This is a genomic window from Hymenobacter baengnokdamensis, from assembly GCF_008728635.1.
Lineage (GTDB): Bacteria > Bacteroidota > Bacteroidia > Cytophagales > Hymenobacteraceae > Hymenobacter > Hymenobacter baengnokdamensis.
In genome coordinates this window covers 1,547,846-1,605,516 of sequence record NZ_CP044285.1, presented here as the reverse complement: position 1 = coordinate 1,605,516, position 57,671 = coordinate 1,547,846, and the positions used below count along the sequence as shown (strand labels likewise).

Annotated in this window: 41 protein-coding genes and 1 pseudogene (2 of these 42 running past the window's edge); 21 read left to right on the top strand and 21 right to left on the bottom strand. The window is 61.1% G+C overall.

Going from position 1 to position 57,671, the window contains the following annotated elements:
• From F6X24_RS06775 to dapF, 9 genes and pseudogenes are all read right to left on the bottom strand, one after another.
• Positions 1-667, bottom strand: the 5' portion of a protein-coding gene (locus F6X24_RS06775) for a hypothetical protein (RefSeq protein ID WP_151087282.1). It extends 212 nt beyond the left edge of the window; only the first 667 of its 879 coding nucleotides appear in the window; the start codon lies at positions 665-667; its stop codon lies off the left edge, out of view.
• A gap of 25 nt (positions 668-692) precedes the next feature.
• On the bottom strand, positions 693-1,901 hold the full coding sequence (locus tag F6X24_RS06770) for a M20 metallopeptidase family protein (protein ID WP_394349937.1): 1,209 nt from the start codon (positions 1,899-1,901) through the stop codon (positions 693-695).
• A 135-nt stretch (positions 1,902-2,036) separates the two neighbouring features.
• Positions 2,037-2,618: a hypothetical protein gene (locus tag F6X24_RS06765; RefSeq protein WP_151087281.1), complete on the bottom strand. Its 582-nt coding sequence runs from the start codon at positions 2,616-2,618 to the stop codon at positions 2,037-2,039.
• Positions 2,599-3,264, bottom strand: coding sequence for a deoxyribose-phosphate aldolase (gene deoC, locus F6X24_RS06760; protein WP_151087280.1), 666 nt, complete (start codon positions 3,262-3,264; stop codon positions 2,599-2,601). The genes F6X24_RS06765 and deoC overlap by 20 nt, the downstream gene beginning before the upstream one ends.
• A gap of 153 nt (positions 3,265-3,417) precedes the next feature.
• Positions 3,418-6,836: pseudogene (gene secA / locus F6X24_RS06755) on the bottom strand (preprotein translocase subunit SecA).
• Between the two features lie 227 nt (positions 6,837-7,063).
• Complete coding sequence (gene glf / locus F6X24_RS06750; RefSeq protein WP_151087279.1) at positions 7,064-8,242, bottom strand: UDP-galactopyranose mutase; 1,179 nt, start codon at positions 8,240-8,242, stop codon at positions 7,064-7,066.
• A 121-nt stretch (positions 8,243-8,363) separates the two neighbouring features.
• A complete protein-coding gene (locus F6X24_RS06745) occupies positions 8,364-9,581 on the bottom strand; it encodes a glycosyltransferase family 1 protein (protein ID WP_151087278.1) in 1,218 nt (405 codons plus the stop codon).
• Between the two features lie 136 nt (positions 9,582-9,717).
• Complete coding sequence (locus tag F6X24_RS06740) at positions 9,718-10,290, bottom strand: GNAT family N-acetyltransferase (RefSeq protein WP_151087277.1); 573 nt, start codon at positions 10,288-10,290, stop codon at positions 9,718-9,720.
• A 41-nt stretch (positions 10,291-10,331) separates the two neighbouring features.
• Entirely contained in the window at positions 10,332-11,129 is a 798-nt protein-coding gene (gene dapF, locus F6X24_RS06735) for a diaminopimelate epimerase (RefSeq protein ID WP_151087276.1), read from the bottom strand.
• Positions 11,130-11,265: 136 nt separating this feature from the next.
• Here dapF and F6X24_RS06730 point away from each other — a divergent pair, with 136 nt between their 5' ends.
• The 4 genes from F6X24_RS06730 to F6X24_RS06715 are packed head-to-tail and all read left to right on the top strand — an operon-like array spanning position 11,266 to position 17,867.
• Positions 11,266-12,729 (top strand): DUF3375 family protein, encoded by a 1,464-nt coding sequence (locus tag F6X24_RS06730; RefSeq protein WP_151087275.1) that lies wholly within the window; start codon positions 11,266-11,268, stop codon positions 12,727-12,729.
• Positions 12,730-12,744: 15 nt separating this feature from the next.
• Positions 12,745-13,332 carry a DUF4194 domain-containing protein gene (locus tag F6X24_RS06725; RefSeq protein ID WP_151087274.1) on the top strand — a complete coding sequence of 196 codons (588 nt, stop codon included), beginning with the start codon at positions 12,745-12,747 and terminating at the stop codon, positions 13,330-13,332.
• Positions 13,316-16,729 (top strand): ATP-binding protein, encoded by a 3,414-nt coding sequence (locus F6X24_RS06720; RefSeq protein WP_151087273.1) that lies wholly within the window; start codon positions 13,316-13,318, stop codon positions 16,727-16,729. The genes F6X24_RS06725 and F6X24_RS06720 overlap by 17 nt, the downstream gene beginning before the upstream one ends.
• Positions 16,722-17,867 carry a Wadjet anti-phage system protein JetD domain-containing protein gene (locus tag F6X24_RS06715; protein WP_151087272.1) on the top strand — a complete coding sequence of 382 codons (1,146 nt, stop codon included), beginning with the start codon at positions 16,722-16,724 and terminating at the stop codon, positions 17,865-17,867. The genes F6X24_RS06720 and F6X24_RS06715 overlap by 8 nt, the downstream gene beginning before the upstream one ends.
• Before the next feature lie 8 nt (positions 17,868-17,875).
• Here F6X24_RS06715 and F6X24_RS06710 read toward each other — a convergent pair whose 3' ends face one another.
• On the bottom strand, positions 17,876-19,747 hold the full coding sequence (locus F6X24_RS06710; protein ID WP_191906483.1) for a peptidoglycan D,D-transpeptidase FtsI family protein: 1,872 nt from the start codon (positions 19,745-19,747) through the stop codon (positions 17,876-17,878).
• 158 nt (positions 19,748-19,905) lie between these two features.
• Here F6X24_RS06710 and galB point away from each other — a divergent pair, with 158 nt between their 5' ends.
• On the top strand, positions 19,906-22,353 hold the full coding sequence (gene galB / locus F6X24_RS06705) for a beta-galactosidase GalB (RefSeq protein WP_151087270.1): 2,448 nt from the start codon (positions 19,906-19,908) through the stop codon (positions 22,351-22,353).
• Positions 22,354-22,517: 164 nt separating this feature from the next.
• On the opposite strand, the gene F6X24_RS06700 is transcribed toward galB, so the two are convergent.
• Positions 22,518-23,030 (bottom strand): Dps family protein, encoded by a 513-nt coding sequence (locus F6X24_RS06700; RefSeq protein ID WP_151087269.1) that lies wholly within the window; start codon positions 23,028-23,030, stop codon positions 22,518-22,520.
• Between the two features lie 180 nt (positions 23,031-23,210).
• Between F6X24_RS06700 and F6X24_RS06695 the strand changes: the two genes are divergently transcribed.
• A complete protein-coding gene (locus tag F6X24_RS06695) occupies positions 23,211-24,095 on the top strand; it encodes a class I SAM-dependent methyltransferase (protein WP_151089541.1) in 885 nt (294 codons plus the stop codon).
• Positions 24,096-24,167: 72 nt separating this feature from the next.
• The gene (locus tag F6X24_RS06690; RefSeq protein ID WP_229725398.1) at positions 24,168-25,121 is read left to right on the top strand and encodes a Ppx/GppA phosphatase family protein; all 954 of its coding nucleotides are present in this window, start codon (positions 24,168-24,170) and stop codon (positions 25,119-25,121) included.
• On the opposite strand, the gene F6X24_RS06685 is transcribed toward F6X24_RS06690, so the two are convergent.
• The 4 genes from F6X24_RS06685 to F6X24_RS06670 are packed head-to-tail and all read right to left on the bottom strand — an operon-like array spanning position 25,118 to position 28,596.
• Positions 25,118-26,458, bottom strand: coding sequence for a M56 family metallopeptidase (locus F6X24_RS06685; protein ID WP_151087268.1), 1,341 nt, complete (start codon positions 26,456-26,458; stop codon positions 25,118-25,120). The genes F6X24_RS06690 and F6X24_RS06685 overlap by 4 nt on opposite strands.
• A 33-nt stretch (positions 26,459-26,491) precedes the next feature.
• A complete protein-coding gene (locus tag F6X24_RS06680) occupies positions 26,492-26,947 on the bottom strand; it encodes a toxin-antitoxin system YwqK family antitoxin (protein ID WP_151087267.1) in 456 nt (151 codons plus the stop codon).
• A gap of 17 nt (positions 26,948-26,964) precedes the next feature.
• Positions 26,965-27,378 carry a BlaI/MecI/CopY family transcriptional regulator gene (locus F6X24_RS06675; RefSeq protein ID WP_151087266.1) on the bottom strand — a complete coding sequence of 138 codons (414 nt, stop codon included), beginning with the start codon at positions 27,376-27,378 and terminating at the stop codon, positions 26,965-26,967.
• A 21-nt stretch (positions 27,379-27,399) separates the two neighbouring features.
• Positions 27,400-28,596, bottom strand: a complete 1,197-nt coding sequence (locus F6X24_RS06670) for a TraB/GumN family protein (RefSeq protein ID WP_151087265.1) — start codon at positions 28,594-28,596, stop codon at positions 27,400-27,402.
• Between the two features lie 230 nt (positions 28,597-28,826).
• On the opposite strand from F6X24_RS06670, the gene F6X24_RS06665 reads away from it, so the two are divergent.
• A complete protein-coding gene (locus tag F6X24_RS06665) occupies positions 28,827-29,891 on the top strand; it encodes an Ldh family oxidoreductase (protein WP_151087264.1) in 1,065 nt (354 codons plus the stop codon).
• Between the two features lie 15 nt (positions 29,892-29,906).
• Here F6X24_RS06665 and F6X24_RS06660 read toward each other — a convergent pair whose 3' ends face one another.
• Positions 29,907-30,557, bottom strand: a complete 651-nt coding sequence (locus tag F6X24_RS06660; RefSeq protein WP_151087263.1) for a phosphatase PAP2 family protein — start codon at positions 30,555-30,557, stop codon at positions 29,907-29,909.
• 192 nt (positions 30,558-30,749) lie between these two features.
• Between F6X24_RS06660 and F6X24_RS06655 the strand changes: the two genes are divergently transcribed.
• The gene (locus tag F6X24_RS06655; protein WP_151087262.1) at positions 30,750-32,195 is read left to right on the top strand and encodes an alpha-amylase family glycosyl hydrolase; all 1,446 of its coding nucleotides are present in this window, start codon (positions 30,750-30,752) and stop codon (positions 32,193-32,195) included.
• Between the two features lie 87 nt (positions 32,196-32,282).
• Positions 32,283-33,632, top strand: a complete 1,350-nt coding sequence (locus tag F6X24_RS06650; RefSeq protein ID WP_151087261.1) for an alpha-amylase family glycosyl hydrolase — start codon at positions 32,283-32,285, stop codon at positions 33,630-33,632.
• 130 nt (positions 33,633-33,762) lie between these two features.
• Here F6X24_RS06650 and F6X24_RS06645 read toward each other — a convergent pair whose 3' ends face one another.
• Positions 33,763-35,775: a M1 family metallopeptidase gene (locus tag F6X24_RS06645; protein ID WP_229725397.1), complete on the bottom strand. Its 2,013-nt coding sequence runs from the start codon at positions 35,773-35,775 to the stop codon at positions 33,763-33,765.
• Between the two features lie 396 nt (positions 35,776-36,171).
• A complete protein-coding gene (locus tag F6X24_RS06640; RefSeq protein WP_151087260.1) occupies positions 36,172-37,329 on the bottom strand; it encodes a T9SS type A sorting domain-containing protein in 1,158 nt (385 codons plus the stop codon).
• Positions 37,330-37,776: 447 nt separating this feature from the next.
• On the opposite strand from F6X24_RS06640, the gene F6X24_RS06635 reads away from it, so the two are divergent.
• Together F6X24_RS06635 and F6X24_RS06630 are read left to right on the top strand one after the other, a co-directional pair.
• Complete coding sequence (locus tag F6X24_RS06635) at positions 37,777-38,718, top strand: aldo/keto reductase (RefSeq protein ID WP_151087259.1); 942 nt, start codon at positions 37,777-37,779, stop codon at positions 38,716-38,718.
• A 167-nt stretch (positions 38,719-38,885) separates the two neighbouring features.
• Positions 38,886-39,917 (top strand): NADP-dependent oxidoreductase, encoded by a 1,032-nt coding sequence (locus F6X24_RS06630; RefSeq protein ID WP_151087258.1) that lies wholly within the window; start codon positions 38,886-38,888, stop codon positions 39,915-39,917.
• An 81-nt stretch (positions 39,918-39,998) separates the two neighbouring features.
• Here the strand turns inward: F6X24_RS06630 and F6X24_RS06625 are convergent, their stop codons facing one another.
• A complete protein-coding gene (locus tag F6X24_RS06625) occupies positions 39,999-41,126 on the bottom strand; it encodes a transglutaminase-like domain-containing protein (protein ID WP_151087257.1) in 1,128 nt (375 codons plus the stop codon).
• 256 nt (positions 41,127-41,382) lie between these two features.
• Here F6X24_RS06625 and F6X24_RS06620 point away from each other — a divergent pair, with 256 nt between their 5' ends.
• The 7 genes from F6X24_RS06620 to F6X24_RS06590 all read left to right on the top strand — a co-directional run bounded on the left by F6X24_RS06620 (position 41,383) and on the right by F6X24_RS06590 (position 50,967).
• Entirely contained in the window at positions 41,383-42,015 is a 633-nt protein-coding gene (locus F6X24_RS06620; protein WP_151087256.1) for a (2Fe-2S)-binding protein, read from the top strand.
• A complete protein-coding gene (locus tag F6X24_RS06615) occupies positions 42,012-42,992 on the top strand; it encodes an FAD binding domain-containing protein (protein ID WP_151087255.1) in 981 nt (326 codons plus the stop codon). Before F6X24_RS06620 ends, F6X24_RS06615 begins: the two co-directional genes overlap by 4 nt.
• A 98-nt stretch (positions 42,993-43,090) precedes the next feature.
• A complete protein-coding gene (locus F6X24_RS06610; protein ID WP_151087254.1) occupies positions 43,091-45,328 on the top strand; it encodes a xanthine dehydrogenase family protein molybdopterin-binding subunit in 2,238 nt (745 codons plus the stop codon).
• Positions 45,329-45,633: 305 nt separating this feature from the next.
• Entirely contained in the window at positions 45,634-46,536 is a 903-nt protein-coding gene (locus F6X24_RS06605) for an NAD-dependent epimerase/dehydratase family protein (RefSeq protein WP_151087253.1), read from the top strand.
• A 285-nt stretch (positions 46,537-46,821) separates the two neighbouring features.
• Positions 46,822-47,268 carry a hypothetical protein gene (locus F6X24_RS06600; protein WP_151087252.1) on the top strand — a complete coding sequence of 149 codons (447 nt, stop codon included), beginning with the start codon at positions 46,822-46,824 and terminating at the stop codon, positions 47,266-47,268.
• A gap of 49 nt (positions 47,269-47,317) precedes the next feature.
• Entirely contained in the window at positions 47,318-49,219 is a 1,902-nt protein-coding gene (serA, locus tag F6X24_RS06595) for a phosphoglycerate dehydrogenase (protein ID WP_151087251.1), read from the top strand.
• Between the two features lie 104 nt (positions 49,220-49,323).
• Positions 49,324-50,967, top strand: a complete 1,644-nt coding sequence (locus F6X24_RS06590; protein ID WP_151087250.1) for an amidase — start codon at positions 49,324-49,326, stop codon at positions 50,965-50,967.
• A gap of 47 nt (positions 50,968-51,014) precedes the next feature.
• On the opposite strand, the gene F6X24_RS06585 is transcribed toward F6X24_RS06590, so the two are convergent.
• Both F6X24_RS06585 and F6X24_RS06580 read right to left on the bottom strand, forming a co-directional pair.
• Positions 51,015-51,962 (bottom strand): HNH endonuclease, encoded by a 948-nt coding sequence (locus tag F6X24_RS06585; protein ID WP_151087249.1) that lies wholly within the window; start codon positions 51,960-51,962, stop codon positions 51,015-51,017.
• 26 nt (positions 51,963-51,988) lie between these two features.
• Positions 51,989-52,354, bottom strand: a complete 366-nt coding sequence (locus F6X24_RS06580; RefSeq protein ID WP_151087248.1) for a hypothetical protein — start codon at positions 52,352-52,354, stop codon at positions 51,989-51,991.
• Positions 52,355-52,485: 131 nt separating this feature from the next.
• On the opposite strand from F6X24_RS06580, the gene F6X24_RS06575 reads away from it, so the two are divergent.
• Together F6X24_RS06575 and F6X24_RS06570 are read left to right on the top strand one after the other, a co-directional pair.
• Positions 52,486-55,641, top strand: a complete 3,156-nt coding sequence (locus F6X24_RS06575) for a BPTD_3080 family restriction endonuclease (RefSeq protein WP_151087247.1) — start codon at positions 52,486-52,488, stop codon at positions 55,639-55,641.
• Positions 55,642-55,783: 142 nt separating this feature from the next.
• Positions 55,784-57,671 carry the 5' portion of a site-specific DNA-methyltransferase gene (locus F6X24_RS06570; protein WP_151087246.1) on the top strand. Its footprint extends 719 nt past the window's final position, so 1,888 of the gene's 2,607 nt are visible here — the first part of the coding sequence; the start codon lies at positions 55,784-55,786; its stop codon lies beyond the right edge, outside the window.

Below are 57,671 nucleotides of genomic sequence, written 5' to 3'. Positions count from 1 at the left end.
CCACCTCAGCGCGCAGGCTGGTGTACTGAATAGTACGCTCATTAAGGTCACCTTCCGCTTTTTGCAGGCGCAGGTGCGTGCTGGCTTCGTAGCTCAGGCGGGGGCGCAGGGCCAGGCCGGCAGCCGCATCACTGGTCAACGGGTAGAGGCGCTCTATATCGACGCGCAAGCGCGTCCAGTTTTGGCCCGCTGGTCCGCTGCCGCCATAGGTCGGCGAGTTGAACGGAAGCTGGCGCTCCAGGCTCAGCCGCTGCCCAAAGGTAAACCCGCCAAAAACAGGCGAGCGATGGCGCACCAAAAGCTCGGGCGCTATAATATCGTAATAGCGCTGATTCAGACTGCTGCCAGACTCGTAGCGGGCGGTAGCTCCCCAGCTCCAGTTGGAGTTCCAGAAGTGCTCGTAACCTAGCGTTACGCGGCGAGCAGAAAAGCCCAGACGGCGGGCGGCAGCGGCATCGGTGTCATACTCGCCCCGCAGCGCCAGCAGCAGGTAATCGCCGTTGCGCAGGGCCAATTCTCCCTGTAGCTCAGGCCAAAGCTGCGCGGCCTGCACCGAGCGCAAGGTGGCGTTGGCATCGTAAGGCGGCGTAGTAGTCTGGGCAGTGGCCGTCCGGCCAGCCCCAAGCAGACAGCCAGCAAGGCACAGCGATAACGCAAAACGATTCATATTATATTTATTATATAATAATTTTTTACAATAAATCTAGTTCCTGCAGAGTTACCCAAGCCATTAGCCCCGCGCCGATACTCAGTGCCTGCTCATCGATATCGAAGATGGGTGTATGCACCGAAGCGGCAAAGCGGCCATCGGCGGCGCGGGTACCCAGGCGATAGAAGCACGCCGGCGCAGCCTGCGAGAAGTAGGCAAAGTCTTCGGCGGCCAGCCACTGGTCGAGCTCAATCACGTTTTCGGCCCCCAGGTAGTGCTCGGCAGCAGCCCGCACGCGGGCAGTTACGGCGGGGTTATTGTCGAGACAGGGGTAGCCGCGCCGGATTTCCAGCTCGCACACGGCACCCATGCTGGCCGCGAGGCCTTCGCACAGCTGCCGCAGGTGCTGATGGGCTTCGTCGCGCCACTGCTCGTCGAGGGTACGAAACGTGCCTTCGATAAATACCTCGTCGGGAATAACGTTGGTAGCGCCGTTGGCGATGACTTTGCCGAAGCTCAGCACCGACGGCAGCTTGGGGTTGGCGCGGCGGCTCACAATCTGCTGGGCCGCCACGATGAGGTGAGCCGCTACCAGCACGGGGTCGAGGTTGAGCTCGGGCATGGCGCCGTGACCGCCTTTGCCCTTTATTTTCAGATAAAGCTCGTCGGTACTGGCCATGTAGCGGCCCGAGCGCACGCCAATCTGCCCCACCGGCAGGCGCGGAAATACGTGCTGGCCAATAATTTCAGCTGGTGCGGGGTTTTCGAGCACGCCGTCTTTTATCATCAGCGAGGCTCCGCCGGGCAGCAACTCCTCACCGGGCTGAAATAGCAGCTTTACAGTGCCTTTGAAGTGAGCCCGCTGCTCGCTGAGCAGGCGGGCGGCCCCAAGCAGGCAGGTGGTGTGCACGTCGTGCCCGCAAGCGTGCATCACGCCGGCGTTGGCCGACTTATACGGCACCTCACTCAGCTCCTGGATGGGCAGGGCATCCATATCGCCGCGCAACGCCACTACCGGGCCGCCCGGCTGCCCTTCGATGAGCGCCACTACGCCCGTACCCGCCACCCGGTAGGGCTGTAGCCCCATCGCCAGCAGCTGACTGGTAACGAAGGCCGCCGTTTCATTTTCCTGGAACGAGAGCTCGGGGTGAGCGTGCAGGTGGCGGCGCAGGGCCGATAGCTCGGGGGCCAGGGCAGCGGCGCGGGCCCGAATTGTCTGAACCCCAGGCTGGGCGGATTGGTCGGATTTCACGGATTTTGTGGGCGGCTCTTAACCGCAGTACTGAAGCTGTTTAGGAAGCATAGACACGGCTTTACGGATTCTCTACGGAAAAGCAATCGTTTACAAAATTCGTGAAATCCGTTAAAATCCGTGCTAATCAGTGGTCTACGGCACCTTATTGAGCAGCACCTGCATGGGCTCCAGCTCGGCGCGGGGCACAAACTGCCGCACCCGCTGCAAGCCGCGCTCAGCCTCCAGCCGGGTCAGGTAGTCGCCCACGTAGAGCCGGTACACGGGCTGCTTAAAGGTAATGTAGTCGGTTTCGTCGGGGTAGCGGGCAATAATCTGCCGGCGAATGTTCATCACCTGGTCGCGCTCCAGGCCCAGGTAAGCGCGCACGCGGTAGCCGCTGGCATACTTCACATTCTGGTTGGTAAACGCCTGGTCGCGCAGGCGCTGCTCCAGCTGCGCATTTACCTGGTTGGTGGGCGCGGGCGCAGCGGCTTTAGCTGAAGGCGCACCCGGCAGAGCGGCAGCCGGTGTCGGAAGCGGGCCCGTAGCCACGGGCAGCGCAAATACCGGCCGATACTTCGTCAGGTTCTCGACGGGGCCGGCCGGGCTGGGCTTGTGCGTTGTATCAACCGGCGCCTGGGCACGGGCGGTGGGGGCGGCTGGGGCCGTAGCCGCGCAGGCCGCCAGCAGCGGTACACTCAACAGCAGCACAGCTTTACGAAGGCGTAGATTCATCTTCCTGCAAAATTGCCAGACTATTAGAAGTACCTAGCCGGTCGGCCCCGGCGGCCAATAACGCCTCGGCCTGCGCCCGCGTGCGGATGCCCCCACTGGCCTTGATGCGCACCGCCGCCGGCAACACGCGGCGCAGCAGCTCCACATCAGCCACGGAGGCGCCCCGGCTGGCAAAGCCGGTGCTGGTTTTCACAAAATGCGCGCCAGCCTCGGCACAAAGCCGGGCAGCGGTTTCCATCTCCTGTTCGGTAAGCAGGGCCGTTTCGATAATGACCTTGAGCACCGAGCTGTGCACGTCGGCCAGGTCGGCCAGGTCTTCAATTTCGGCCTTCACCGAGTCGAGCTGGCCCGACTTCAGAAGCGAGACATTCAGCACCACATCCAGCTCAGTTGCACCTTCGGCCATCGCAATTTCAGCTTCCCGAAACTTCACCCGGCTGCTGCTGTAGCCCAGCGGAAAGCCAATAACCGTGCACACGGCCACGCCCGAGCCGCTGAGCTCGCGGGCGGCCAGCGCCACGTGGCACGGCGGCACGCAGGCGCTGGCAAAGCCGTACTGCCGGGCCTCCTGGCAGAGCTGAGTTATCTGCGCTTCGGTGCAGTCGGGCCGCAACAGGGTATGGTCGAAGGTAGCGGCGAGGTTCATTCAATAAGAGCTTAAAAGGGCTTAAAGCAGAACGCCATGTCGGGCCGGCTGAATCATCTCGCTTGTGGTAGCAACCAAAACCGCTAAACGATTAAGGTTACTGCGGCCCGCGAGATACATTAGCAGGTCCGGCATGACGTTCTGCTTATTTCTTTAATCTACCAGCACGCAGCGCTGGGCCAGCACGTCCTGCTCTACGGTTTTGTACTTTACGTCGCGCACTACGCGGCCGTCCATGTACTGCACGCTTACCTTATCGTTGCGATTGGCAATTTTCTGGCTACGAGCGGGCTCCTGCCTGATGGGCGGGGCCAGGCCCAGCTCAGCGGCCTGGTCGAGGTCTTCCTGCCCGGCCCGAGCGATACGTCCGACACCGCTTTCTCGGCTTTGAGCTTGGGCATTGGGGCCGGAGCAGGCAGGTCGTCTTCGTAGTAGAACTCGGGCTCGGCAAAACCGGCTTCGGCGGCTACTGGTACATCGGCCTTGAAGAGGAAGCCGGCGGTACCGTGGTTTACCTTGGCCAGCATGCGCTTGAACAGCTCAAAGGCCTCAAACTTGTACACCAGCAGCGGGTCTTTCTGCTCGTACACCGCGTTTTGCACCACCTGCTTAAGGTCGTCCATCTGGCGCAGGTGCTGGGTCCAGGCTTCGTCGATGGTCGAGAGCACGGCGCCTTTCTCCATCTGCCGGATGATGTCGAGGCCGTTGCTGGCCTGAGCCTTACGCAGGTTGGCAATTACCTGGGTGTGCTTGTGGCCATCGGTAAACGGGATGGCGATGTTTTCGTAGGGCGTATTCTGGCTCAGCAGGTCGTTTATCATCGGCAGCGCGTTCTGGCCGATGTGCTCGTTTTTGCTTTCGTAGTAGCCGGTGGCCTCGTCGTAGAGTTTCTGGGTGAGGCGCTCGGCGGGCAGAGCTGCAAATTCCTGGGCCGTGATGTGCGTATCGTAGCCGAAATCCTTGATGATGGACAGCTTGAAATCCTCGTAGTCGTTCGTGATTTTATGACCGGCGGCAATGTCCTCGCTGACGTCATATACCATATTCAATATATCCAACTCCAGGCGCTCGCCGAAGAGGGCGTTGCGGCGGCGGCGGTACACCACCTCGCGCTGGGCGTTCATCACGTCGTCGTACTCGAGCAGGCGCTTGCGGGTGCCGAAGTTATTTTCCTCGACTTTCTTCTGGGCGCGCTCAATACTCGACGTAATCATCGAGTGCTGAATCACTTCGCCTTCTTCCATGCCCATGCGGTCCATGAGCTTAGCAATGCGCTCCGAGCCGAACAGGCGCATCAGGTTGTCTTCGAGCGAGACGAAAAACTGCGACGAGCCGGGGTCGCCCTGGCGGCCGGCGCGGCCCCGCAGCTGGCGGTCGACGCGGCGGCTTTCGTGGCGCTCGGTACCGATGATGGCCAGGCCGCCCGCCTCCTTGGAGGTTTCGCGCAGCTTGATGTCGGTGCCCCGGCCAGCCATATTGGTGGCGATGGTCACAGTGCCGGGGTAGCCGGCAGCGGCTACAATCTCGGCTTCGCGCTGGTTCTGCTTGGCGTTCAACACCTGGTGCTTGATGCCGCGCAAGCGTAGCATCCGGCTTACCTGCTCGGAGATTTCAACCGAGGTCGTACCCACGAGTACCGGCCGGCCGGCCGTTACCAGTTCCTCGATTTCTTTGATGACAGCTGCATACTTCTCACGCACCGTGCGGTACACCTTGTCGTGGTCGTCCTTGCGCGAGATGGGCCGGTTGGTCGGAATCACCACCACGTCGAGCTTATAGATTTCCCATAGCTCGCCCGCCTCGGTTTCGGCTGTGCCCGTCATGCCGGCCAGCTTGTGGTACATGCGGAAGAAGTTCTGCAACGTCACCGTGGCGTAGGTCTGGGTGGCATCCTCGATGCGCACGCCTTCCTTGGCCTCGATGGCCTGGTGCAGGCCGTCGGAGTAGCGGCGGCCTTCCATTACGCGGCCGGTTTGCTCGTCGACAATCATCACCTTGCCTTCCTGGCTCAGGATATACTGGTCGTCGCGCTCAAACAGGGTGTAGGCTTTCAGCAGCTGGTTTACGGTGTGCACCCGCTCGCTCTTCTCCTGGTAGTCCGACATCAGCTGCTCTTTCTGCTGGAGCTTTTCTTCGGCCGTGAGGGCCTCGGCCTTCTCGATGTTGGCGATTTCGACCCCGATATCGGGCATGATAAACAGGTGCGGGTCTTCGCCCTGGGCCGTAATCAGGTCGATGCCTTTCTCGGTCAACTCAATCTGGTTGTTTTTCTCGTCGATGGTGAAGAACAGCGGCTTATCAGCTTCCGGCATCTGGCGCGAGTTGTCTTGCAGGTAGAAGTTCTCGGCCTGCTGCAGAATCACGCGAATGCCGGGTTCCGACAAAAACTTGATGAGCGGCTTGCTTTTGGGCAGGCCGCGGTAGGCACGGAACAGCATAAGACCGCCGTCGCCGGTTTTGCCACCTTCCTCGGCGCCGGTTTTGCCTTCAGCAATGAGCTTGCGGGCCTGCACCAGGTAGTTCTGCACCAGCTTTTTCTGCTCATCCACCAGGCGCTGGATGCGGGGCTTTAGCTGCAGAAACTCGTGCACGTCGCCCTTGGGCACGGGGCCCGAGATGATGAGCGGCGTCCGCGCATCGTCAATCAGTACCGAGTCCACTTCGTCGACCATTGCATAGTGGTGCTTGCGCTGCACCAGCTCCGAAGGGTCGCGGGCCATGTTGTCGCGCAGGTAGTCGAAGCCAAACTCGTTGTTGGTGCCGTAGGTGATGTCGGCCAGGTAGGCGTTGCGGCGCGCATCGGTGTTGGGCTGGTGCTTGTCGATGCAGTCTACGGTGAGGCCGTGAAACTCGAACAGCGGCGCGTTCCACTCCGAGTCGCGCTTGGCCAGGTAGTCGTTCACCGTTACGAGGTGCACGCCGCGCCCGCCCAGCGCATTGAGGAACGCGGGCAGGGTCGACACGAGCGTTTTACCTTCACCAGTGGCCATCTCGGCGATTTTGCCCTGGTGCAGCACCACGCCGCCAATGAGCTGCACATCGTAGTGCACCATGTCCCAGGTAATCTCGGCCCCGGCCGCCAGCCACTTGTTGCTCCACACAGCCTTATCGCCCTGGATGGTCACGTTGGCCTTGGTGCGGGCAATCTCGCGGTCCATATCCGTAGCCGTTACCGTCAGCTGGCCGTTCTGGGCGTAGCGGCGGGCGGTTTCCTTTACAATGGCGAAGGCCTGGGGCAGTACATCGGTCAGAGCGGTTTCGAGCTCTTTGTTGCGCTGCTTTTCGAGCGCGTCAATCTGGTCAAAAATCTGCTCTTTCTTCGTTACATCGAGCTGCGGCTGCGCGTCAATCTGACCCTGCAAACTGGTAAGCTGGCTGTCGATACCCGCCAGCTTGCTATCTACCTGCTGGCGGACTTCCTGGGTGCGCTGGCGCAGTTGGTCGTCGGTCAGGCCGGCCAGTTTGGCATATTCCGCATTAATGAGGGCCACGTAAGGCACCACGTCCTTGAGGTCCTTTTCTGCTTTGGAGCCAAATAGCTTGGCGACGGTTTTGCCGAGGAAATCTAACATTGGGTAAACAAAATAGCTAAAAAGACAGCGCGTATCGGGCAAATTTAAGGCCTACCCGCTAAACCGACCGGCTGGCCTTAAATTATAAAACCCTGCCCTCTCAAAAAGAGTGCAGGGTTTTACAGAACTGAACTATTGGCAGAGAAGTAGCGCGGGCTCTGCGAGTCCGCGCGTGGTATCGTTGCAGGTCGTTCTACGCGCGGACTCGCAGCGTCCACGCTACTACTTTACTCCTTGGCCGGCTCGCGGTTCACGAGCTTTTCCACCAGCGCAGTCGAGCCGGCGATGGCCGGGCGCACAGGCTTGGCGGCTTCTTCCTTCTCAGTCAGCTTCTTGTAGAGCGTAAGGGCCTGAGCCACCACCTGGTCCATATTGTAATATTTATATGTAGCCAGACGCCCTACAAAATGCACGCCCGGTGTTTCGTCGGCGAGCTTTTTGTACTTGGCATACAGCTCGGCGTTTTCGGACATGGGCACGGGGTAGTAGGGGTCGCCCTCGGCCTGCGGGTATTCGTACACGATGGCCGTTTTTGGGTGGCTCTGGCCGGTGAGAGCCTTAAACTCGGTGATGCGGGTGTAGGCGTGCTCGTTGGGGAAGTTCACCACCGGCGCGGCCAGGTGCTGCTCCTTGTTGAGGGTATCGTGCTTGAATTCGAGCGAGCGGTAGGGCAGCTTACCAAACTTGAAGTCGAAATACTCATCGACCGGGCCAGTGAAAATCATCTCCTTGAAGGGGATAAACTTAATCACCTCGTGATAGTCGGTATTGAGCATGATTTTGATGTTCGGGTGGTCGAGCATCTTCTCAAACATGCGGGTGTAGCCGTGCAGCGGCATGGCCTGGTAGGTATCGGTAAAGTACCGGTCGTCGCGGTTGGTACGGGTGGGCACACGGCTCGTCACCGACTTATCCAGCTGCGAGGGGTCGAGGCCCCACTGCTTGTTGGTGTAGTTCTTGAAGAATTTATTATACAGCTCACGCCCTACTTTGCTCACTACCACATCCTCCGACGTTTTGATAACGGGCACTTCTTCAGCCACCGACTCAAAAAACTGCTCTACCTCGAAGCTGGTTAGCTTCAGGCCATAGAGCTTGTTGATAGTGTCAAGGTTAATCGGCATCGGTACCAGCTGGCCGTCAACTGAGGCCAGCACGCGGTGCTCGTAGGGGCGCCAGTCGGTAAAGTTGCCCAGGTAGTCAAAAACATCTTTCGAGTTGGTATGAAAGATGTGCGGACCGTATTTGTGAATCAGAATGCCGTCCTCGTTATAATGGTCATAGGCATTACCCCCAATGTGGCTACGCTTATCAATGATGAGCACTTTTTTGTTGCTGCGGGTGGCTAGCCGCTCGGCCAGCACGCTGCCAGCGAAGCCGGCTCCAACGATGAGATAGTCGAACATGGGGAAATTATTATGAGGATGAGATTTATGTCTGTTTTACGTTGATTCGATTTACGGCGGCCATTTCCGGCCTTAAAGACAGTAGTAGCCTGGTGAAAGACTAGTGCCAGGCTACTGCTATTCAGGCTTTTTTGGCAAGCAGGCGCTTCTGCATCAGGTTCACCATATTTTGCCAAGTGAGGTCCCAGGAGATAGTAGCGAGGTAGTCGTCGGTGCGGGTGCGCCAATCGGCATCTTTCCCCTGCTCCAGGGCGTAGGCGATGGCTTTTCCGAAGTCCTTCGGGTCGTCGGCAATCTGCACCAGGTTGAGGTCGCCGTAGGGCCGCACCACGTCGCGGATGCTGGTGCTTACTACCGGCCGGCCGGCCGCCAGGTATTCGGGCGTTTTGGTGGGCGAGATAAATTCCGTGCTTTCGTTGCGGGCAAAGAGCAGCGTGGCTACGTCCCAGCCGCGCAGATAAGCGGGCAGCTCCTGATAGTTTTTGCCCCCCAGATAGTGAATATTCTCATTATGCGGCAGCGTGGCGGGGTCAATCTTCACTACTGGTCCGATGATAACGAACTGCCACTGGGGATGGTTCGTAGCGAGCTGGCCCAGCAGCTCGATATCGAGGCGCTCATCGACGACGCCAAAGAAGCCAATGCGCGGGTGCGCGATACCGGCCTGGTCGGCCGGCTCAGCCAGCTTGGGGTTGCGGGCCTGGCCGAAGTGCTCTTTGTCGATGCTGCTCGGGAAGGCATGGGCATCGTCGTGCTGCTCGCGCTTGGCTTCGTACAGACGCTGGCCGCCGGTAAAGACGAGGTCGGCCTGCCGAAACAGCTCCTGCTCGCGCTGGCGCAGTGCGGGCGGGGCAAACTTAAACTGGGCCAGCTCATCCATGCAGTCGTACACGGTGAGCACCGGGTGAAACTCCCGCGCCCGGCTCATGGCCATGGGCGTATAAATCCAGAAAGCGTAGGTATCGATGCCGTTATCAGCAAAAAACTTCTTCAGCACCGCTACCTGTGCCTGGTCACTGGCAGTGTCGTCGCCGCGCAGGCGATTGGGTAGATGTACAACCAATACTTTCACGCCATTCTGGCGCTCCTTCACTTCCAGGTGCGGCTCAATGAGGTCGTCGGCATGAAAGAAGGCATCTTCTACGTAAAAAACCCGGCCGTGCTGGGCAAAGCGTGAGAGCAGGTGCTGCGGGCGCTGCCACACAAAATCCCAATGCAGGTGTGCAAAGCAAACCAGGTCGGGCAGTAGATACGTAAAAGGGGTAGCGTCGGCTTGGCCCGCAGCCGGAGCGGTAGCGGCGGCACGCACAGGTGCCTCCGCCGGAGTAGAAAGCGGCATGAAATAAGACAGGAAAGAGCTTCTAAGAGCCTCCGCAACCGGGGAAAATCGTCCGGTGGGTAGCGCCTTGCCTGTTTTACGGAAAGCTCTACTAAAAGGATATGGCGGAGCTTAAAATGGTAGTTTTTCCGCCACTTTACCCCTGCGCACTCAGTATAAGCTGCAATTCGACGGCATTTTCCCAGCCACCCGGGGTATTTTTACGCAGCCAGTCGCGCCGCACGCCTAGCTGCCGAAAGCCCGCTTTCTCAAACAGCCTGATGCTCGGCAGGTTAGTCTCGGCCACGGTGCAGTATAGCTGATGCAGCTGCAAGGCTTGGCGAGCATAGAGCAACAGCAGCTGCAGCGCGGCCTGCGCATAGCCGCGCCGCCGGACGCTTTTCAGGATGGTGATACCCACGCCGGCCCGCTGGTGCAGCGCCGAGTACTCATATAAATCGAGGGTACCAACCGCCTGGCCGGCTTCAGCGTTGATAATCAACCGCATTTGGCCGGCTTCGGCCAGGCTGGCGGTGGCGTGGCGCAGGTATTCGCGCAGGGCGTGGCGCGAAACCGGGGCCGGCAGCACGTCTGACACTGCCCACAGCTCCGGGTCGTTTTCGAGCTGGAATAAAAACTCCAGGTCGTCGGGCTCCAGGGCGCGAAGCGTAACCTGAGCCGGCGGGCCGGGTTCGCAAGGCGGGCCGCCGGGCGCTGGCTGCTTATCCATAAGGCGTTATGCCGGCCAAGCCTGTAAAAACATGTTAAATATCATATATTTCCCTCAAAAACCCGCACGGCCGGGCCGCTCAGCCATACCTCGGTAAAGCGGCCATCGGGGTGCTTCTCGAATGATACTTCGAGCAGGCCGCCGGCAGCTTGCAGCTGCACGGGCGAAACCGCGCCGCGCATCGAGGCGGCCAGTGCTACGGCCGTGACGCCGGTGCCGCAGCTCAGGGTTTCGGCCTCCACGCCGCGCTCGTAGGTGCGCACGGGCCAGGGATGGGTGGGGTCGGCAGGAACCTCCACAAAATTGACGTTGGTGCCGGCCGGGTCATAGGCCTGGTCATAGCGAATATCGTGGCCGTGGCCATACACGTCGAAATCGGCCAGCGTATGCCCCTCTTCGGGGTCAAGAAAATGGATGTGGTGCGGCGAGCCCGTGTGCAGAAACACGTCGTGCTCCCCTACCCCGGCCGGCTGCGCGGCCGCTACGTCTATCATCTTCAGGCGCACGGTGCCATCGGCTTCCACACGCGCCTCGTGCGGGCCATCCACGGCCACAAAATGGGCTTTATTGGTAATGATGCCCAGGAACTTGGCAAAGGCAACCAGGCAGCGGCCACCATTGCCGCACATACTACTAGGGTGGCCGTCGGCATTAAAGTATACCATCTCGAAGTCGTAGCCGGCGCGGTTGCGCAGCAGCATCAGGCCATCGGCCCCGATACCGAAGCGGCGATTGCATAGAAAAGCCACGCGGGCGTGGTCGGTGGTGTCGAACTGCTCGGCCCGGTCGTCGATGATAACAAAGTCGTTGCCGGTGCCCTGGTATTTATGGAAGGTCATGCCGTAAAGTTCGGCAAAGGAACCCTGGCTTGTACTAGTTGCGCAAGCACAATCAATAAGGCTTGGCACAGAGCCATATTTTCACCTCAATCTTTCTTTATAAATTCACTTGTTTTTTATAAGTTTGGCGTCAGCCATGAAATATCCATTCTACCGCACGCTTTTCAGCCCCGACCGACCGGCTGTGTTCGTGCGGCTTATGCGCAGTCATAACGCACCGTTGGTGTTGTGCTTTTTGCAGGAAAGCTTCAAGGAGGGCAATTACTCGCCGGTAATAAGTGGCGAAAAGCTAGCGGGGATGCTAATCGATTTTCTCGATACGAACCAAGTCAGTGCTGAGGAAGGCGAACTTACTACGCTCGGCTTGCCGTATGAAGAACAAGCCACGCAGCTGCTGAAAAAATGGGTGCGTGACGGCTACCTCTCGCTTTACACTGATGAGCACGGGGCTGACCAGCATACGCTTACCCCCGAGCTGGAAAGCGTGCTGGACTGGGTGCATTCGCTGCTCGACAAACCGGCACACGTAGGCACCGAGTCCCGATTTCTGGACATTTTATATAAGCTGCGCGAGCTGGTGCAAAACTCCGGCGACGACTGGCGGGCCAAGGTAGCCGACCTCGAAAAGCAGAAAAGTGACCTCGAAAAGCAAATCCGCGAGTTAAAGCTGACCAAAACAGTGGTGACGTATGACGACGTGCAAATCACGGAGCGCTACCAGAATGTAAACGGACTGGCGCGGGGGCTGCTGCGCGATTTTCGGGAGGTAGAAAGCAATTTCCGCACGATTACGCAGCAGATTTACCAGCAGCAGTCGGCCGCCGGGCACACCAAGGGCAGCCTGCTGGGGCTGGCCCTTGACGCACTCGCTGACTTGCGCGAAACGCCGCAGGGCCGCAGCTTCGAGGCGTTTTACCAGCACCTCACCGACCCGCGCCAGAAAGCCGAGCTGGATGCACTGGTGCAGCAGCTATTCGAGCTGCTGCAAGCGCGGGGGCTGGCGGCGGGCGATGGCTTTCTGCGCAAAATCCGGTTTTATTTGCACGGCGAGGGTCAGAAGGTGAACGACTCGTTTCATGCCCTGGCCCGCAAGCTGGAGAAGATAGTATCGGAGAAAAACATGCGCGAGCGCCGCCGCTCGCTAACCCTAATCCAGGATATTCGCCGCTTGGCTTTCGAGGTGATGGACGCGCCGCCGCAGGACGCTGTTTTCCTGGAAATCAACGGCCGGGCCGACTATCATGCCAGCGAAACCAAAGAAATTCAGGAACTGGAAGAGCGCGAAAGTGGCATTATATACCGGCCGCTGGCGGTGGCGCAACAGGAAGCAACCGATTTTGTGCCCCTGGTGGCACCGCACGTAGTGGACAAAGCGGTGCTGCTGGCCAACATCGACCAGTTGTTGCGTGGCCGGCCGCAGGTAAGCCTACGTCAGGTAGTGGATACCTACGCCTTGCAGCACGGCCTAGCCGAGCTAATGACTTACGGCAGCATCGCGGCCACGTCCGAGAAGCACCTGCTCAACGACGCGCGCACTGAGGTATTCGTACTGGCGCCGGGGAGGGCCTGCGAGTTTCCCGAAATCATTTTCTGCCGCTAGCCTTACCTCAAGCCTATGCCCAAACCTTACGCTTCCGTTATCATCAAGCTGCTGCAAACGCACGCGTTGTACTCCGACGATGACCCGCAGTACTGGCAACATCTGCAAGACCACGAAGTGGCCGTGCGGGCATATTTCGAGCAAATCGGGGTAAGCCTTGACCTGAATCGGACCGATGGCTACGCCCGCCTCACGCAGCCTGCCCCGGTCGAGGACGACCCCACCCCGCCCCTGCGCCTGCTGCGCCGCGTGGGCCTCAGCTACGAGCAAAGCTTACTGTGCGTAGTATTGCGCGAATGGTTGGAAGAGCACGAAGCCAGCGCCCAGACGACTACCCGCCGCCTATTTGCGACACGGGTTGAAATCCGCGAGCGGGTAGAGCTGTTTTTTCACCAGCCTACCAATCGCAAGGCCTGGCTCAGCAAGTTGGATATAGTGATAGAAAAGCTGGAAACGCACGGCTTGCTGAAAGTAAACCGCCGCGACGATGCCCAGCCCGACCAGACGCAGTATGAGATAAAAGCATTGCTCAAGGCCAAAATCTCGCTCGAAAAACTCGAGGAATTCAAAGAAAAGCTGCAACGCCATGCTGAATCTGTTTGAGGAGCTAACCGGACCGTCCGGCTACCGGCTCCAGCGGCTGGAAGTGTTCAACTGGGGCACGTTTCACGAGGGGAGCACGCAAAAAGACATCTGGAGGCTGGAGCCCGGCGGCCAGAACACCCTGCTGACGGGCGCCAACGGCTCGGGCAAAACCACCCTGGTAGATGGCCTGCTAGCCTTGCTGGTGAACCCGGCAAAGCGGTTTTTCAACCAGTCGTCGGGCACGCAGAAGCGCACCGACCGCAGTGAAGAATCTTACGTGGAAGGCCATTACGGTCGCACCCAGGGCGAGGAGCAGCAAAAATCGCGGGTGGAGCAGCTGCGTAAGCGCGAGGGCACATATTCTATCATCCTGAGCGTGTTTACCAGTGCCAACAGCCTGCCCGTGACGCTGGCGCAGGTGCGCTGGTTCAACGCGGGCGGCTTGCAGCGGCGCTACCTCGTAGCCAAGGCCGAGCTAACTATTGCCGAGCACATTCAAGTTGGCTCGGGCGGGCAGTGGGTGAGCCAGCTGAAGAAGAAATTTGCCGACCGCGTGGTAGAGGATTTCGATACTTTCCCGAAGTACGCGGCAGCTTTTCAGCGCTTGTTTGGCATGCGTAGCGACAAGGCATTGACGCTGTTCAACCAAACCGTAGGCATGAAAGTGCTGGGCGACCTCGACGAGTTTATCCGCACCAATATGCTGGAAGAGAGCACCGCTGAAGCGGAGTTTGCGAAGCTGCTCGGCAACTACAATACCCTGCTTACGGCCTACCGTGCCCTCGAAAAAGCCCGCACCCAGCTGCACCTGCTGCAACCCGTGCACGACCAGAGCACCGAGTATGAGCAACTGCGACAGGCGCTGCACCAGCTACGGGCGCAGCAGCGCCTGCTGGAACCGTGGTTTGCAGAGCGGCAAGTGGCCTTGTGGGGCGCGGAAATAGCGCAGCAAGACCGGGGGTTGGACCAGCTCATCGACCTGCTGGGCCAGCAGGAAAGAACCCACGAGGCCACCGACACGCAGCGCGTGACCTTGGAAGTGCAGGTGGCGAATAACCAAGTGGCGCAGCAAATCCGTGACCTGAGCCGCGACATTAGCGAGCTGACCAAAAGCAAGGTTGAGAAGGAAAAAGACCTGCGGCGCTACAACAACCTGGCCCGTAGCCTGAGCTTGGTAGAAAACCCCGACGTGGGCACCTTCGCTGCCAATATCGAGCAGGCGTTACGCTTGCAGCGTGAGCTGCGTCAGACCAAGCAAACGCTGGACGACCAAAAATTTACGGCGCGCTCGACCATCGAAGTCCAGAAAAAAGAATTTGCCGGGCTGGCGGCGGAATTGAAGCAGCTTGAAAACAGCAGCGGCAAAATCACCCGCCGGCCGGCCGAAATCCGGCAGGAGATTCTGGCTGCCGTGGCGGCCAGCGAGGCCGAAATCCCCTTCGTGGCGGAGGTGATGCAGGTGAAGCCTGCCGAGCGCGCTGTATGGAACGACGCACTTGAAAAGCTACTTCACAGCACCGGTCTGAGCCTGCTGGTGCCCGAGCGGCTGTATTCGGGGGTGCGGGCCTACGTGCATGAGCAGCGCGACCTGCACGGCAAAATCGTGTTTCACCACGTGGAGCGCAAGGCCCCGCCCACGCTCTTCTCCGACGAGCGCACGGTGTGGGGCAAGCTCGAATTCAATCCCGACAGCGACTATGCGGCCTGGGTTGAGCACCATATTGCCACCCGCTTCGACCACCTCTGCACCGAAGACGCGGCGACTTTCGAGCGGGCTGATAAGGCACTGCTGCCCTCGGGCCTGGTACGCAACAAAAACCGCCACGAGCGCGACGACAGCCGCCGTCAGGACCATATCCTGGGCTGGGACAACCGCGAGCTGCGCCGCGAGCGCACCCGCCAAGCCCGCGCCTTGAGCGATGTCATCGATAAAGCCGAAGCCGGACTGCGCCGCCTGAACAAGGAAATTGAACAGGCCGAAGAGCAGGAAATCAAGCTCACTAGTTTTCTATTAGCACAGCAGTTTTCTAAAATCGACTGGCAGACCGACGCGCTGCAAATCCAGGAGCTTACTATCCGGCGCGATGCGCTGGAAAATGACAGTACCTCCCTAAAAACCATGCAGGAGCAGCTACGGGCGTTGAAAGAGGAACTGAAGCAGCAGGCCGGTGCCCGCGACCAAACCAAGCAACGGATTACGCGCACGGAGGACCTTCTGAAAACATTGCACCAGCAACGGCAAACGGCGCAGCGACAGCTGGCTTCCTTCGACTCCGAAAGCCTGACGGCTGGATTGACTAGCCTGCAAGAGCTAGCACAGGAGCTGGACGACCGGCTCAGCTATGTGCAGTTTGTAGCACAGAAGCAGCAGTTTGAGCAGGAAATTCAGCGGCGTATCAACAAGCAAAACGACCAGGTGCAGGCGCTGGCCAAGCAGATTTGTGAGGCGATGTACCACTTCCTCCATCCCGGCCCGGCCGTTACCGCCAAGTTCACAGATTGGGAAAGCGACACCCGAGAACTGCGCCCCGACATCGAGCGGCTGCCCGAATACCTTGACCACTACCAGCTTATTAAACACGAAAATCTGGTCGAGCTGGAAAGCCGCTTTCACGATGAGTTTAAGCGTGGCGTGACAAAAGCCCTCAGCGACTTTGTGACCTCGCTGGAAGAGCAGCACGAGCTCATCCGCGACACCATCGACCAGATAAACGAATCGCTGCGCGGCATTGCTTTCAACCTCAATCCTGATACCTACATCCAACTGGAGCGCACCGACTCGCCCCGGCCGCTCATTCATAAGTTTCGCTTCGAGCAGCTCCGAAACTGGCAGCCCGACCTGACCTTGCACGGCTTGGCCAGCAACCAGCGCGAAATCGAGATTGAGCACTTTGCCGCCGTCATTCAGCCCTTCATTCTGGCGCTGCGCGACCAGGAAAAATGGCGGCTTGAAGTAACTGATGTGCGCAACTGGTCGAGTTTCAAGGCCCGCGAATACTACCGGGCCGACAAGACTTCGAAGCAGGTGTACGAGAGCTCTGGCAGCCTCTCGGGCGGCGAGGGCGCGCAGCTGGCCTACACGGTGCTGGGCGCGGCCATCGCCTACCAGTTTGGCATCAACCGCGAAGCGGGCGGGCACCGTTCGTTCCGGTTTATCGTTATCGATGAGGCGTTTAGCAAGCTCGACGAAGACAAATCGGCTTACCTGCTCAAGCTCTGCGCCAGCCTGGGCCTGCAGCTGATGGTGGTGACGCCGCTAACCTCGCTGCACCTGCTGGAAAAAGACGTGCGCGTCATTCACTGGGTCACCAAAGCCAAGCAGGACCCGCGCCGCTCGGTAGTGCGCGACATCCCCATCCGGGTATACCAGGCCGAAAAAGAAGCGCTGCTGGCCGCCGAAGTCCTCCATGATTAGCCTGCCCGAGCTGTGCACCAAAGCCTTGCGCCAATACGTGCCCGTGCTGCGGGCACATTTGGCCGGCGAGAATCCGTTCCCCCTGCCGTTGCGGGCCAGCAAAGCGCTGGACCGCACGCAGGGTAGCGCTCATATTTATGAGCAGCAGGCGGAGCTTCTGGCGCACTCCAAAAACCGCACGGGTTCCGGTTACTGGCTCACTACCAGCCCCAACCGCAAAACCGGCCAGAGTGAAGTCAGCCGCATTGAATTCGAAACCCTGGCCGACTTCCTGAGCTTTATCGATAAGCAAGCGGAGTTCGACCTTTTCGTGGCCAATACCCGTCGCACGACCACCGAGTTGCCCGAGTTGCTGCCGCTGCTGCAACAATCGCCGCGCCTACTGCTGGACCACGCCGCCAACTGGGCCGGGCTGTTGACAGTGTGCGCCTATTTCCGGCAGCACCCGCAGCCCAATGAGTACGTGCGCAGCCTGCCGCTGGCCTTGCCCACCAAGTTTGTGGAGCAACACCAGGCGCCCCTGCGCTCGCTGCTCGACTGGCTGATTCCGGACTATGTGCGGGCAGAAGAAACCGATTTTTTCCGCCGCTTTCACCTGCTGCTGGAAGAGCCGGGCATCAAGCTCCGCTTTCTAGACGCGGCTCAGCGGCTGCACCCGGCCGTATCACAGGTAAGCTTATGGGTCAGCGAGTTTCGGAACCTGAATCTACCCGTGCGGCGGGTGTACATCATTGAGAACCTGACGTCTTTTCTGGCTTTCCCGCTAGCCGAAAAGGCGGTGGCTATCTGGGGCGGTGGCTTTGCCGTGAGTCTACTGGCGGGGGCCGATTGGCTGAGTGGTAAGCAACTTTTTTACTGGGGCGATATTGACGTGCACGGCTTTCAGATTCTGGCGCAGCTACGGGTACACTTTCCCGCCGCGCAGTCACTACTGATGGACGAAGGCACCTTTGCACAGTACCACAGCGGCGGAACAGGTGGGCATTTCACGCCCCAGACACTGGCGGGGCTGACTAGCAGCGAACAGCAGCTCTACCAAACGCTGCTGGCAACGAACGCGCGACTGGAACAGGAAAAACTACCGCTACGGTATGTAGCCATCGCCGTGCAGCAGACAATTACCACTGCCCCACACTAGGCATTACTTCAATGCCCCTGGCTGGCCAAATCGCCGCAGCGCAGCCAGTATTCCCACTTTTTGCGCCGGGGCGCGATTTTGCCGCGCAGGTATTTTTCCATGATGAGGGCGGCGCAGGGAGCCGCCGACAAGCCACCAAAACCAGCGTTTTCAATATATACGGCTACCACGATACGCGGCTGATTGGCCGGAGCAAACCCGGCGAAGGTGGCGTGGTCGTCGCCCTCATCGTTTTGCACCGTGCCGGTTTTGCCGGCCACCACGATGCCCACGTCGGCCAGGCTGGCCAGCTCGGCGGTGCCGCCGCGCTGCATGGCGGCCACCATGCCGGGCACAAGGGCCGCAAAGTTGGCGCTATCGACCAGGGTACGGTGGCGCTCGGTGAAGCGCGGCAGGGGCTGGCCCGTAGTGCCAATAGCCCGCACGAAGTGAGGCGTAATATACCAGCCCCGGTTGGCAATGATAGCCAACACGTTGGCCGTTTGCAAACCCGTGAGATTGATTTCTCCCTGCCCGATGCTGAGCGAGTAGATAGACTTAAACGTCCAATTGCGGGTACGGCGGGCCTTATCGTAATAAGCCGGCGTGGGCAGGAAGCCGGGCTGCTCATGGGCAATATCGACGCCCAGCAGTGTATCGAGGCCAAAAGACCTGACCTGCCGCCGCCAGGCAGCCAGGTGCGCGTGGCGCTGGGCCACGGTATCGGCAGGCGTGGCGGCCGAGTCGGGCCGCGGCTCAACCACCGCCCGCAGCACCTGGTAGAAATATGGGTTGCAGCTATACTTGAGCGCCATCGTGAGGTTGCGGGCGCGCGGGTGCGGGTGCACGCAGTTGATGAGCGACTGGTCGCAGGGAAACGAGGTGTTGGCGCTGGTGGCGCCGAGTTGCAAGGCCACGGCCGCATTGACGAGCTTAAACACCGAGCCGGGCGGGTTGGCCTGCACGGCGGGACGGTTGAGCAGGGGCTGGTCGGCGTTGCGCAGCAGCGCCACGCGCTCGGGGTTGCGGCCGGGCGCGGTGAGCGCGGCGGGGTCATAGGTGGGGGCCGATACGCAGCACAGGATTTCGCCGGTGCGGGGGTCAAGGGCCACGAGGTAGCCGCGGCGCTCGCCCAGCAGGCGCTCGGCATAGGCTTGCAGGTCGGCATCAAGGCTGAGGTGCAGGCTTTGACCAGGGCGGTAAACCGTATCAGCGGCCCAGCGGCCGTGCACGCGGCCGTGGCCGTCGGTAAGCGGATGGTAAGCCCCGCGGTGGCCGGCCAGCAGGCTATTATAATACCCCTCAATGCCGCTGTTGCGCAGACGGTAGTAGCGGCCGCGCTCCAGCTTTTTGGCCAGGTATAAAAACTGCTGGGCGGCGGCCGGCTGGTAGCCCAGCACCGGCGCCGCCACCTGCGTGAGGAAGCGGCGTTCGGGGCGGTGGCGCACTACCAGCCCCGGATACTCGCGGCGATGCCGCCGCAGGCTATCGGCTTCGGGGCGGGTGAGCGCCAGCTCGACCGGCCAGCGCTGGGGCCGGGGCGGCGCAGGGGCAGGCGGCGGCACAACCCCGGTCGAGTCGGGTACCGGGGCCGGCGGCAGCGGGCCGGCGGGCGGCCGGGCGGCGGCTACCCTGGCCTGCAACGCCCCGGCCGGCCAGCGCATTAAGATATTGAAAGCTACCGAATCGAGGGGCGGCCCGTGCGGCAGGCTCAGCGTGTATTGCACCTCATTGGTTACCAGCAGCGTACCGTGGCGGTCGTAGAGCCGGCCGCGCACTGGCTCGTACACTTCGCGGCAGTTCAGGTAGCTTGCGGCCGGGCTGGTGGGCAGAGCGGGCGAGGAGCACGCCGCCAGCCCGGCCAGGAGCAGGGCCAGCAAGCGCAGTATTTTTTGGTGCAAAAAGCCGGGCATCAGGTAAAGCTAGCGCCCTGCTGCCCAGCGCAGCTTAGTTATTCGCCCAAGCCGGGAGCTGGCCTTATGAAAGAAGCCGGTGGCACGGTAGCCGTAACTTGCCTACCATTAAGTAACAGCGCCTTTTCACGCTTTCGCCCTCTACTATGTCGCCTGTTAAATATGTCGCCGCGCTCCTGCTGGCCGCCAGCCTACCGGCCGCCGCCCAGTCGCGCCAGGAAACGCTTCTCAACACGAACTGGAAATTCACCAAAGGCGACCAGCCCGACGGGGCCAAGCCCGAGCTGAACGACGCGCAGTGGCAAACCGTGCGCATCCCCCACGACTGGGCCATCAGCGGGCCGTTTGATGGCAAAAACGATTTGCAGGCCGTTAAGATTGAGCAGAATAACGAGCAGCAGGCCACCCTGAAAGCCGGCCGCACCGGCGGCCTGCCGTTTATCGGGGTGGGCTGGTACCGGCGCCAGCTGGCCGTGCCGGCCTTGGGACCGGGCGGCCAAGCGGTGCTGCTCTTCGATGGCGCAATGAGCAACGCGCACGTGTATATAAATGGCAAAGAAGCTATATTCTGGCCCTACGGCTACAATTCCTTTTCGGTTGATATAACGCCCTACCTGCGCGCCAGCGGCCCCAACACGCTGGCCGTGCGCCTGGAGAATTTTTCGGAAGCCTCACGCTGGTACCCCGGCGCGGGCCTTTACCGCAACGTGCACCTCATCACCACGAAGGGGCCACACATTCCGGTGTGGGGCACTTACCTGACTACCCCGACTGTCACGCCCGCGTCGGCCACGGTGAAGCTGCAAACCAAGGTGCAGGCTACGGCCGGCACCAGGGCGCTGCGGCTGCAGACCGACATCCGCGACGCGGCCGGCAAGGTGGTGGCCAGCACCACGACCCCGCTGCCGGCCAGTGGCAGTGAGTTTAGCCAACGCTTCGCGGTGAAAGCGCCCCGGCTGTGGTCGCCCGAAACGCCGGTGCTCTACACGGCCGAGTCGAAGCTCTATGCAGGCGAGGCCTTGCAGGACACGTACCAGACCCGCTTCGGCATTCGCTCCTTCAAGTTTGAAGCCGGGAAAGGCTTCTCGCTCAACGGGCAGCCGCGCAAGTTTCGGGGCGTGTGCAACCACCACGACCTCGGGCCGCTGGGCTCGGCCGTGAACAAGGCGGCGCTGCGCCACCAGCTCGCACTACTCAAGGAAATGGGCTGCGATGCCATTCGGACTTCGCACAACATGCCCGCCCCCGAGCTGGTGAGCTTATGCGATGAGATGGGCTTTATGCTGATGGTGGAGTCGTTTGATGAGTGGAAATCGCCGAAGGTAAAGAACGGCTACAGTCAGTATTTCGACCAGTGGTCGGAAAAAGACCTGGTGAACATGGTACACCGCGACCGCAACCACCCGAGCGTGATTATGTGGAGCATCGGCAACGAGGTGCCCGATCAGAGCACACCCGAAGGCCCGGCCATTGCCAAGCGCCTGCAGGATATTGTGCACCGCGAAGACCCTACCCGCCCCGTAACGGCCGGCATGGACCGCTTTGACGACGATTTTAAGTATGGCTTTGCCAAAGTGCTCGATATCCCGAGCTTCAACTACAAGCCGCACCGCTACGCCGAAGCCATTGGCAAGCTGCCGCAGGGCTTTTTGCTGGGCTCCGAAACGGCCTCTACAGTCAGTTCACGCGGGGTGTATAAGTTTCCGGTGGTGCTGGCCAAGGATAAGAAATACCCGGACAATCAATCGTCGTCGTACGACCTGGAGGCCTGCAACTGGTCGCAGACGCCCGACGAAGAGTTTGTGGCCCAGGACGACCTGCCCTACGTAGCCGGCGAGTTTGTGTGGACGGGCTTCGACTACCTCGGCGAGCCCACGCCTTATGATGAGAGCTGGCCCTCGCACAGCTCGCTGTTTGGCATGTTTGACCTGGCCGGCCAGCCCAAGGACCGCTACTACCTCTACCGCTCGCGCTGGAACACCGCCAAGCCCACCGTGCACCTGCTGCCGCACTGGACCTGGCCCGGCCGCGAAGGTCAGACCACGCCCGTGTTCTGCTATACCAACTATCCGTCGGCCGAGCTGTTTGTGAATGGCAAAAGCCAGGGCCGCCAGACCAAGAGCCCGGCCGCCACGCCCCAGGCGCGCTACCGCCTCGAATGGAACGATGCAAAGTATGAGGCCGGTACGATTAAGGTAGTGGCTTACGACGCCCAGGGTAAGCCCGCCGGCACCGATGAGATTCATACGGCCGGTGCCCCCGACCATATTCGCCTCGTAGCCGACCGCGCTAAGCTCAGCGCCGATGGCGAAGACCTGGCCTACGTGACGGCCCGCGTGGAAGATGCCCAGGGCAACCTTTGCCCCGATGCCACCAATCAGCTGCATTTTACGGTGAGCGGCGCGGGCCGTTTCCGCGCCGTGGGCAACGGCGATGCCACCTGCCTGGAGCCCTTCCAGGAGCCCCAGATGCACGCCTTTGGAGGGCAGCTGGTGGCGATTGTGCAGGCCGGTGAAACGGCCGGCGCAGTGCAGCTGCAAGCCACTGCGGCCGGACTGAAAAATGGGGTTATTGACCTAAAAATCAGCAAATAAGCCACAGGTAATAAGCTACGTACTGCGCAGAAAAGCGTACGAGCAAAAATAAAAAAAGACTTTCAGCAGCTGCTGAAAGTCTTTTTTGTATTCAGAATAAACTATATTACAAGCAGTACTGCTTCGCCTCTAAAGTAAGTACTCTGCTAGCGCTGTTGCCGGCCTCAGTTTACCTCGCGGGTAGCTTCAAACAGGAACCAGGCGCGGCGCTCGGCCTCGTCGATATATACTTCGAGCAGGCTGGCGGTGGCTACGTCGTTGATATCATCCGCAATCTTGTGGGTATCACGCATGTTCTTGGCCAGGCTGCGGTTTTCGTTCAGCACATCGACCAGCATATCGAGCGGGTTTTCGTACACGTCGTCGTTGTCTTTGACACGCTGCTTGCGGCCAATCTCGCCAATGGAATGCACAGTTGGGAAGCCCAGTTTGCGGACGCGCTCGGCTACGGGGTCAATAATGGCAAAAATCTGGTCGGCCTGTTCATCCAGCAGCAGGTGGTAGTCGCGGAAGTGACGACCATTCATGTGCCAGTGGTAGTTTTTAGTCTTCACATAAAGCGCGAAGAGGTCCGAAACCAAAATGTTAAGGCTATCGCTGAGCTTGGCGCGGCCGGTTTCGCTGAGGTCTGAGGGGGTATGCAGCAGAGCGGGCTTCTTTTGGGCGGTGGTGGGCATAAGATGGGTTTTGAATTAGTTTTTGACTGCCAGTTATTTACTGACAAATCATTTGTAAGCGACCTGTGTACGCAATTGGCGGCGGGTAGTTTAAGAAGACGCCGGCCGCTTTTTCCGTCGGCTGCCCGACCTTTGCAAGTCCTGCCCCAGGGCTGCGCCTACCCAATCTGCTTTTTCTTCGTGTACGACTTTCTCACCACCTCGCCCTGGCCCGACTACGAGTTGCTCGACAGCGGCAATTTCCAGAAGCTGGAGCGCTTCGGCCAGTACGTGCTGGCGCGGCCCGAGCCCCAGGCCATCTGGGATGCGCACCTGCCCGCCAGCGAGTGGGCCCGCGCCGATGCCATATTTGCCCGCGCCCCTGGCAGCACCGAAAAAGGCCAGTGGAGCCTCAAAAAAGGGATGCCCGAGCAGTGGATTATCTCCTACGAGCGGCCGGGCGGGCTGAAGCTGAAGTTCCGGCTGGGCTTGTCGTCGTTTAAGCACGTCGGGCTTTTTCCGGAGCAGGACCCGAACTGGCAATTCATTTATAACCAGACCCGTAAGCGCCAGGCCAGGCTACCGCGCGTGCTCAACCTGTTTGCCTACACCGGCGCGGCCACGCTGGCCGCCCGCGCGGCCGGGGCCGATGTCACACACCTCGACTCGGTGAAACAGGTCAATTTCTGGGCCCGCGACAACATGGAAGCCAGCCAGCTCGACGGCGTGCGCTGGCTGGTGGAAGATGCCATGAAATACGTACGCCGCGAGGTAAAGCGCGGCAGCAAGTACCAGGGCCTCATCCTGGACCCGCCCGCCTACGGCCGCGGCCCCAACGGTGAGAAGTGGCAGCTCGAAGACGAGCTCAACGAGCTGCTCAAGCTCAGCCAGCAGCTGCTCGACCCGGAAGACCATTTCTTCGTGGTGAACCTCTACTCGCTGGGCTTTTCGGCACTGATTCTGGACAATCTCACGCAGGCTATATTCCCCGGCCCAAAAGCCGTGCGCGAGCTGGGTGAGATATACCTGCACGATGCCGGCCAGCGTAAGCTGCCGCTGGGCACGTTCTGCCGGTTTGCTACGTAGCGCGGACTTTCAGTCCGCGTTGATTCTTTCTTTCGTTCCAAACGCGGACTAAAAGTCCGCGCTACTTTCTTTATGCACGCTCCCGTACTGCATCGCCGCCTGGCCCTTATCGACATGGGTACCAACACCTTCCATCTGCTGATTGTGGAAGACCGGCCCGGCCAGTTGCCGCACGTGCTGGTGCGCACCAAGGTAGGCGTGCGCCTGGGCGAAGGCGGCATCAGTAAAGGAGAGATTGCACCCCTGCCCTACGCCCGCGCCCTACAAACGATGCGCGGCTTCAAGGAAGAAATAGAATTGCACCAGGCCACGGAGGTGCGCGCCACGGCTACCAGCGCCATGCGCGTCTCGCGCAACGGTCCCGATTTGGTGCGCGACATTCTGGAAACCACCGGTATTCAGGTTGAGACTATTGCCGGCGACCGCGAGGCCGAGCTTATTACCAAAGGTATCCGGCAGGCCGTGGCCCTGGGCCCGGAAAAGCACCTGCTGGTAGATATCGGCGGCGGCTCGGTAGAATGTATTATTGCTGATGCCGATACCATTTTTTGGAAGCACAGCTTTGAGATAGGCGCGCAGCGCCTGCTCGACCAGTTTTTCCCGGCGCCGGCCGGCGTGTTTCCGGCAGCCTCGCTGCAAGGCGAGCTGGAATTTCTGGCCGAGCAGCTGGCCCCGCTCACGGCCGCCGTGGCCGAGTTTGGCCCGCTGGCCGGCTTGGTGGGCAGCTCGGGCAGCTTCGACACCCTGGCCGACCTCTCGGTGGGCCAGGTGCGCAAAGAAGCTGACCTGCCCCCCAGCACCCCGCTGCCCCTGGCCGATTTCGAGCAGCACTTTGCGCAACTGCTCACCCTCGACCACGCCGGGCGGGTGGCCTTGCCGGGCATGTTTGCCATGCGGGCCGATATGCTGGTGGTAGCCAGCGTCATCATCAAATACATGCTGACCACCTATAACTTAACGACTATCACCACGTCGGCCTTCGCGCTTAAAGAAGGCTTGCTGGCTGAGCTGCTGGGCCGGGATTAGGGCTGATTTTTGAACATAACCGGCACTGTAAAGCTCACCGCTACTGCCTGCCCGCCTTGCTTACCCGGTACGAAGCGAGGGAGCTTGCGGATGGCAGCTAGTACGGCCTCATTATAAGCCGGGGCGATACCTTTCACGATTTTGGCATCTTCCACGCTGCCATCAGCCTTCACCGTAAAGCTGGCGAATACCATGCCCTCCTGCCGCGCTCCGGCGGGGTACACGAAGTTGTCCTGAATCTGCTTGACGATGGGCCCTACGCCTTGGGCAGCGGGCAGGCGCGGCATTTGCTCGACGTAGGTATACACGTGGCCGGCACGCTCTTCATGGAGGCCCTCCTGCGACATGGTAGCAGGCATTGGCGGAGGGGGCGGGGCTATTTCGGCAGTCCGGACTGCTGCTGATTGCTTGGTAGTCGGCACTGGCTGGTCGCTGGCTGAGTGGCAGGCTACCAAAAATACGCCGCCCAGCATGGGCAGGGTCAGCCACTGCTTCCAGCGGCGCACGGGAGTTTGATTTTGCAGCATGGCAATTCGGGTTAAGGTGAAGGAAAAAGTAAAAGGCTGTAGCAAAGTCATATAGCGACTACCCATTCCTCCACGCAAAGCCAGGCGGGCCAGCATAGCCGGGTAGAGCACCGCAGTTTCTTCGGGTGTGCTACCGGCAGCAGGTTGCGTGGCGGCCTGGTCGGCCAGCAGTTCGTGGGTGAGGCGCAGCGCCGGCAGTAACAGGTGCGCAAAGGGATTGGGCCAGAGCACTATCCGCCAGCATTCAAGCCAGAGCAGGTCGTAGCTGTGGCCCTGGCGCACGTGGGCCAGCTCGTGGGCGAGTACCGAGGAAGCCTCGGCGGGCGCGAGCCCGGCGGTTTCATCCCAGAAAATGGTACGGCCAAACGAGCTGGTCGGCAGCCGCCCGCCGGTGTAGGCCAGCGTGTAGCCGGGCCGAGCCTCGCGGGGCAGCCCCCGAGTAACCGCATGCAGCTGCCAGCTCCGGTAGGCCAGCCGCGCCAGCAGCAGCCCTACTCCTAACGCGTACAGTCCTACCATCCAGCGCCAATCGGGTACATGGGCCACGGCAGTTGGCCCCGTAGCGAGCAGCGTGGGCAGCAGCACCGTGGGGATAGCCGCGCTGGGTTGGCTCCCGGCTACCAGCCAGGCCGGTAGGGCCGGGTGCGGCAGCAGCGGCAGCCCCACCGCCACCACCGGGGCCAGCAGTAGCAGTGCCCGGTTGTAGCTAAAGCAGCGCTCGCGGCGCAGCGCCAGCCGGTACACCAACCACAGCGCGCCCAGCGGCGGCAGCGTGCCGCCCAGCCAGGTCAGGAGAGAGTAAGCATCCATGTAAAGTTTCATTAATAAGCGACGACTACGCGGCTAATGGTCAGCTAATTTTCTTTTATCAGTCAGGTACCTGGTACTGGTGCGCTTTCCAAAATTGTAAAGCTGCACGCTGTCCAGGGTTCCGGCCAGGGAGTAGAACTGCCACTCGCCAAGCCAGTAGAAGTGCGGCCCCTTGGGCTCGTCGACGGTGCGGGCGTGGCCACGCCGGGCCACCTGGCCGCTGGGGTAATAGTAGATAATGTCGCTGAACCCGTGGCGGCGGTAGCGCTCCTGCCGCTGCAACTCACCAGCCTGCGCGTAGTAGCGCCAGCGGCCCACCGACTGGCCGTGACGATAGCGGCCTCGCGTAAAAAGCTGCGTGCGGGCGGCATCGTAGTACGTGCAGTAGCGACCCTGACGCTGGCCCTGGCGGTCGGTGCGCTCGGCCAGCCGGGTACTGGCACAGGCCGTAGCCAGGGCACTGAGTAGGAGGAACAGCAACAAGCGCATAGCAGTAAGAAACTGGCTTACTTTTTCTTATCCTCATCTTCTGAAGTATCATCCGAAGTCGAATCGCCGGCCCGCGCCTGGCGCAGCAGCGCATCGAGCTGCGCGGCATCGAGGTTTTCTTCCTGGGCGAAGAAGGACACCAGCTGCTCGAACGAGCCGCCGAAGTAGCCCCGCAGCAGCTTGCGCAAGGAAAAGCGCCGGTAGTCGTCCTGCGCTACCAGGGCGTGGTAGCGGTAGCTGCGCCCCACCGGCTCGTAGCCCACGAAGCCCTTCTGCTCCAGGATGCGCACGATGGTACTAACCGTAGTGAGGGCCGGCAGCGGCGCGGGCAGCGCCTCACGCAGGTCTTTGACGTAGCTCGGGCCGCGCTGCCAGAGCAGCTGCATTACCTGCTCTTCGGCGCGGGTAAGCTCTGGGAATGAATAACTCATTCTATATATTATATTTATAATTCATTTAACGGGAAACGTCCGTTGCCAGCACCGGCGGCCGGGGGCGTCGCGCAGCTCGGCCAGGTAAGTGCCGGGCATCAGGGCGAGGCGCACGGTGGTTTCGTTGGGGCGCAGGCAGTACACGGCCACGGGCACGGCGCCGGGCTGGGCTTGTTTTTCGCGCTGCCAGTATACCAGCATCACCTGCGGCGCGGCGCGCAGGCTATCGGCCGGCAGGGCGAGGCGCGTGGTGCGGGCGGCCGGGTCGCCAAACCCGTTGCCGGTTTCGGCCAAGCGCAGGCGGTTCAGCACGTAGAGGTCGCAGGTGAGCGCCCGGTCCGGCAGGCTGGCGGGTGGCACCAGGTAGGCTCCCGGCGGCAGCGTCCGCCAGCCGGGCGGGTCAGTCAGCGCCGCCTGGGTCTGCTCGATGGTAAGCGGGTCGATACCCGACAGCTTGCGCACCCAGGTAGCCATCGTTTGGGCCGTGCTGCTTTCGTTGAGGTGGCCGTGGCCGGCCAGCACCACCACCCGCGCCCCGGGGTGCGGCCCGAGCGTAGCCGCCAGCAGGTTGCGGGCCTCGTCGCGCTCGCGGTCAGCGCTCATGGTATCATAGGCTACTATGTGGAAGCCCAGCTGCTGTGCCCGCCGGATGAGGTTGCCGAAGTGCGGCTCGTTGGTGTAAAAGCCCGAGGCGGCCACCGGGTAGCCGCGCTGCCGCAGGCCCGCCGAGTCGACGGCGTCCAGCGCCTCCAGGGCCAGGTACCGAAAGCCCTGCTGGTAAAGCGCGGGCAGCAGGCTACCCACCAGCCAGCGCCCGCGCGGCTGGGTGTGCTCCTCGTTGAACATCACCACCTGCCGGTGCTGAGTCTGGGCCAGAATAGTCGCCACTGCCGGCGGCGGAGCTACCACGGGCCCGGTGGCCAACGGCGTATGGCCGTCATTCTGCCGCCAGTAGTAGGCAATGCTATCCAGTTCGCCAGCCATTGCCGCGAAGGTTGCCATCGCCTGCCAGTAGGTGCCAATATCAGCCGCATTGCGCAGGTAGGCCGGGCGCTGCCGGCGCAGCTCCAGCAGCGGCAGCAGGTAGTTGACCGAGCCGGCCGGCCCTACCCGCACGGCTTTCCCAGCCAGGGCAAACGGGTTTTCGGGCTCAGCAACGGTAACTGCCGCCGCCAGTAGCGCGATACCCAGCAGCCAGCCAGTCAGTTGCGGTTTCATACTACTCGTCAGTGTTAGTGAGTCTTGCTAGGATGACGCTAAGTACGAGACTCTTTAACTAATAATTTAGTTTATAACTAAAAAATACGTTTAACATCTAATCAAGTTATTGATTATCAATGATGATATTTTTCTGAATTGACAAGAAAGTCAGGTAACCAGCCGCAGCTAGTACGTTTGTGCGCCCGCCGCTGCGGCGTTTTTCAGCCAGCGGTGCGGGGCTTTTGCTTATGTCGATATTCTCCTATCAGCAGCTATTCGCCTTCGCCGAGCGCATATTTCTCGCCCTTGGCTGCCCGCCCGACGACGCCACGCTGGCCACCGAAACCCTGCTTTCGGCCGATTTGCGGGGCGTCGACTCGCACGGTGTGGCGCGGCTCTCGGGCTACGTGCGCCTCTGGGAGGCGGGCCGCATCAACGCCCAGCCGCGGGTGGGCATCAGCTACGAAACGCCCAGCACGGCCGTGGTCGATGGCGACGGCGGCCTGGGCCTCGTGGTAGGCCCCAAGGCCATGCGCATTGCCATGAGCAAGGCCGCGCTGGTGGGCACCGGCTGGGTATCAGTGAAGAACTCCAACCACTTCGGCATTGCCGGCTACCACGCCATGCTGGCGCTAGCCCAGGACATGATTGGCCTGGCCATGACCAATGCCTCGCCGCTGGTGGCTCCTACTTACTCGCTCGATAGGCTACTGGGTACCAACCCGATAGCGGTAGCCGTGCCGGCCGGCGAGCAGCCCGATTTTGTGCTTGATATGGCTACCACCACGGCGGCCAATGGCAAGCTCGAAATCGCGCAGCGCAAAAATCTACCCATTCCGGAGGGCTGGGCGCAGGATGCGCAGGGCCAGCCCAGCACCGATGCCAACGCCGTGAAGAACGGCGGGGCGCTGCAGCCGCTGGGCGGAGCCACCGGCTCGCACAAGGGCTACGGCCTGGGCGCGGTGGTCGATATCTTTTCGGCCGTGCTGAGCGGGGCCAACTACGGGCCGTGGGTGCCGCCGTTCGTGGCGTTTTTGCAGCCGCCCGCCGACCCGGTGGGCCAGGGCATCGGCCACTTTTTCGGGGCCATGCGCGTTGATGCGTTTCGCCCGGCCGACGAGTTTAAAACCCACATGGATAAGTGGATAACCACTTTTCGCGCAGCCAAAGCGGTGGCAGGCAAACAGGTTCTCATTCCCGGTGACCCCGAGCGCGAGATGGCGGCGCACCGGCTCCTTGCGGGTATTCCGCTGCTCGATGCCGTGGTGCAGGATTTGGAGAAGACCGGAAATAAGCTTGGCGTTAAGCTATAGACAGCCGTCTACGAGCTAGCGGGCAGGCGGTGCGGTTAGATGGCCGGGATGGCGGGCCGCCGCCAGCTGCGCCAGCAGTACCCAGCCCACCGCGCTGCTCCAGCCGGCCAGCACATCGGAAGGGTAGTGCACCCCCAGGTACAGGCGCGCCCAGCCCACGGCCAGCGAAAACAACGGGGCCAGCAACCAAAGCCGGCACTGGCGCGGCAGCACAAAAAACAGCGCCGTCGCCAGCGCTGCCGTATCCATAGCGTGGCCGCTGGGAAAGCTGAACGTGTATTCGGGCAGTATGCTGACCCACAGCGTAGGGCGCGGCCGGGCTACTGCATATTTAATCACCTGCGTGAGCAGCATAGAGCCCCCGAGCCCGACCACAAATAGCCTGGCATCGCGGGCGCGGCCCGCCCAGAACAGTGCTGCCGTGGCAAACACCCCAGCAGCTATAATCGGCCCGGTGTCGCCCACTCGGGTGAGCAAGCTGGCAAGCTGGTCGAGCAGCGGCGCGGAGTGCCGGTGCAGCGCCAGTAAGGCCGGCTTATCGAATGATGCCCCGCCGTATCTCACTACCAGCTCCGCCATACTGCCAAACACCCCCCAGGCCAGTACCGCCGGCAGCCCCAGCCTATAGAAATGAGAGGAAGTAGAAACCATAGCGGACCAGCTCATACGCCGGACCGCATACGGCAACGACGGGCGCAGGATGCCTCGTGCCTGAAGTAGAAATAAACTACTTGCTCAGCGTGCGGCCAGCCGGGCCCCGACTGCCCACTGCCGGGGCAGCTACCGGTCGTTTTATCAGCCAGCTATGCTCTGATTTTAAGAAGCCGGCATAACCCGACGGGCTCGCTACCTTGCGGCATGCTTCTTACATTGCTTCAGCAGTCGGGGCGCGCTTTACTGGTCAGCCTGGGGCTGATGGGGCTGGCTACCTGCTCGCACCCCGGCACCCCGGCTGATACTGCTATTACGGCTGGTTGCCGGCCGCCCGCGCCGTTTACCATCCAGCACCCGGCCTGGGCTAGCTCGGCCAGCCTCTACCAGGTAAATGTGCGCCAGTACACGCCCGAGGGCACGTTCCGGGCGTTTGAGAAGCACCTGCCGCGCCTGCAGAAGATGGGCGTCGGCATTTTGTGGCTGATGCCGGTGCAGCCCATCGGCGAGGTGAAGCGCAAGGGCCGGCTGGGCAGCCAGTACTCGCTGCGCGACTACCGTACGGTGAACCCTGAGTTTGGCTCGCTGGCCGACTTGCAGCACCTGCTCAACGAGGCGCACCGCCTGGGAATGCACGTCATTCTCGACTGGGTGGCCAACCACACCAGCTGGGACAGCAACCTGAGCAAGCAGCACCCCGACTGGTTTACCCGCGATGCCAGGGGCAGCTTCGTGCCGCCCGTGGCCGACTGGCAGGATGTGATTGACCTCGACTACTCGCAGCCCGACCTGCGCCAGTACATGACCCAGAGCATGGCCTACTGGGTACGCGACGTGGGCTTCGATGGCTTCCGCTGCGACGTGGCCGGCCTGGTGCCTACCGATTTCTGGAATAGTACGCGGGCGGCGCTGGAAAAAATAAAGCCTGTTTTTATGCTCGCCGAGTGGGACGAGCTGCACGACCCGCCCTTTCTCAAAAAAGGCGAGTTCACGCCCCATACTCACCTGCTCGAAAAGGCGTTTGATGCGACCTACGCGCTGAAGCTGCATTACCTGCTCGACAGCATTGCGCAGGGCAAGCGGCCGGTGGCGGCGCTACCGGGCTACTTTGCCGCTGAGCGCCGGATGTACCCGGCAGGCGTGTATTTGATGAATTTCACCAGCTCGCACGACGTTAATTCCTGGGATAACCCGGAAGGGATTCGCCTCGGCGCCAACGCCCAGGCGATGGCTGTACTCACGGCATTGGTGCCGGGTATTCCGCTGGTTTACAGCGGGCAGGAAGCGGCTTCGACCAAAAAGCTGCGCTTCTTTGACAAGGACACCATTCAGTGGAAGGGCTACCCGCTAAACGCGTTTTACGCCGCGCTGCTGCACCTCAAGCACGACAGCCCGGCCCTGCGCAACGGCGATGCCTGCGCCCGCTTCTCTATTCTGCCCGCGCCACCCGACTGCTTCGTGTTCGAGCGGGCCAGCGGCGACGGCAAGGCTAAAGTGTGGGTGGCGGTGAACCTGGGCGCACGGCCTCAAGCTATCGCTCACCCGGCCGAAACCGTGGCCGACGCCTTCGCCGATGTGGGCTCGCCGGTTGACGCTGCGCCGGTGACGGTGCCCGCCCACGCCTGGCGCGTGCTGCGCACGCAGCAACCGTAGCGCGGCAAAAGCAGTAGCGTGGACGCTGCGAGTCCGCGCGCAGAACGACCTACGCGCGGACTCGCAGCGTCCACGCTACTATTGCATATGTCCGACCATCCGCTCGCCTCCCGCTTTGTGGTGCGCCACCCCGAGTGGGCCGCCAACGCCACTATTTACGAAGTCAATGTCCGCAACTTCACGCCCGAGGGCACTTTCCGGGCCTTCGAGGCGCACCTGCCGCGCCTGGCGAAGATGGGCGTCGTTATCGTGTGGCTGATGCCTATTCATCCCATTGGGAAGCTTGGCCGCAAGGGCTCGCTGGGCTCGCCCTACGCGGTGCAGGACTACCTTGGCGTAAACCCGGAATTCGGCACCCTGGACGACCTCCGGCACCTCGTGCAAACGGCCCACGCGCTGGGGCTGAAAGTGCTGCTCGACTGGGTGGCCAACCATACCAGCCGCGACAACGCGCTCATTACGGAGCATCCCGACTGGTACCGGCACGACGCTCAGGACCAGCTCGTGCCGCCCGTGGCCGACTGGACCGATGTGGTAGCCCTCGACTACACGAACCCGGCCCTGCGTCAGTATATGGAAAATTCACTATGTTACTGGGTGCAGGAAGCCGATGTCGACGGCTTTCGCTGCGACGTGGCCGGGCTGGTGCCCACCGACTTCTGGGATGAGGCCCGGCCCGCGCTGGAAGCCATTAAACCCGTATTTATGCTCGCCGAGTGGGACGAGCTGTACCCGTCGGGCGGCCTGACCTGGGAGGAATTTAACTCCGAAACACAGCTATTGGAGCGGGCCTTCGATATGACGTTTGGCCTACGCCTGCATTATTTGCTCGACCGGATTGCCGAAGGCAAGGCCCAATTGAGCGACATCGACGAGTACCTGGCGGCCGAGCGCGAAAAGTACCCGCCCTCGGTGTACCTCATGCACTTTACCAGCAACCACGACGTGAACAGCTGGGACGGCACCGAGTACGAGCGCCTGGGGCCGCTGGCGCTGCCATTTGCGGTGCTTACGGCGCTGCTGCCGGGTATGCCCATGCTCTACAGCGGCCAGGAAGCCGGCCTTAAGCGCCGGCTGGCTTTCTTCGACCGCGACCCGATTGACTGGGCCGATTATCCGCTGCAGGATTTTTATACCAAGCTCTTGCAGCTCAAAAAACGCCACCCGGCCCTGCGCAACGGTGATGCGGCCAGCAACTTTCAGCGCCTCGCCACGCCGGCCGGGCTCTACGGCTTCGTGCGCGAGAAAAACGGCTCGGCCGTGGTCGTGCTCCTCAATGCCACCGCCGAGCCGCTGGAGCTGCCGGGACAAAAAACGCTGATTCCCGCCCAAAAAGGCTTGTTCGATGTGTTTAGCGGCGAGCAGTGCACGCTGGCCCAGCGCAAAGCGCGGCTGGTGCCGGCCCACGGCTGGCGGGTGCTGCGCACCCGCGACTAGGCAGCGCACCGCGTTGCGCTGCCTAGCTGTCCGGAAAAACAAAAAGGGCATCCGGCTCATCTGGCGAGTGGGTGCCAGATGAGCCGGATGCCCTTTATAGTATTTTCCTATACTCTTTCCGGGCTTCGTCCTACTCGGGCAGCTTCGTAGCCCGCCAGGTGTTATTCTGGCGATTCACATCGGGCAGAATATTGGTCGGATTCAGCACTACCTGCGTGAGCGGCGTGGTAGAGTTGTAGCGGAACGTCCAGGTGCCGCCGCGCTGCCAGATTTCGACGGGCAGGTGCACGGTGCTCTTTTTGCCGCTGGCTTCGGTGATTTCGGCCGTTACGGGCATGGCGGCCTGGCCCCGGTTTTCGAGGGAAATGAGCGAGCCCTTGGCCGGGTCCTGGTTGACGTAGGCCACCGAGGTCACGGCCTGGTCGAGCTGCCAGTTTTCAAAAAACCACTCGTGCCAGAACCACGTCAGGTCTTCGCCGCCCACCTCGTTCATGGTGCGGAAAAAGTCGCGCGGCGTGGGGTGCTTAAAGGCCCAGCGCCGGATGTAGCTGCGGAAAGCATAATCGAAGCGCTCGGGACCCAGAATTTCGTGGCGCAGCAGGTAGAGGCCAAAACCGGTTTTGCTGTAGGCCGCAAAGCCCAGGTTGCGGGCCTGCGTCACGTCGGGCACGGTGTAGGGCACGTCGGCGTTGGGGTCCTGCATGGCCCGGATAATGCCGGGCGTGATGCGGGCCGGCACATCGCCCTGCTCCTTATACTCGCCGTTGTTGAAGTTCTGGCTCGACAGGATGTTGATAAAGGTGTTGAAGCCTTCGTCCATCCACGGGTACTTGCGCTCGTTGGAGCCCACAATCATCGGAAACCAGTTGTGGCCAAACTCGTGGTCGATAACGCCCCACAGGTTGCCTTTGCGGGCCTTCGCGCCGCAGAACACGATGCCCGGATACTCCATGCCGCCCACCACGCCGGCCACGTTGGTAGCCACCGGGTAGGTAAACTCGTACCACTGCTTGGAGTTGTATTCTATACTCTTTTTGATATATTCGGTTGAGCGATTCCAGGCCGTATCCTGCGCGGCCTCCACCGGGTAGAGCGACATCGCCAGCGACTTACGCCCGCTGGGCAGGTTCATCCGGGCGGCATCCCACACGAAGGCCGACGAGGCGGCCCAGGCCACGTCGCGGGCGCGCTGGCACTTGAAGTGCCAGGTAAGGCGGCCGTTTTTGCCGGCCGGGCGCGAGCTGGCCTGCGTTACTTCGGCCGGGGTGCGCACGAGCACGGTCTGGTCCGAGCCGGCGGCTTTGGCCAGGCGCTGCTGCTGGCTGGCCGTGAGCACCTCGGCCGGGTTCACCAGCTCGCCCGAGCCGCCCACCAGGTAGTTGGCCGGCACGTTCACAGTGTAGTCGAAGTTGCCGTATTCGAGGTAAAACTCGGCCGACATGTAGGGCAGCGTGTTCCAGCCCTCCACGTCGTCGTACACGGCCATGCGCGGGTACCACTGCGCCACCTCGAATATTTCCCCGTTCTGGGTTTTGAGGCGGCCCAGTCGGTCGGCCCCGTACTCCGGAATATTGAAGGCGTAGGCAATGCTGATTTTGAGCTTGTCGCCGTGCGGCTTCATGGCCTCGGGCAGAATAATCTGCATGCGCGTATCATACACCCGGTACTGCGCCTTTGTTTTCTTACCGTGCAACTCAATCATCACGGTTTGCAAGGAGTCGCCACCCTGGAAGCCCCGCGCCGAGTTGCCGAAGCGCCCACCCGCCGGCGGGGTTACGGCCGCCCCGCGCGAATCGGCCCGGAACAGGTTCTGGTCGAGCTGCACCCATACAAAGGGCAGCGCATCGGGACTGTTGTTGGTGTAGGTTATCGTTACGCTGGACGTTACGCGGGCCGCTTTCTCATCGAGCGAGGCCGCAATCTGATAGTCGGCCGCATTTTGCCAGTAGGTGGCGCCGGGCTGGCCGCCGGCCGTGCGCGTGGCCGGGCCCACCTGGTTGAGGTAGTCGGGATTGAACAGGGCCCGCGCGTTGAAGGGCGGCAGGCCGGCCGGTGCCATAGGCGCGCCGGGCTGGGCCTGGGCCGCCCCTGCCCACAGGAGTGCCGCCCCCGCCAGCAGCTTGGAAAAGAAAGGTTTTTTCATGAAAAAGGCTAAAACGTAAACGTCGTGACCAAAAGTAGCGGTTCGCCGGGGCAATGCCTACTTTGGCAACGCCTAAAGACTGAGCGCCGGGGCCATTGTTGCAACTGATGATATACAGACTTACCAGCTTTTCAGAATACGTGGCTCGTTCTCATGTCGGCCTCACCATCGGCCACAGAGCTGCTACCTTCTATTCATTGCCTTCCTGCACCTCTCACCTCCGGCCCTCTCCCCAATAAGAGAGAGGAACCCGACGGGAAATAAATCTGCTCCGACTCCGAAACCGCGCTAAGGTGCTCACTGGCCCAAAGATGTCTCACAAAAAAAGCGGGGCAACCTGCTGGCCTGCGCCCGCTGGTTGCCCCGCTCAATGAATCGTATGTCTCTGGTCGACCGCTACTGCACCGTAATGCGCTGCACTGCGCGCAAGCCATCGGCCGTGCTGATTTCGAGCAGATAGTTTCCCTGGGGCAAGCCTGCCAACAGCGCCGTGGGCTGGCCCAGGGTACCGCTACCGGTCAGCAGCTGGCGGCCCAGCACGTCGCGCACGGTGAGAGCCACAGCCGCGCGCGAGCCATTGCCGGCCAGCAGCATGAGCGGGCCCTGCGCAAGTGGATTGGGATAAGCCGTTAGGCCCCCTATAGCGGCGGCCAGGCTGGGCCGGGTAGCCAACAACGTAGTCTCGCGCGAGTAGAAAGCGCTCTGCAGCGTTTGGTAGCTGGCCGAAGTGTAAGTGAAACCCGCTTCCGGCTGCGACGAGCCGGCACGGTAGAAGCTGTCATAGTAAGAGGTCGTAACTGCGCCTTGCTGCACCCCCAACGCGCCCAGCAGGATGGCCGGGGCCGGCTGGCCGGCCAGGTAAAAGCTATCGACCTCAATAGTGCGGGTGCGCACCAGCAGCACCGAATTGGCCGCCGGGCCGCCAGCCGTGGGTACACGCAGTGTACCATAGCCCGCCACACTGTCGGTATTTGCGATGCGCTGCACCAGACGCAGCGGCGTTTTGTTTAGGGCAACCAGGCCTACGGTCAGCAGTCCCGACGTGCCCGTGCGGTAGAAATACTTATTAACGGTGCCCACCGTGGTTGGGAATTTCATAATCGTTACTCCTACGGGTACCGACTGAGCCGGCACCACCAGCGAGTCGGTTGGGGAGCCAGTTACGGCACTCAGACCAAAGCGCTGCAGGGGTATACTGTAGCCCAAGTAGTTGAGCCCCGTAGGCGTAAGCGCCTGCGACGACGTGCCCCGCACCGGATAAGCGCCCAGCGATAGCGTGTAATTATAGGTGCGGGTGGTGCCGGCAAAAGCGGGCGTAGCGGCCGGCGCATTATAGGTGTCCGAGGTTTGGCCCGTAGCCGTAAGGCCGGTGTAGTTCCAGGTTTGGTTGGCGCCCGTCATAGGCGGCGTCACGCCCGTAATACTGGCACTATTGTACAGCTCTACCGTAGTAGGCAAGGCCGGAAAATTGCTCTGCGTGAGGGTAATCGGAGTTTGGGCTGCCGCGCTGAGGCCCGTGGCCAGCAAGGTCAGTAAGGGTAGGATTGTTTTCATTCGTAGTAAAATGAGAAAAGTAAAGGGTGTACGCAAAAATAGAAACGCTTCTATGAGCACCAGATGACAGCTGCCAGCAGATAGCCTCGCAGCTGTGGGCTTTCCCAGGCCAGCCGCGCCAATATCCACGCCGATTGTAGTGCCCCGGAGCGCTGTAAGCACTAGAATCAGGCTGAGCAAAGGCTAACTGCTAGGCTACCAACTAATTAAAAATCAGTGGATAACTACCAACAGAGACACATTTTTGCATCTTGGCGTTGAACGATACCTGAACGAGGCTTTTCGCACGGCGCGGACGCCGAGACGCAAAGAGGCAGCTCTACACCCAACCTGGATTTGCTTTAAATCAGGTACAAATACGCGGTCACACCGATGGGCAAAATAACCGCTTTTACACAAAACGCGGGGTAGGCGGTTATACCCGCTCCTACTACTTTTCCACACGTTATGACAACACTTCGTGAACTTGGCCGCTCGGGCCTCCACATTGCTCCGCTCGTGCTGGGCGGCAACGTATTCGGCTGGACGGCCGACGAAAAGACTTCCTTTGCCGTGCTCGACGCCTTTGTGGCGGGCGGCGGCAATGCCATCGACACGGCCGATGGCTACTCGGTGTGGGTGCCCGGCCACGTCGGCGGCGAGTCGGAAACCATCATCGGCAAGTGGCTGAAGCAGCGCGGCCGCCGCGACGACGTCGTTATCGCTACTAAAGTTGGCTGGGAAGTAAATGCTGAAAACAAAGGATTGTCAAAATCCTATATTATGCGCGCCGTGGAAGGCTCGCTCCAGCGCCTGCAAACCGACTACATCGACCTCTACCAGTCGCACAAAGACGACGAGAGCCTGCCCGTGACCGAGCCGCTCGAAGCCTATGCGCAGCTCATTAAAGAGGGCAAGGTGCGGGCCATTGGCGCATCCAACTTCAAGCCCGAGCGCCTGCAGGCGGCCCTCGACGCGGCGCAGCAGGGCCTGCCGCGCTACGAAAGCCTGCAGCCGCTGTATAATCTCTACGACCGGGAAGCTTTTGAGCAGGATGACCTGCCCATTGTGCAGGCCAGCGGCATCGGCGTTATTCCGTACTACGGGCTGGCGGCGGGCTTCCTCACCGGCAAGTACCGCAGCCCGGCCGACCTGCAAAAAAGCGCCCGCGGCGGTGGTGTAGGTAGCAAATACCTGAACGACAAGGGCCTGAAAATCCTGCGCAGCCTCGATGCCGTAGCCCAGCGCCACGGCGTCACGCAGGCCCAGGTGGCGCTGGCCTGGCTGATGCAGGCCCCCGGCATCACCGCGCCCATCGCCAGCAGCACCAGCCCCGCCCAGGTACAGGAGCTGCTAAAAGCCATGAGCGTGCAGCTCACGCCCCAGGACGTGCAGGAGCTGCAAGGGTAGTTTTGCCTTTATTTTTCAAGCTGCTGGCTCTTATTCGTTTATCATTGCGAGCGCAGCCCGGTAATCGCACCCGAACGATAGCCGAACGACTTGCGCCAGGCTCGTTCGGGTGCAATTGCCTCGCAGGCTCGCAATGACAACCGGTTATATCACTACTTCCCCACCCCATGCCCTATTCCAACACCCAGGTCAAGCTGGCTTCGCGCCCGACCGGCCTGCCCACCCCCGAAAATTTCACCATCGAAACCACCGAGGTGCCAGCCTTGCAAGCCGGGCAGGTACTGGTTAAAAATGCGCTGCTCTCGCTCGACCCGGCCATGCGCGGGTGGATGAACGCGGGCCGCAGCTACATTCCGCCCGTGGGCATCGGCGAGGTGATGCGGGCGCTCGGCGCGGGCCAGGTGGTGGAATCGCAGCACCCAGCCTTCGCGGTGGGCGACTACGTGACGGGCGGCCTCCAGGTGCAGCAATACGCGCTGCGCGAGGGCGCAACGGCCGTCAACCCGGCCCACCCCGGCTTTCTACAAAAAGTCGATACCCGCCACGCGCCGCTCGAAACCTACCTCTCGACCCTGGGCATGACGGGCATGACGGCCTACTTCGGCCTGCTCAATACCGGCCAGCCCAAAGCCGGCGAAACCGTGGTGGTGAGCGGCGCGGCCGGCGCCGTGGGCAGCGTGGTGGGCCAGCTTGCCAAGCTCAAGGGCTGCCGCGTGGTAGGCCTGGCCGGCGAGCAGGAGAAGTGCGACTACTGCGTGCAGGAGCTGGGCTTCGACGCCTGCCTCAACTACAAAACCGAGGACGTGCGCCAGGCCCTGCGCGCCGCCTGCCCCGAGGGTATCGACGTGTATTTCGACAACGTAGGCGGCGATATTCTGGACCTGGTGCTGGAGCAGATTCGGCTGCGGGCGCGCATCGTCATCTGCGGGGCCATCTCGCAGTATAATAACACGACGCCTGTTAAAGGCCCCGCCAACTACCTGTCGCTGCTCGTGAACCGCGCCCGCATGGAAGGCATCGTGGTATTCGACAACGCCGCTCACTACGGCGAGGCCGCCCGCGAAATGGCCGGCTGGCTGCGCGAAGGCAAGCTCAAAGCGCCCAAAGTGCAGGTCGAGCACGGCGTCGAAAACTTCCTGCCCGCGCTGCTCAAGCTGTTTTCGGGCCAGAATTTCGGCAAGCTGTTGCTGGCGCCGTAAAGCAGTAAGTAGCGTGGACTCTGCGAGTCCGCGCGTGGTTTCGTGCTGGTTCGTTCTACGCGCGGACTCGCAGAGTCCACGCTACTTTTCTACGTCTTCGAAGGTGTAGGTGCGCGCCACGTTTTCCATCGGCTTACCATCGGCCTCGGCATACGGGTACACGAAGTAGTTGAGCGGCGCGCCGGCCTGCTTGGGCGTCAACGTCAGGTCGCGGCCGCGGGTGAACTCGACGCGGTTTTCATCGTGCGCGCCGAAGAAGTAGGCACGCTTATCCGGGTTTTTAGCGGCCTCGGAGGCATCAACCGGCACCCAGCCGGTTTGCTTGGTGAAGAACTCGGCCCAGCAGTGGTAGCCCTTGATTTCGCCCTTGCCGCGCTCGGCCGGCAGCGGCAGCCCGATGCTGAAGCGCGCCGGAATGCCCAGCGCCCGGCAGTAGCCGATGACAATGGCGTGGAAATCGGTGCAGTTGCCCCGGCGCGCATCGCAGGCATAATATATATCGCCCCGGCCCCAGCCCTGGCCGGTTTTGTCGTAGGTGACGGTGCTCACCACGTGCTCGTAGATGGCGCGGGCTTTCTGCAAATCGGTTTTGGCGCCGGCCTTGTCTATCACTGCCTGAGCCTGGGCTTTGATTTTAAAGTCGAGCGGCACGAGGCGGTCGGGAGCCAGCCAGCGGCTCAGGTTGGGGTCGGTGGCTTCGGCTTCGACGGGCGCGGTATCGGAGTTGGCGCGCAGGTTCAGATGCTCGCGGCGCGTGATGCGGGCCGTAAGCGTAATCACTAATGGCTCAATAGGCGCAGCAGGAAGCTTTGACAATTGCTGGGCCATATGCTTAGTATCATATAGCACACCAGCCTGAAGGACTGAAGCCGCTTGCACTACCAGATGCATGATTTTGTTGCCATATATATCGGTTTCAACAGTATAAGGGGCAGGCACAGCAGCATTCGTATCAGAGGCCTTTATATTCTGAAGCTTAATACGATTTGGAAAGCCAGACACCTCTATTTTGAGGTCGCGCACATCCTGGCTCTTGTCATTGTGCGGCACGGGCATCCAGAATTCCAGCGTCTGGGTGCCGGCGGCCGGCGCCGGCACGGTAGCCCGGCACACCAGCTGGAAGGTGCGGCTGCGCGGGGCTACGGACGCGGAAGGAGCCGGTGCGGCGGCAGTGAGTAGCACAGTAGCGGCGAGCAGCAGGTTTTTCATCCTAATAAGCTAAAAGACAAGGGGCAAATTTACGGCGTTTCCTATGGTACATCCGTCGGCTTGTAAAACCAGAAAGGCCAGCGGTATTCTGCTTCGGAGCTAACTTTCAGCCTCCGGTGCTTTTTGGGCCAAAATGTATACGCCTATTACTCAACCAGAAACTTACTTGCCGGTTACCAGACCGGAACCGGCCGCAACGCTCACCGCTTAAAGCAGTCCTTATCCGGCTTTTCATACATCGTATTTTTACCATATTATGACTACGAACCCCGACCTCGACGCGCCGGCCAACCACGACGAGGCCCGGCGCACGTTTCTCAAGCAGTCGTCGCTGCTCACGGCCCTGGCCCTGGTGCCCGGCTCAGTAGTGACGGCCGCCGCCGAAGGCTTTGACGAGCGCGTGGCCGCCGCCTTCGAAAAGATTCCGTTGAGCCTGAAAGTCAACGGCGTAAAGCATAAGGTTTCGGTGGAGCCGCGCGCGACGCTGCTCGACTTTTTGCGCGAGCAATTGCACCTCACCGGCACCAAAAAGGGCTGCGACTACGGCCAGTGCGGCGCCTGCACGGTGCACGTCGATGGCCAGCGCGTAAACAGTTGCCTGAGCTTCGCGGTGATGCACGATGGCCAGGAAATCACGACCATCGAGGGCCTGGCCGACGGCGACAGGCTGCACCCCATGCAGGAGGCGTTTGTGAAGCACGACGGCTTTCAGTGCGGCTACTGCACCCCCGGCCAGATTATGAGCGCCGTGGCCTGCGTGCGTGAAGGCCACGCCGGCTCAGAGGGCGAAATCAGAGAATATATGAGCGGCAATATTTGCCGCTGCGGCGCCTACGCCAACATTGTGGCCGCTATTCAGGACGTTAAAGGCGGAGGGCAGAAGGTATGAACCAGTTCCAGTACGTGCGCGCTACCAAGCCGCAGGCCGCTATCGACGTAGTAGCCAAAGACCCCACCGCCAAGTTTATCGCCGGCGGCACCAACCTCGTCGATTTGATGAAGCGCGGCGTGATGACGCCGCAAAAGCTGGTAGACATCAACCGCCTGCCGCTCAATAAAATCGAGAGTCAGAATAACAGCCTGCGCATCGGGGCGCTGGCCCTGAACTCGGCCGTGGCAGGCGATGCGCAGATACGCGCTCGCCAGCCGCTGCTCGCCCTGGCGCTGAATGCCGGCGCCTCGCCGCAGCTGCGCAACATGGCTACCGTGGGCGGCAACATGCTGCAACGCACCCGCTGTGCTTATTTCTATGACCTGAGTATGCCCTGCAACAAGCGCGAGCCCGGCACCGGCTGCGCCGCGCTCGAAGGCATCAACCGCATGCACGCCATCTTCGGGGCCAGCGACAAGTGCATTGCCGTGCATCCCAGCGACATGAGCGTGGCGCTGGTGGCCCTCGATGCTACGGTGCTCATCAGCGGGCCGAAGGGCGACCGGCGGCTGGCCTTCAGCGACTTTCACCGCCTGCCCGGCGACACGCCCGAGCGCGATGCCAACCTCGAAGCCGGCGAGCTGATAACGGCCGTGGACATTCCCGATAATCCGTTTACCAGGCACGTGCACTACCAGAAGGTGCGCGAGCGCGCCAGCTACGCCTTCGCCCTGGTGAGCGCCGCCGTAGCGCTCGATATAGAGAACAACACCATTAAAGCGGCCCGCCTGGCCCTGGGCGGCGTGGCCCATAAGCCCTGGCGCCTCCCGGCCGCCGAGCAGGCCCTGGTGGGCCAGCCCGCCACCGAAGCCAGCTTCCGGCGTGCCGCCGAGGTAGCCATGCAGGGTGCCAAGGCGTTCAAACACAATGCCTATAAGCTCAGGCTGGCCCCCAATACCCTCGTGCAGGCGCTTAAAACAGCCAGCGCGGCCTAATGCTGTAGCGAGGACTCTGCGAGTCCGCGCGTAGGAACGTTGAACAACCCCCTACGCGCGGACTCGCAGAGTCCTCGCTACCCAATCTTACTTCATTTATGAAAACGCAAGAAAAGCACATCGGGGGCTCGATGAGCCGGGTAGATGGCCACCTCAAAGTGACGGGCGGCGCCCGCTACTCGGCTGAGTACGAGCTGCCGGGCATGACCTACGGCGTGCTCGTGGGCAGCACCATCGCCAAGGGCCGCATTACGAGCCTCGATACCAAGGCCGCCGAGCGCGCGCCGGGCGTACTGGCCGTGCTTACGCACCTCAACGCGCCCAAGGTACCGGGCTTTAAGCCGGCCGGCAAAGACCCCTCGCAGCCCCCGACCGAGGGCGGGCCGCTAAAGGTATTTTACGACGAGAAGATTCGCTTCAACGACCAGCCAATTGCCTTGGTGGTGGCCGACACCTTCGAGCGGGCCCGCCACGCGGCCCGGCTCGTGAAGGCGCAGTACGCTAAAGAAACGCACCAGACCAGCATGGAAGTGGGCGCGGCACAGGCGTTTCTTCCCTCTTCGGCCCGGAAAAATCCGAAGTCGCCGATGGCCGACTACCAGCGCGGGCAGGCCGATGCCTACCAAACGGCCAGCCTCAAAATCGAGCAGGAATATGTGATTCCGACCGAGATGCACAGCCCGATGGAGATGCAGTCCGTCACGGCGCACTGGGAGGCGCCCGACCGTCTCACGCTGTACGATAAGACGCAGGGCACGCTGGGCACGCGCCGCGACTTTGCCAGGGAGTGGAACCTGCCCGAGGAGAACGTGCAGGTGATTGCCACCTTCGTGGGCGGCGCCTTCGGCAATGCCCTGCACAGCTGGCCGCACGAGTCGGCCGCCGTGATGGGCGCCAAGGTGGTTGGCCGCCCGCTAAAGCTCATGCTGACCCGCGAGCAGATGTTTACGATGGTGGGCTACCGGCCGTATACCTGGCAGAAAATCGGGATGAGCGCCACGGCCGACGGTAAAATCACGGCCATCAGCCACGACTCCATCGGCCAGACTTCCAGCTACGAGGAGTTTACCGAATCGACGCTGGCCCAGACGCGCATGATGTACCAGTCGCCCAACCTGACGACGCGCTACCGCATCGCGGCCCTCGATGTGAGCACGCCCATCTGGATGCGCGGCCCCGGCGAGGCCACCGGCGCGTTTGCCCTGGAGTCGGCGATGGACGAGATGGCGTATCTGCTCAAGCTCGACCCGCTGGAGTTTCGCCTGCGCAACTATACCGACCAGGACCCGGAGAAAAACCGGCCCTGGAGCACCAAGTTTCTGAAGGAATGCTACCAGCTCGGCGCCGACCGCATTGGCTGGCAAAACCGCAAGCTGGAGCCCGGTGCCGTGCGTGAGGGCGACTGGCTGCTGGGCTATGGCATGGGCGTGGGTACCTTCGGCGCGCACCGGGGCTCGGCCCACGTGAGCGCCCAATTGCTGCCCAACGGCCACGTGGTGCTGCAATGCGCCACCACCGACATTGGTCCCGGCACCGGCACGGCCATGACCCAGATTGCCGCCGACGCGTTGGGTATTGCCCCTGGCCGCATCACGTTTGAGCTGGGTAATTCGGGCTTCCCGCAGTCGGGCTCGCAGGGTGGCTCGTCGACGGTGAATACCGTGGGCCAGGCCGTGCAGGATGCCTGCCTGGCGCTGAAAGACAAGCTGCGCGAGCTGGCCGGGGCCAGCCTGCCGGCCTTCGCCTCGGCTAAAAAAGAAGACGTGCAATTGGCCGACGGCTACCTCACGCTGGCCAGCGCGGGGGCTAGCCGGGCGCAGTACGCCGACCTGCTCAAGCAGCCGGGCGCGGCCTTCGTCAACGTGGAGTCGAAGCCCACCGGCACCGATGGCCAGACGTATTCGATGTACTCGTTTTCGGTGCACTTTGCCCAGGTGGCGGTGCACGCGCTCACCGGCGAGGTGCGGGTGCGCAAGCTCGTGTCGTGCGCCGACGCGGGCACCATCATCAACCAGAAAACCGCCGCCAACCAGATGAAGGGCGGTGCCGTGGGCGGCATCGGCATGGCCCTGATGGAAGACGCCGTCATCGACCACCGCTACGGCCGCTACGTCACCAAGGACTTTGCCGACTACCATGTGCCCGTGCACGCCGACGCGCCAGCCGTAGAAGTGGCCTTCGTGAACCAGCCAGACTACCACGTGAACGCGCTGGGCACCAAGGGCATCGGCGAAATTGCAACTATCGGCGTGGCCCCGGCCATTGCCAATGCCGTGTTCAACGCCACCGGCAAGCGCGTGCGCGAGCTGCCCATTACGCCCGATAAATTGGTGTAAGTACCCCTGGCCGGGGGCACACTGGAAACCCTGAAAGAACGTCATACTGAGCTTGCCGAAGCATCTTTATCGAACGACACCTTAGCGGCGCGGTAGAGATGCTTCGACAGGCTCAGCATGACGTTCTTTTAGATGTTTTGAGCGAAATTTAAACGCATTCTAAAAACCCCGCTTTTCGAGCCCGGCGGCGCCGAAAAGCGGGGTTTTTACGGCAATTCGCAGCGCCCCGGCCCGGCTGGCCGTACTAGGCTTTCGACCAGTGCCCATTCCAGCGGCGCTGGTTCTACCCTTCCTTTTCCACTTTTATGAAATCTCCCCAAAAGCCCGCCGGCAAAAAGCGTGTGGCCGTGACCGGCGGCACCGGCAAACTCGGCAAAGTATGCGTGCAGGACCTGCTGGCCCACGGCTACGACGTGTTCGTAATTGATACCGTGGCGCCCGAGAAAGGCATACCAGGCATCATCGCCGACTTGTCTGATTTCGGCCAGACGCTCGACGCGTTTTCTTCGGTGGGCCATGAAATACACGCCGGCGTGGGCACCAATGCCTTCGATGCCATCGTGCACCTGGCGGCTTTCCCGACGCCGCGCCAGTACCCCGATTCCCATCTGTTTCAAAACAACATCATGGGCACCTACAACGTGTTTGAGGCCGCCCGCCGGCTGGGCATCCACAACGTCATCTGGGCCAGCAGCGAAACCACACTGGGCGAGCCTTTTGAGGGCGGCGAGCCCTACGCGCCCGTGGATGAGGACTACCCGCTGCGCGCCAAAAGCGCCTACGCCCTGGCCAAGGTGCTGATGGAGGACATGGCCCGCCAGTTTGTGCTGCAAACGCCCGCCATGAAGCTCGTCGGCCTGCGCTTCAGCAACGTGATGGAGCCGCAGGACTACGCCAAATTCCCGGCCTACGACCACGACCCCGAGGAGCGCAAGTGGAACATGTGGGCCTACATCGACGCCCGCGACGGCTCTCAGGCCATCCGCAAGGCCCTTGAGTGGGAGGCCACCGGCATGCACCCCTTTATCATCGCCAACGCCGATACGGTGATGTCGAAATCCTCAACCGAGTTGATGAAAAACTACTTGCCCAATGTACCAGTGAGGAAAAAGCTGGGCGAGCACGAAACGCTGCTCTCAATTGAGAAGGCCCGGAAAGTGCTGGGCTACGAGCCCGAGTTCAGCTGGCGCGAGGCAAAGTCGCGGTAAGCCCGCCGTCGGCGCATTTTACCAGATTGGCTAGCGTGGATTCTATACTGGCGCGAGTTTAGGCGAAGCCGTAACTCGTGCCTTTCTTCATTGTTGAGGTTGCACCTCCACTGCCGCGTCAGCGGCAAGGCATAACCGCGCCGCCAGGGTCGTCCACTTAGCTCGTTCTACGAGAGGCTCAGCCTCCCCCGAAAATAAGGCACGAGTTACGCTATGCCTAAACTCGCGCCAGTGAAGAAAATACCTGACACCGAGACGCGACACTCTATTTTTCATGTTCTCACAATGACGACCTCACCCGCCACTGCTATTAAGCTACCTTTTTGGCAAGACCCGCAAAGCTCTCTGGCTCTAGTGGTAACACCGACTGATTGTGATGTTTTTTTTACCCTTCTGAGTGAGGGTAAAGCCGAACCTTCGGATGAACTAGGAAAAATTAGTTTTTTAAATTGCTGGGCGACACATATGGTAAAAACTGAGTTCCTGCCTTACAGCATAGCCGAGCATTCCTTTCACTCCTTTTTGCTTGAAGTAATTGATTCTGCGTGGCTGGCGACAGCCACCCGACAACGGTCTTACACCTATCCTGCTTGGAAGAACTGGGATGGCAAAGTGTATCACCATTATATCGTGCAAGGCCATAACAGCTATGTAGAGGTGCTAGCTGTTAGCTTCACCACCAGCATTGCTTCCCCCGAAGAAGGCCAGCGCTACGCTTTTTCAAAAGGATAATGCACATTTTATAGGTTATAGCAGCGATGGCACCACCATCTTTGCGCCCATGCCCGACGCTGCCCCGCTCCTCCCCTACCTCGTTTTCGACTTCGACTCCACCTTCACGCAGGTCGAAGGCCTCGATGAGCTGGCCGACATTGCCCTGGCCGGCCAGCCCGACCAAGCCGAGCGCGTGGGCCAAATTAAGGCGCTCACCGACCGCGGCATGGCTGGTGAAATCGGCTTTCAGGAATCGTTGAGCCAGCGGCTGGCGCTGCTGGGGGCGCACCGGCGGCACCTGGCGCCGCTGGTGGCGCACCTGCAAACGAAGGTGAGCGCGAGCATTCGGCGCAACGGGGACTTCTTCCGGCAGCACGCCGACCACATCTACGTGGTGAGCAGCGGCTTCCGCGAGTTTATTGAGCCCGTAGTGGCCGAGTTTGGTATCGACCCCAGCCACGTGCTGGCCAACACGTTTACGTTTGATGCGGAAGGCAACATCACCGGCTGCGACCCGGCCAACGTGCTGAGCCGCGACGGCGGTAAGATTCGCCAGCTCGTGCTGCTCGACCTCGACGGGCCGGTGTACGTGCTCGGCGATGGCTACACCGACTACCAGATTCGCGAAGCGGGCCTGGCCCACCGCTTCTACGCCTACACCGAAAACGTGAGCCGCCCCAGCGTGGTAGCCCACGCCGACGAGGTGCTGCCCACGTTTGACGAGTTTCTCTACCAGCTGAAATTACCCATGACCCTGAGCTATCCCAAGAACCGAATAAAGGTTCTTTTACTCGAAAACCCCGATGCCCGCGCCGCCGAGCTGTTTCGGCAGGAAGGCTACCAGGTAGAGCAGCTGAAGGGCGCCCTCGACGAGGACGAGCTGATTGCCCGCATCGAGGGTGTGAGCATCCTGGGCATCCGGTCCAAAACGCAGGTGACTGCCCGGGTGCTAGCCGCGGCCAACCGCCTCATTGCCGTTGGAGCGTTCTGCATTGGCACCAACCAGATTGACTTGCCCGAGGCCATGAAAAAAGGCGTCGCGGTGTTTAACGCGCCCTTCTCCAACACCCGCTCGGTGGTCGAGCTGACGCTGGCTGAGCTGATTGTGCTGGCCCGCCGCATTCCGGAAAAAAACCCCAAGATGCACCGGGGCGAGTGGGATAAGTCGGCCAGCGGCTCATTCGAGATTCGGGGCAAAACCCTGGGCATCATTGGCTACGGCAATATCGGGGCGCAGCTCTCGGTGGTAGCCGAGGCTGTGGGCCTGAAGGTAATTTATTACGACATGGCCGAAAAGCTTCAGCTGGGCAACGCCGTGAAGGCCCGGAGCCTGGACGAGCTGCTGCCCCAGGCCGACGTGGTAACGCTGCACATCGACGGCCGGCCCGAAAACCAGGATTTTTTCGGCGAGAAGGAGTTTGCGCTGATGAAACCCGGCGCGCTCTTTATTAACAACGCCCGCGGCCACGTGGTGGACGTGCCGGCCCTGGCCGCGGCCCTGCGCAGCGGCCACCTCGGCGGCGCCGCCATCGACGTGTTCCCGCACGAGCCCAAAACCAATAGCGAAGCGTTTGAGAGCGAGCTGCGCGGGCTGCCCAACGTGCTGCTCACGCCCCACATTGGCGGCAGCACGGCCGAGGCCCAGCGCAACATCGCCGAGTTTGTGCCCGAGCGCATCATGGAGTACGTGAACACCGGCAACACCCAGCAGAGCGTCAATTTCCCCAATATTCAGCTGCCCACCCAGCCCGGCCACCGGCTCATCCACATTCACGCCAACGTGCCGGGCGTGCTGGCCAGTATCAACAACGTGCTGGCCGCGCACCACGTCAACATCCTTGGTCAGTACCTGAAAACCAACGAGTTAATTGGCTACGTAATCACCGATATCAACCGCGAGTACGACCAGGACGTGATTCAGGCGCTGCGCGCGGTAGAGCACACCATCAAGTTCCGGGTGTTGTATTAATGAAGTTGTTTTGTAGTTCTACGGACGGTCCAACTCCCGTAAGTTTAACATGCCGTTGTCTAGTGACAAGGGACGCTATCTTGTCGGCTTAACCTCTTAGCCTCATGAATCGCCGCCTTTTTCTACTCAACGGCTCGCTGGCCGGCGCCGCTCTCACTACCCTTTCGCTGGCGCAATGCACTTCGAATAGCGCGCCCACCGCCCAGCCGCCCACCGACCCGACTGCCGCCAGCCCGGCAGCCGGCCCCGATGCGTTTCCGCTGCTCGAAGCCACGGTGGCTGATTTGCAGCAGCACATGCAGGCCGGCCGGCACTCGGCGCGGGCGCTGTGCGAGCTGTATTTGCAGCGCATCGAAGCGGTAAACGCGAAAGGTCCGACGTTGCGCGCCGTTATCGAAACCAACCCGGAGGCGTTGAAAATTGCCGATGCGCTCGACGCGGAGCGCAAGGCCGGCAAGGTACGCGGCCCCCTGCACGGCATCCCAATATTGATAAAAGACAATATTGATACCGGCGACCAGATGCAGACCACCGCCGGCTCATTGGCCCTGGCCGGGCACCGCGCCAAGCAGGACGCCTTTATCGTCAAACAGCTGCGAGCGGCCGGGGCCGTAGTACTCGGCAAAACCAATCTGAGCGAGTGGGCCAACTTCCGCTCGACGCGCGCCACCAGCGGCTGGAGCAGCCGGGGCGGACAAACTAAAAATCCCTATATTCTGGACCGCACGCCCAGCGGCTCCAGCGCCGGCTCGGGCTCGGCGGCGGCGGCCAGCCTGTGCGCGGTGGCCATCGGCACCGAAACCGACGGCTCAGTAGTGTCACCTTCCTCGGTGAATGGCCTGGTAGGCCTCAAGCCCACGGTAGGGCTACTCAGCCGCACGGGCATCATTCCGATTTCCGCCACCCAGGATACGGCCGGCCCCATGGCCCGCACCGTGCGCGACGCGGCCCTGCTGCTGGCGGCGCTCACCGGCGAAGACCCGGCCGATGCCGCTACTCGCGGCAGCGCCGCCCACGCCGCGCCCGACTATACCAGGTTTCTGGATACCAATGCTCTGAAAGGCAAGCGCCTGGGGGTCGAGAAAAGTCACCTCACCGGTACTTCCGACGCCGTGGCCCTGCTGCAAAAAGCCCTGGCGGTGCTGAAAGCTCAGGGAGCTACCATTGTGGAAATAAACGTAGCCAAGCCGGTCGCGGCCCTGGGCGACGCCGAGTTTCAGGTGCTGCTCTACGAATTTAAAGATGGCGTAAATAAGTACCTGGCGGGTACCAATGCGGGCGTAAAAACCCTGGCCGACGTCATTGCCTTTGACAAGGCCAACGCGGCTAAAGCCATGCCCTTTTTCCAGCAGGAAACCCTGGAGGCAGCCGAAAAAACCGAAGGGCTGGGCAGCGCCAAGTACCAGGCGGCGCTGGCCCGCTCGCAGGGCGGCACCCGCAAAATCCTGGACAAAATTATGCACGACAATCAGCTGGCTGCCATCATCGGCATCACCACCGGCCCGGCCGGCTGCATCGATTTGGTGAATGGCGACTACTCGTCGGGCCTCGACTTTTCGTCGCCGGCCGCGATGGCGGGCTACCCGCACCTTACCGTGCCGATGGGCCAGGCCCAGCACCTGCCGGTGGGGCTCTCCTTCGTGGGGCCAGCTTGGTCCGAGGGCCTGTTGCTGGGCCTGGGCTACGCCTACGAGCAGGCAACCAAGCTGCGGCAAGCACCCGAGATGCGGGGGCCGCTGGTGGGGTAATAAATAAGAAGGCCGGCTACCGCGCCGGCCTTCTTATGCCCCAATCTTTACGGCATAAATAGTTGATTATGGTGCTCCAGGTATTGCTTGGCGGGCTGGTCGAGAATACTTTTGGGGAGCATGCGTAAGGGCTGACCGTCGAAGCGGTAGTACTCTTTGCCATTCTGAAACTCTTCCCGGATACGGCTGCTCACCCGCACTACGCGGTCGGTGGCATCGATAGTCAGGTAATGGCGGTCGAACAGCTTGTGCAGGTCGGAGCGCAGCAGCAGGCCATTGCCGAGCTGGTTGGGTCCGGCCTGGGAATAGGGCTGAATATGGGCCGCTTCGAGCACCGGCAACGTCTTCTCGCCCGAGATAGCGCACTGCTTATCGTAGGCCTGCGTTACCAGCGCCTTGAAGGCGCCCTGCCCGATTCGCACCTTAGTCAGCGCCTCCCGGTAGATGGCGGGCGATTCCAGCAACAGAGAATCGGTAGCCAGCTCTTGGGTAAATGCGTCGTTTTGGTAGCGCAGCAGGGTGGCGCTCACATTAGCCCACAGCCTGGCCCCGATGGGGGTAGCCGTGTTGTACACTTTACCGGTCACGATGGGGTCGCCCCAGTCAGCGGGCGCGGGTATCCAGTCGGGCTTACGGAAAAAGACAGGGGCAGTCAGAACCAGACAGCTGATTTCAGGATTCAGCTCGGCGGGCTTGTGGTGCGCTACCCGGTATTTATTTATGGCGGCTCGGAAATCCAGCAGTTCGCCGTAGCCGTTCCGGTTGCCAAAGGTTTCCCAGGCGAATGACACGGATGCCTTGGTCTGCACTGTAAAAAAGCCCACGCCCACAATGCTATGCTCCGGCTTACGCAGCTTAAGCAGAAAAGGCGCACCAGCCGGTACCGCCCCGAAGTTGGCACCACCCAGCGGCTTCCAGAAATTGACATCCTCGCGGGGTTCCTGCCGCAGGTAATCAAACCACGCCTTGTCGGTTACGCCAACGTAGAAATTCATAGGCAGCGGGATTTACAAAGAAGGAGCTACTGGCCGTTTCGCTCGCTGAGCAGGGCGTCGTAGCGGGCTTTCAGCTCGTCATACTGCCGCACCTTTTCCATGAACTGCTCGTGCACCCGCAGGAGGCGGTCCTTGCACTCTTCCAGGGTGGTAATCTGATAAATCTCTACGGGCTCGGCGGCGGTTGGCGCCAGCTCCCTGAATTCTTCGGCAAAGTTGTGGTAGATGACTTCGCCAACCCGCCGGATAAAGTCAAACTCCAGATTAGGGTCGTCGAAGCGGCGGTAGAGGGTGGGGCGACTAATGCCCAGCGCGCCGTAAAGCCGGGAAACTTTCACGCCGCTTTTGAGGACGACCTCGTGCACAATTTCCCCGCGGTGTTGCTTGGCCATATCGGGTCGACTAGAGGAGGCCAAAGTTGGGGCGCTGCCCTACGCTACCTGCTACCCGTTATTTCTCCATTTTGAAGCATATAGCCGATATGTGAGACATATTTGTATCAAATACGTCTCACATATTCTGCATGGACGGCCACCCCGACCCGAACCCCGTCCGCCTGCCGGACAATCCCATCCTCAACAATCCTTACCTAGCGCCCGACAAGCATTACGCCACCGACCTGCAAGGCAACCTGGACTACGGCACTATTGCGCCAGGCCGACGCTTGTTTGTCCCCGAAGTGCAGGTGATGCCCGGCAAGCACCAGGGCCAGAAAGAAGCGTTTGAGTTCAACGAGCTGGCAGCCTCCTACGGCACGCACCTCATCAACCTGGTGCGCCGGGAGGTAGGGCTGTGGCGGGCCGCCGGCTACCCCGATGCCACCCGCGTAACGCGTGAGCTGCTGGCCTACTGGTTTCCCGACCAGGACGAGTCGCCGGTGAAAAAGCTGTTTTTTGCCCAGCGCGAAGCCGTGGAAACGGCCATCTGGCTCAATGAGGTAGCTGGTCGCTCCAACGCGGGCAGCCACATTCTCAACCAGCTGCGCGAAGGGCAGCAGAGCGTATCGGCCCACCCGGCCGACCACCTGCCGCGCATCGCCTTCAAGATGGCTACCGGCAGCGGCAAAACCGTGGTGATGGCCGCCCTCGTGCTCTACCACTATTTCAACCGCCAGCAGTATCGCCAGGATGTGCGCTTCGCCGATAATTTCCTGCTGGTAGCGCCCGGCATCACCATCCGCGACCGGCTGGGGGTGCTGCGCGCCGATACCACTTCCGACCGCAACTATGCCCAGGACTACTACCACCAGCGCAAGCTGGTGCCGCCGCCCTATGAGGATATGCTCGAAGGGCTGAACGCCCGGCTGGCTATCTGCAACTACCACCAGTTTGAGCCGCGCACCCTGCAAGGCAACAAGCGCGGCGTATTTGATGGTAAGATTGGAGCCGATGGCAAAAAGCAGGACGAGTACGAGAATTACAACCAGGTTTTCAAACGGCTCCTGAGTGGGTTCCGGCCCGGCAGCCGCCTGCTGGTGCTCAACGATGAGGCGCACCACTGCTACCTGCCGCAGGCCGCCCCCGGTAAGCGGAAAAAAGCCACCGACGGCGACGAAGCCGGGGCTGACGAAAATGCCCGCGCGGCCGTGTGGTTCAGTGGCTTGCGCGAACTGGGGCAGCGCTACCAGCTCGCGGCCGTGTATGACTTGTCGGCGACGCCTTACTATCTGCAGGGCTCGGGCTGCAAGCCCTACACCCTTTTTCCGTGGATAGTGACGGACTTCGGACTAGTCGAAGCCATTGAGAGCGGGCTGGTAAAAATTCCCTACCTGCCCGAAAAAGACGATACCCAGCAGCTCGACATGCCGGTGCTGCGCAACCTCTACGAAAACGTGAAGGACAGCCTGCCGAAGATGGGCAAGGCCACCGAGCGCAAAGAAAAAGGCGCCGGCTATATAGAGAAAAAACCCGATTTACCGCAGCTGCTCGTCACGGCCCTCGACCAGCTGGTGGCGCACTACGAGGAATACGACCAGGGTGTACGCGAGCGCGGCGAGCGCCGGCCCGAGCTGCTGAGTACGCCGCCCGTTTTGATTGTGGTATGCAACAATACCGGCGTCTCGAAGGAAGTGTACAAGCACATTGCCGGCTACGAGTTTGCGGACCCGAAGCACGGGCGGGTAGTCGCGCAGGGCCACCACGCCATCTTCTCCAATTACCTGCCCGATGGCTCGCCCAGGCACCGGCCACCGACGCTGCTCATCGACTCCGACGCGCTGGAAAACAGCGGGCAGGTAGACGAGGCGTTTCGCCGGGTATTTAAGGAAGAAATCGCGCAGTTCCGGCAGGAGTACCGCCGCCTGTATCCCGAGCGCCCGGCCGACGAGCTGACCGAGGCCGAGCTGCTGCGCGAGGTAGTAAATACGGTAGGCCGCCCCGGCAAGCTGGGCGCGCACGTCCGCTGCGTGGTGTCGGTATCGATGCTCACCGAGGGCTGGGATGCCAATACCGTAACGCACATCGTGGGCCTGCGAGCCTTTGGCTCGCAGCTTTTGTGCGAGCAGGTGGCGGGCCGGGCGCTGCGCCGGCGCTACTACGAGCTGCAAGCCTACGATAAGCAGGGCGAAGTTGTCGTAGGCACTACCAAGGCTGATAAGGCACGCATAGCCGAGTACAAGTTTCCGCCCGAATACGCCCGCATCATCGGCATTCCCTTCAAAGCGTTTCGGCGGGGCAAGGGTGGCGGCGGGGCCGGCCCCGAGGGCGACGAGGTAACGCCTATCCGGGCTTTGCCCGAGCGCGAGCACCTGGAAATTGTTTTCCCCAACCTGACGGGCTACCGCGAGGAGCGGGGTACCGGCGCGCTGGTGCCCGACTTTGCGGCCGTGGGCAGGTTCGAGCTGGACTTTTCCAAAATACCCACGCACACGGAGCTGGCCTCGGCGTTTTCGGGCAGTACGGAAAGCATGCGGCTCGAAGCCCACGAGCACATGCGCGACAACGAAGCCGTGTACTACGTCACGAGTGAGGTGCTGCGCCATCATTTTTCCGACGTAGATGGCACGCCTCAGATGGAATATTTCGGGCCCGTGCGCCGCATTGTAGCCCAGTGGTACGAGCAGTGCCTGACGCTGGTGCATCAGACCGACCCGGCCTTTAAGCGGCTGGTGAAATACTGGGACAGCAAGGCCGTGGCCAGCCACATCAACCAGGCCATTACGGTAGGCCTGCCCGAGGCGGAGCGCCGCATCAGGCCGGTGCCCAATTACTACAACCCGCGCGGCAGTACCCGCTTCGTGCACGGCCAAACCACCCGCCCGGTGTTTGCCACCACCAAAAGCCCCGTCAACTACGTGGTGGCCGATACCGAAAGCTGGGAGCAGATTTGCGCTAAGGTGCTCGAAGACCTGCCCCAGGTGCTGAGCTACGTCAAAAACGCCTTTCTGGACTTCAAAATCCCTTACCTGAAAGAGGGTAAGGACGCCAACTACCTGCCCGATTTTATCGCCCGCGTGCGCACCCAGAGCGGTCAGACGGTCAACCTCATTATCGAGGTAACGGGCATGAACCGCGATAAGCAGGCCAAAAAGCACTACACCGAAAAGTACTGGCTGCCCGCCGTGAACGGCGACCTCGCCGCCCTGGGCCTGCCGCCCGACGAGCCCTGGGCATTCATCGAAATCAGCGAGGATATCCGCTACACCCGCAACCACCTGGTCGAGAAGATTCAAAGCCTGTAGTCGATGGCTTGATGACTCAAAATTTTATAGCACGTCATGCTGAGCTTGTCGAAGCATCTCTACTTCGCCGCTGGGGTTAGTAATCCAACGAAGCAGTGGAGATGCTTCGGCAGGCTCAGCATGACGGACATTTTCCTTATTCATGTCCAAAAAATCTACTACCCCGCCGGGCTCCTTCCCCGCCGACCCCACCGCCTACACGCACCAGGATAAGCGCAGCTACATTCCGTCCGAAACCGAGGCCGGCGCCGAGCAGCTGAACCCCAAAGTGCAGGGCCACCCCTTGCGGGAGCTCGACAAAAACCCCATTATCCACCGCGGGCAGGACCCCGAGCTGAAGTGGCTGGGCAAATACGACCACGAGGGCGACGACCGGCCCGACTACCTCAAGCTCGATATTCGCTCGCTCTACCGCCACGAGCACGTGCGCCCGCAGGAGCTGATGGCGCGGCTCTACCGCGAGCGCCTGGCCCAGGCCAACGACCAGCTCGGCCTGTTTGGGCACGACTACCAGACCGTAGACGAGCTCGACAAGCCCCTGAGCTACTACCAGCACCACGCGGCCTGGGAAAACCGCCTCATCCTCGGCGACTCGCTCTCGGTAATGACCTCGCTGCTGGAGCGCGAAGGCCTCGACAAAAAGGTGCAGATGGTGTACCTCGACCCGCCCTACGGCATCAAATATGGCTCCAACTGGCAAATCAAGCTCAACAACCGCACCGTGACCGACGGCAAGGACGAGCACCTTTCCTCCGAGCCCGAGCAAATCAAAGCCTTCCGCGATACCTGGGAGCTGGGCATCCACTCCTACCTCAGCTACCTGCGCGACCGGCTTTTGGTGGCTAGGGAGTTATTGACGGAATCGGGGTCTTGCTTCGTGCAGATATCGGATGAGAACGTGCATCTGGTGCGGAACCTGATGGATGAGATTTTTGGGAGCGGGAATTTTGTGAGCCAAATTGTCTATAAAACGACTTCGGGAACCGGTGAGCAATTACTTGAAAGCATTTCGGATTATATACTTTGGTATGCCAAGAATAAAAGTCAACTTAAGTATCGGCAGCTTTACCAATTTAAGATAGTAGGCGGAGAGGGTGGAACCGCTTATGGTAAAGTTGAACTTGCAGACGGCTCGAAACGCAGTTTGACTCCTGATGAAAAGTATGATACTGGCCGTCTGCCTATCGGAGCTAGAATTTACAGAATAGACAATTTGACCAGTCAGCGGGGAGCTTCTGGTTCTGACTTGCGTGAATTTAATTTATGGGGCAAAGCATTCAAGCCAGGGAAAGGAACTTTTAAAACTGATGAAAAAGGCTTACGTAATCTCGCTGCCAAGCACCGTTTAGAAGCAGTTGGCGACAACTTATATTATCGTCGTTTTTTTGAAGACTTTCCTGTATTTCCAATATCTAACGTTTGGAATGACACAAGTATCGCTGGCTTCGCCTCTGACAAAAAGTACATAGTCGAAACCTCGCTAAAAGTCATCCAGCGCTGCATGCTCATGTGCACCGACCCCGGCGACCTCGTGCTGGACCCGACCTGCGGCAGCGGTACCACGGCCTACGTGGCCGAGCAGTGGGGCCGGCGCTGGATAACCATCGACACCTCGCGGATTGCGTTAAATATAGCAAAAACACGATTAATGACGGCCGCCTTCCCCTACTACCGGCTCTACGACGAGGCGGGGCAGGACATCCGGCAGGGCTTTCGCTACAAGGAGGTGCCGCACATCACGCTCAAGAGCCTGGCCAACGACGAGCCGCCGGCCAGCGAAAAGCTCTACGACCAGCCCGAGGAAGACAAAAAGCGCCTGCGCGTGGCCGGCCCCTTCACCGTCGAAACCCTGCAAAGCCTGAACCCGGTGTCGCCCGAGGAGCTGGAAGCGCCCGCGGAAGAGCTGGAAAGCCAGGCCCAGTTTGAGGGCCGGGTGTTTGCCGGCCTCACGGCCTCGGGCGTGCGCAACGGGGCCCGGAACGAGCAGGCCGTTTTCCTGCGCGTGGAGCGGCGCACCTCGCCCGCCCTGC

Excerpts from the sequence above, each read along its gene's own strand:
- F6X24_RS06670 (WP_151087265.1), bottom strand. The coding sequence starts at position 28,596 with ATGAAACCGCAACTGACTGGCTGGCTGCTGGGTATCGCGCTACTGGCG.
- F6X24_RS06580 (WP_151087248.1), bottom strand. The coding sequence starts at position 52,354 with ATGGCCAAGCAACACCGCGGGGAAATTGTGCACGAGGTCGTCCTCAAA.
- F6X24_RS06600 (WP_151087252.1), top strand. The coding sequence starts at position 46,822 with ATGACGACCTCACCCGCCACTGCTATTAAGCTACCTTTTTGGCAAGAC.
- F6X24_RS06725 (WP_151087274.1), top strand. The coding sequence starts at position 12,745 with ATGCCCAAACCTTACGCTTCCGTTATCATCAAGCTGCTGCAAACGCAC.
- F6X24_RS06605 (WP_151087253.1), top strand. The coding sequence starts at position 45,634 with ATGAAATCTCCCCAAAAGCCCGCCGGCAAAAAGCGTGTGGCCGTGACC.
- serA (WP_151087251.1), top strand. The coding sequence starts at position 47,318 with ATGCCCGACGCTGCCCCGCTCCTCCCCTACCTCGTTTTCGACTTCGAC.
- F6X24_RS06630 (WP_151087258.1), top strand. The coding sequence starts at position 38,886 with ATGCCCTATTCCAACACCCAGGTCAAGCTGGCTTCGCGCCCGACCGGC.
- F6X24_RS06730 (WP_151087275.1), top strand. The coding sequence starts at position 11,266 with ATGAAATATCCATTCTACCGCACGCTTTTCAGCCCCGACCGACCGGCT.
- F6X24_RS06575 (WP_151087247.1), top strand. The coding sequence starts at position 52,486 with ATGGACGGCCACCCCGACCCGAACCCCGTCCGCCTGCCGGACAATCCC.
- deoC (WP_151087280.1), bottom strand. The coding sequence starts at position 3,264 with ATGAACCTCGCCGCTACCTTCGACCATACCCTGTTGCGGCCCGACTGC.
- F6X24_RS06740 (WP_151087277.1), bottom strand. The coding sequence starts at position 10,290 with ATGGATAAGCAGCCAGCGCCCGGCGGCCCGCCTTGCGAACCCGGCCCG.
- F6X24_RS06610 (WP_151087254.1), top strand. The coding sequence starts at position 43,091 with ATGAAAACGCAAGAAAAGCACATCGGGGGCTCGATGAGCCGGGTAGAT.
- F6X24_RS06620 (WP_151087256.1), top strand. The coding sequence starts at position 41,383 with ATGACTACGAACCCCGACCTCGACGCGCCGGCCAACCACGACGAGGCC.
- F6X24_RS06665 (WP_151087264.1), top strand. The coding sequence starts at position 28,827 with ATGTCGATATTCTCCTATCAGCAGCTATTCGCCTTCGCCGAGCGCATA.
- dapF (WP_151087276.1), bottom strand. The coding sequence starts at position 11,129 with ATGACCTTCCATAAATACCAGGGCACCGGCAACGACTTTGTTATCATC.
- F6X24_RS06720 (WP_151087273.1), top strand. The coding sequence starts at position 13,316 with ATGCTGAATCTGTTTGAGGAGCTAACCGGACCGTCCGGCTACCGGCTC.
- F6X24_RS06765 (WP_151087281.1), bottom strand. The coding sequence starts at position 2,618 with ATGAATCTACGCCTTCGTAAAGCTGTGCTGCTGTTGAGTGTACCGCTG.
- glf (WP_151087279.1), bottom strand. The coding sequence starts at position 8,242 with ATGTTCGACTATCTCATCGTTGGAGCCGGCTTCGCTGGCAGCGTGCTG.
- F6X24_RS06680 (WP_151087267.1), bottom strand. The coding sequence starts at position 26,947 with ATGCGCTTGTTGCTGTTCCTCCTACTCAGTGCCCTGGCTACGGCCTGT.
- F6X24_RS06645 (WP_229725397.1), bottom strand. The coding sequence starts at position 35,775 with ATGAAAAAACCTTTCTTTTCCAAGCTGCTGGCGGGGGCGGCACTCCTG.
- F6X24_RS06590 (WP_151087250.1), top strand. The coding sequence starts at position 49,324 with ATGAATCGCCGCCTTTTTCTACTCAACGGCTCGCTGGCCGGCGCCGCT.
- F6X24_RS06660 (WP_151087263.1), bottom strand. The coding sequence starts at position 30,557 with ATGAGCTGGTCCGCTATGGTTTCTACTTCCTCTCATTTCTATAGGCTG.
- F6X24_RS06745 (WP_151087278.1), bottom strand. The coding sequence starts at position 9,581 with ATGCCGCTTTCTACTCCGGCGGAGGCACCTGTGCGTGCCGCCGCTACC.
- F6X24_RS06650 (WP_151087261.1), top strand. The coding sequence starts at position 32,283 with ATGTCCGACCATCCGCTCGCCTCCCGCTTTGTGGTGCGCCACCCCGAG.
- F6X24_RS06640 (WP_151087260.1), bottom strand. The coding sequence starts at position 37,329 with ATGAAAACAATCCTACCCTTACTGACCTTGCTGGCCACGGGCCTCAGC.
- F6X24_RS06690 (WP_229725398.1), top strand. The coding sequence starts at position 24,168 with ATGCACGCTCCCGTACTGCATCGCCGCCTGGCCCTTATCGACATGGGT.
- F6X24_RS06585 (WP_151087249.1), bottom strand. The coding sequence starts at position 51,962 with ATGAATTTCTACGTTGGCGTAACCGACAAGGCGTGGTTTGATTACCTG.
- F6X24_RS06715 (WP_151087272.1), top strand. The coding sequence starts at position 16,722 with ATGATTAGCCTGCCCGAGCTGTGCACCAAAGCCTTGCGCCAATACGTG.
- F6X24_RS06655 (WP_151087262.1), top strand. The coding sequence starts at position 30,750 with ATGCTTCTTACATTGCTTCAGCAGTCGGGGCGCGCTTTACTGGTCAGC.
- F6X24_RS06625 (WP_151087257.1), bottom strand. The coding sequence starts at position 41,126 with ATGAAAAACCTGCTGCTCGCCGCTACTGTGCTACTCACTGCCGCCGCA.
- F6X24_RS06615 (WP_151087255.1), top strand. The coding sequence starts at position 42,012 with ATGAACCAGTTCCAGTACGTGCGCGCTACCAAGCCGCAGGCCGCTATC.
- F6X24_RS06700 (WP_151087269.1), bottom strand. The coding sequence starts at position 23,030 with ATGCCCACCACCGCCCAAAAGAAGCCCGCTCTGCTGCATACCCCCTCA.
- galB (WP_151087270.1), top strand. The coding sequence starts at position 19,906 with ATGTCGCCTGTTAAATATGTCGCCGCGCTCCTGCTGGCCGCCAGCCTA.
- F6X24_RS06685 (WP_151087268.1), bottom strand. The coding sequence starts at position 26,458 with ATGGATGCTTACTCTCTCCTGACCTGGCTGGGCGGCACGCTGCCGCCG.
- F6X24_RS06675 (WP_151087266.1), bottom strand. The coding sequence starts at position 27,378 with ATGAGTTATTCATTCCCAGAGCTTACCCGCGCCGAAGAGCAGGTAATG.
- F6X24_RS06635 (WP_151087259.1), top strand. The coding sequence starts at position 37,777 with ATGACAACACTTCGTGAACTTGGCCGCTCGGGCCTCCACATTGCTCCG.